This window comes from Collinsella sp. SGI.180 (assembly GCF_050313455.1).
Lineage (GTDB): Bacteria > Actinomycetota > Coriobacteriia > Coriobacteriales > Coriobacteriaceae > Collinsella.
This window is the reverse complement of record NZ_JBNPLL010000019.1, coordinates 1-43,338: the sequence shown is the minus strand read 5'-3', so window position 1 is coordinate 43,338 and position 43,338 is coordinate 1. Positions and strand designations below refer to the sequence as shown.

Here is a 43,338-nt window from a genome sequence, read left to right as displayed (position 1 = left end):
AGTGCGCAGCGGGGGTTCTTTCATGTCCGAGGACACGCCGGAAAGGAAGGTCGCCCTCGGGCCGAACATACAAGACAGCTTACGCGACGGTGTAAACCCAGTTGTGCTTATCCTCGACAGCACCAGACTGAATACCAGTCAGGGTCTCGCGAAGTTTCTTCATAACAGGGCCGATCTCGGTGCAGCCAGCCGGGAAGGTCACGGTCTCGTCGGCACCATAAACCTTGTTGTCAATCTCGCCGACCGGGGAGATAACAGCAGCGGTGCCGCACAGACCGCACTCGACAAAGGTGCCGGCCTTGACCTCGGCCCACTCGACGGGACGCTGATCAACGGTCATGCCCAGGTCCTGAGCGACCTGAACGAGCGAGCGACGGGTGATGGAGGGCAGGATCGAGTCGGTGTGCGACTGCGGAACGACGAGGGTGCCGTCCTCTTTCACGAACAGGACGTTGGCGCCACCGGTCTCCTCGACATAGGTGCGAGACTCGGAGTCAAGATACAGGTTCTCGGCATAGCCCTCGCGATGGGCCTCCATCGTGGGCTTAAGGGACATGGCGTAGTTCAGGCCGGCCTTGATGTTGCCGGTGCCATGCGGGGCTGCACGGTCATACTCGGAAACGCGCAGCTTAACGGGCTTAAGGCCGCCCTTAAAGTACGGACCGACCGGAGTCACGAGAATGCGGAATGTGTACTCAGGAGCAGGAGCCACGCCAATCACGTCACCAGAGCCAATCATAAACGGACGCACGTACAGGGTCGCACCGGAGCCGAAAGGCGGAACCCAGGCGGCGTTGGCAGAAACGACCTGCTTGACGGCCTCAACGAACTTGTCCTTGGGGAACGGGGGCATCTCGAGGCGCTGGGCAGAGTTATACATGCGCTCAGCGTTCATGTCGGGACGGAAGCAGACGATGCTGCCATCCTCGGCGGTGTAGGCCTTCAGGCCCTCAAAGACCTCCTGGCAGTAATGGAAGATGCCGCCGCACTCGGAGACATGCATGGTGTGGTCGGTGGTCAGGCCGCCCTCGTCCCACTCGCCATCCTTCCAATGAGCCTCGTAGCTGTAATCGGTCTTCATGTAGCCAAAGCCGAGGCTACCCCAATCGATATCCTTCTTCTCGACAGTCATATGTCGCTCCTTACATACACAGTTGCATACTCGCGAACCCGCACGCAAGGACCGAGGCCGACCGTGTCGCAACGTCGAACGCCCGGAGCGTAGAGCCGGACGGGACACGCGGGCAACATCGAAGCCGATGGCACGTCGATTCGCATGGACGAGATTGTACTCCCCGCGCGCGTCGGATAAAACGTTTTTCTTTAACTAAGTAAAGTATTTTCATTTGACCGAAACTAAAGAGGCCCGCCACCGTAAACGGTGACGGGCCTCAACGACGCGATTTGTGCGCCAGCTCGAACTACGCGTTCTATTTGCCCAGCTTAGCCTTAACCAGGCCGACTACAGTCGGGATGATCGACACGGCTACGATGCCAATGATCAGCAACTCAAAGTGCTCCTGCACAAAGGGGATGCCACCAAAGAAGTAGCCCAGCAGTGTAAAGACCGTCGACCAGGTAATGCCGCCCAGCACGTTGTAGATGACAAAGTTGCGCCAGTGCATGCCGCCCATGCCGGCAATGAAGGGCACAAAGGTGCGGATAAACGGGAAGAAGCGGCCGAGGAAGATGGCCAGGTGACCCCACTTGTCCAAGAAGTCCTCGGACTTTTTGATACGCTCGGGCGTCATGGCCTTGACCTTGCCCGAAGCGATGATCTTTTTGCCAAAGAAGTGACCGATCATAAAGTTGCACTGGTCGCCCAGGATGGCAGCAGCCCATGCTACGGCCAGCAGGGCCACGATGTTAAAGCCACCGTTATGGGCAAAGAAGCCCGAAGCAAACAGCAGTGAATCGCCGGGGAGGAACGGGAAGAACACCACGCCTGTCTCAACGAAGATAATGAGGAACACGCAGCCGTAGGCCATAAGCGGGCCGGCGGCGATCCAGCTGGCAATCGCGGTGCGCGGGTCTTTGAGTAGCTCGGCGATAAAATTGATGAAACCCATGAAGTAAAACCTCTCAGTTGTGGGCGCGGATACGTCCAAGTTGACCAGTATACGGTTGCGGTGCCCCCTCGTGCGCAACCCCACAAAAGCATGACTCCATTACCAGCAAGTTTGCATAACTGACACCTGTCATGCAAAGCCGCCAAGATTATTCTTCCTAATCCCTAGCGAATCGCTATACTTTATTGAATCGCATTGCCATGGCGCTAAGGGAGGGCGGCCGGTGAGCTTTATCAATACCATTCGCGAGGACATCAAGACCGTCCAGACGCAGGACCCCGCCGCGCAAAACGGTTTGGTCATCTTCCTTTCCTATCCTGGCCTGCACGCCAAGTGGAACCACGTGCCCGAGCACTGGCTGTGGGAGCACGGTCATCGCTCGCTCGCCCGTGTGCTCTCGCAAATCACCCGCCACATCACCGGGGTCGAGATTCATCCCGCTGCACAGATCGGCAAGCATTTCTTTATCGACCACGCCATGGGCGTCGTCATCGGCGAAACCACCATCGTGGGCGACAACTGCGTGCTCTACCAGGGCGTCACGCTTGGCGGCACCGGCAACGAAACCGGCAAGCGCCACCCCACCCTGGGCAACAACGTCACCGTGGGCACGGGCGCCAAGGTGCTCGGCAACATTCGCATCGGCAACAACGTCAAAATCGGCGGCAACTCGGTTGTCGTCAAGGACGTGCCCGACAACTGCACCGTCGTGGGCGTACCGGGACGCATCATCAAGCGCAACGGCTGCCGCGTGTTCGAGGAGAGCTTCGACGCCAAGCAGCACCGCGAGTACATGCCTGACGATGCCGCCGAGCAGTCCGCCCTCAACCGTCAGGGCATCACCGAGAACGCCCGCCGCGTCAAAGAACTCGAGCAAGAGGTAGCCGAGCTCAAAGCCCTCGTTGCCAAACTTGTGGACGAACGCTAGACACGGACGGCCAATGACAACATTCACGCCAGCGCAAAGGCGCGCCTGGGAATCTATCCCCGGCGCGCCTTATTTCCGATGCGACAAGGGGGCCGCCCCCATGTCGCATTATGCGAACTGGCTCAGATAGAGGTCGGCGTAGGCGCCTTCGGCAGCCAGCAACTCCTTATGCGTGCCCTGCTCGATAATGTTGCCGTGATCCATGACCAAGATCAGGTCGGCGTCCACGATCGTCGACAGGCGATGCGCGATCACAAAACTCGTGCGCCCGCGCATAAGCGCATCCATAGCACGGCCGATGGCGAGCTCGGTGCGCGTATCCACGCTCGACGTCGCCTCGTCCAGGATGAGAATCGCCGGGTTGTTGAGCAGCACGCGTGCGATGGTCAACAGTTGACGCTGCCCTTGGCTAATGCTCTCGGCATCGTTGGCCACCCGCGTGTCATAACCCTGCGGCATGGTGCGCACAAAGAAGTCGACCTGCGCGGCGCGCGCAGCCGCCACGATCTCGTCGCGCGTCGCCTCTGGACAGCCGTAGGCGATGTTTTCGGCAATCGTGCCATCGAATAGCCAGGCGTCCTGCAGCACCATGCCAAACTGCTGGCGCAGCTCGCCGCGGTCCATACCGCTCGTGTCCACGCCGTCGAGCGTAATGCGCCCGCCATCGATCTCGTAAAAACGCATGAGCAGGTTGATGAGCGTGGTCTTGCCCGCGCCCGTGGTTCCCACCACGGCGATCTTCTGGCCCGGCTCGGCGGTAAACGACACGTCACGCATAAGCGGCTTGTCGGGCGAATAACCAAAACGCACGTGCTCAAAGGAGACGCGGCCCTCAATGCGACCCGGCAGCCTGGCAGCCTCACCCGGCAGCGGATCGGCTTCCATCTCGGGCTCATCGAGCAGGTCGAACACGCGCTCCGCACTCGCCAGCGCGCTCTGCAGCGAGTTGAAAGTGAACGACAGCTGCGTCATGGGTTCGGACGCCCCGTAGATAAACTGGAAGAACGCCTGGAACACGCCGACGGTCATGTGGCCGGCGACCAGCATGCTGCAGCCCACCAGCGCGATCACGATCTGCGCCAAACGGCCGATAAAGCGAACCGCAGGGCCGACGGCATTGATCATAAAGTCGGCCTTGGTACTCACGCGCGCTAGCTCCCTCGAGGCCTCGTGCACCTCGGCAGAGCTCTGATGCTCGCGGTTGAATGCGCGAATCACCAAACGGCCTGAATAGCCTTCCTCGACCGCGCTCGTGATTTTGGACACCCACTCCTGACGCTCGCCCGTCACATCATGCGTTCGGCGCGAAACCACCTTGGTCACCAGCAACGATACCGCCGTAAAGCCCAAAAAGACCAACGTGAGCTTGACGCTATAGACAAACATCATGATGATGGCACCCGTCACGGTACCGATCGATACCAGCAGCTGCAGCAATCCGCGCTGCATACTCTCGGACATCTTGTCCAAGTCGTTGGTCGCGCGGCTGACCACTTCGCCGGGTCGATGCGCGTCAAAGTAGGCGAGCGGCAGGCGGCTGAGCTTCTGCGCGATGCGGTTGCGCAGACGCAGGTTGAGTCGCTCGGCGACGCTCGACATCAAAAAACTCTGCAGCGCATAGAACGATCCGGCGGCTGTCCAGATCAAAAAGTAGACAAAGATGGTCTTACCGCACTGGTCCCAGGTGATGCTGAAGGTAGTTCCGCTGGCAAACGCCACCTGTATATGGCCCCACAGCTCGTCGATAACATGAGCGCTATATGCCGGCGCGGCGGTGTTAAAGATGACGTAGAACACAATGCTCGCGAATACAATATAGAAGCGCCAATGGTCGCCGGCGGCCTCGCTCCACAAGCGGCGCACCGTCGCCCAGGTATCCCGGGGCGTCTCGTCCTCTTCTTCGTCGTCCACGTCGCGCATACGCTCTGCCTCGGCACGGGCGCGCTCGTCCTCGGCACGCTCGTTTTCCTCGTACAGCGCCTGGCGACGAGCCTCGCGCTCGGCCGCGGCCCTGGCGGCGGCATCCAGCTCGGTCGACGCGACAGACTGCTCGACCGCTTCCTCGGCCGCGTCCACAACGACGGCATCGATAGCGTCGCTGCGCTTCTTGAGCTCCTCGGTCATGCTACTCACCTCCCTTCATCTGCGATTCCGCGATGGCGCGGTACACCTCGCAGGTTTCCATAAGTTCCTCGTGTGCGCCCAGGCCCACGACCTCGCCATCCTTGAGCACGACAATCTGGTCGGCATGCAAAATCGTCGAGATGCGCTGCGCGATGATGAGCACCGCGGCGTCGCGCGTCTCGTCCTGCAGCGCATGGCGCAAGGCCGCATCGGTTTTAAAGTCCAGGGCCGAAAAACTGTCATCGAAGATATACAGATCGGCATGCTTCATGAGCGCACGGGCAATTGCCAGACGCTGGCGCTGGCCGCCCGAAAAGTTCGTACCGCCCTGGGCAACCGGAGTATCGAGCCCCTGCGGCTGATCGAGCACAAAGGTGCTCTGGGCAACCTGCAGCGCATGAAGCATGTCCGCCTCGGTCGCGTCCTCGTTGCCAAAGCGCAGATTGCTTGCCACGGTGCCCGAGAACAGCCACGCCTTCTGCGGCACATAGGCGATGCGCCCGCGAATCTCATCTTGCGAAAGCTCGCGCAGATCGATGCCGTCCAGGCGAATGGCGCCCTTGGTGGCATCGTGGAAGCGCAGCAGAAGCTTTGCCACCGTCGACTTGCCCGAGCCCGTCGAGCCCACAATCGCGGTCGTCTGACCGCGACGACAGGCAAAGCTCAGGTCGCACAGGGTGTCCTCGTCGGCGTCGTCAAAGCGAAACGACATGTGGTCGAACACGGCAACAGCATCCGCATCGTCCTCGGAGGCAGGCGTCCCGTCACCCAGCGTACGCTCGCCGTCCACGATGCTCGGCTCAATCTCCAACACCCGCTGCGCACGGTTCAGGCACGCGGCAGCACGCGGAAGCGTCAGCACCACCATCTGGGCCATCATCACAAAGAACAGGATCAGAATTGCATACTCCAGCACCGCCGAGATACTCGCAATCTGCATGGCGTGGGCGCCCACCCGGTTACCGCCCACCCACAGCACCGCCACCTCGGCGATGTTCATCAAAAAGAAGCTGGAGCTGTCAAGGCCCACAAACAGGTGGTTGACCTTTATGGCGTTGGCGGCGTAGTCGCTAAACACCTCGTCCAGGCGCCGCTCCTCGTGATGCTCTTTATTAAAAGCACGAATAACGCGCACGCCCACAATATTCTCGCGCAGCACCACGTTCATGCGGTCGATAAAGCCCTGTAGGCGCATAAAAATCGGTGCCGCATTGGCAACCGTAAAGACCGCCGCAACCAGCACGATCGCAACCACGACGCCCAGAAGCACGCCCATAGCCGGATCGATAAACCAGGCGAAGATGATGCCCGCCACCGCCAGGAACGGCACGGGCAGCACCAGCTGAATCGTCTGAAGGACAGCCTGTTGAATCACGTTGATGTCGTTGAGTGAGCGCGTGATCATCGATCCGGTGCCAAAGCGCTCAAAATCGCTGGCAGACAGCTCGAGTGATTTGTCGTAGACGGCATTGCGGATGTCGCAGGCCACGTTAGCCGCCAGACGCGCCGAAAGATAGCAGCCCAGCACCGTGCCGCCGCTAGCCATGCTCGTCGCGATAAACATGTATAGGCCGTTGCATAAGATGTAGTCGACATCGCCCGTGGTAATGCCGGTGTTGACCATGTTCGCCAGCATCGTGGGAACCAACAGCGTACCGACGTTATCCACCAGCAGCGCCAGCAGCGTCACTGCGACAAGCCCTCGATAGGGCTTCAAAAACCTCATTAACAGTCGCACGACTCACCCTCACCTTGATTCTCGGCAGCGATATGCTGCTTAAAGACATCGCACTCATCGCCGAGCGCATGGGAAAATTTTTCGATTAGGCGCATGATTTCGCGCTGTTCCCAGAGCTCGAGCACTTCGAAAGCCTGTTGCTCGGCTTCTTGCGCCGGCAGCGCATATTGCTCGGCAAACCGCATGCCCGCTTCGGTCAAACGCACAACCTTGTTCTTACGGCTGCCTTCGGCAAACTCCAACGTTGCGAAGCCCCGCGCCGTCAAGGTTTTAATTGCCGAGTTGATGGTCTGCTTGCTGTAGAACCATTCGCTTGTCAGACGGCTTACGGCAATACTGCCGCCTGCCGTGCTGGTATCGACGAGCATCCAGTAAGCGCAGTCCGAAAGGCCGCAGGCGCGCGAGAACTCCGAATAGATATGGTCGAGTCCATTGAGCAACCGGTCGAAGTCGGCCGGCGTAACCGCACTATTCATCTATCCCACCATTCGATTGTCCGATTTTTGACCAATTTTATGTCTCTAGATTAGTCCGAGTTTTGACTATCGTCAACAGGTTCTCCGCAAATGCCTGCACTTTTATGGCCTATCGGCAGAAAAAGACCGCCGGCGCGGGGGCGGCGCCAGCGGTCACGTGAAAATCGGGTTTTATTGCCTGTTAAGCGGCGACGGCCTCGTAGACCGTAGCGCCCGAGAAGCTATCGTGCAGGCTTTTGCCGCAGATCCAAGGCAGCTCGACGACCTCGCAGAGCGTGTTGACCAGCTCGGAGCAGTCAGTAAAGTGGCCCTTATCGTTGAGGGCCTCGCAATCCTGAACACGCCAATAGCCATCGGTGTGCGTGATGTAGTACTCGTGATCGTCAATCCTCACAAAAGCGCGCGTCTTGGAACGCAGCAGCTTCAGAAATCCTTCGAAATCGGTCTCGACGACATCCCCAGCCTGGAACATGATAGTTACCTCCTGGCCCGGCGCCACCACGGCGCGTTGATAAACGTTGGTACTTCTTTAGTAAAACCTTTATCAGAGGTTATGCGTTCGTCATTTAGGCAAGTGGTAAAAACCGCAGGGCAGACGGGATAAAACGTTTAACCATCCCATTGGCTTGTCACATTTTAAAGGTACTTTTATGCAAACCTACTTTCCCAATTGGAATCTATCCTTTTGCCGGGCACTTGACCGTCTATCGTTTGAGCCCGACGGGTATGAACGGGGCATCTGCAACGCCACCGCAAGGAGACACCATGGAGACTATCGAAGCGCTCATTCACCGCCGCAGCTGCCGCAAATACAGCGATCGTCCCGTCGAGGCCGAAAAGCTTGCACGTATTATCGAAGCCGGCCAATATGCACCGAGCGGCATGGGCCGCCAGCCGGTGACGTTTGTCGCCGTCACCAACCCCGCGACCGTCGAGCGTCTCTCACAGCTCAACGCCCAGGTCATGGGCAGCAACAGCGACCCCTTCTATGGCGCCAAGACCGTTGTGGTGGTGCTGGTTGACCGCAGCGTGCCCACACATCTGGAAGACGGCTCACTCGCCATGGGCAACTTGCTCAACGCCGCCTATGCACTGGGTGTCGATTCGTGCTGGATTCACCGCGCGCATGAGGTCTTTGACTCGCCCGAGGGCCTGGAGCTGCTGGCCAGCTGGGGCCTGCCCGCCGACGGCAGCCTGCGCGGTGTCGGTAACTGCATTCTGGGCTATGCCGAGGACACGCTACCCGAGGCAAAGCCGCGCCGCGACAACGTGGTGTACGTTAGGTAATTTGTTCCGCCGTTCTACCGAACGGCGGACCACTTGACGCTGCGCGGGCCGCATTCACGCCAATTTGACGTTCAGTTTCGAGGACGCGACCAGAAGGTCAGCGCCCTCTCATTTCGCGTCACCTTGGCGCAAATGCAGCCCGCTCGCTGTTGGCGACTGACATCGAATGAGCTGCTGCTGGCATTCGACACTTGGGCAGCTAAAAGGCCCCGTCCCATATTTGCTACCCCCCTAGCAACTTATCTTGCCGATGGATTTGTCGTCGTTTCATTCGTTCGAGTCGCTTCGGCGCCATCGCCCTGTTCGCCTTCATCCTTTTGAGCATCGGCAATGGTGGCAGCGGCTGCGACCATGCCGCGCTGGGGCGCGACGCCCGTCTGGGTCTGAACGCCCTCGACAACTTCTGTGCCTGCATGCGCGAGCTCGGGCGACTTAAACATTGCGTCCAGATTGGCCCCGCCGCCGGCGTAGCCAAGCGCCGCGAGCGCGATGACAATCACCGCAACAACGACCGCGATCGGAACATAGCGATGCCAGCCTGCGGGATTGAGGCCGCTACGGCGAGCAGCGCCACGGCTAATGTAGCCGAGCGTTCCATCGTGCTTGAGCTTTGACCCCACCACACGCTTACGGCCCCACAGCGATGATTCGGCCTGCATGGCCAAGCGAGCGCTTGCCGAAGGATAACCATATTTAGTGCGTTTGAACGAGCCGTCGAACCCCGAGGCGCTTTTGCCCCACGTCCGTGAAGTCGTGCGACGGTTGACCGGCGCCGCGGGCTTTCGAACCCGATTTGTTTTTGAAGTCTCCGCCATACTCCCCGCACGCCGTAACACAGTCGAAACAATACTGCTTTGGACTGTATCACACGCGCCGCGCGCGGTCACGGGCGCCTCGCTTAACGGTCGTCGTCCTTCAGCAGGCGCCACAGGGTCGTACGGCTTATGCCTAGCACTTCGGCAGCTCGGGTCCTGTTGCCGTGAAGGTGGCCTACGACCAGCCGTGCGATATCACGCTCGGTATCGGCCAGTGGGCGCAAGATATACAGATCGCTATCGAGCGTCGGGGCACCAAAGGTCGCGGTCTTGATAACGTCCTCCTGGGCGAGCACCTCCTCCGCCACCGCCCGCTCGGCTGTACCCGTCCTCACTAATATATAAAGTCGTTCCGAAACCTCACGAAGCTGTAGATAGTTACGGGGCCATCGATAGGCATCGAGTGTCTTTGCCGCCCCGGACGACAAGGCGGGTGTTGCCGTCTCAAACATATCTGCCAGATACTCCAGATAGCGCGCAACCTTTTCCGACGCGCCGCCCTGCTCGGCAATCGCCGGCGCCACACTCACTGCACAGGCCAGACGCTCGGTTACAAAAGCAGCCTGATCGCTTTCGCCGCCGCCTGGCATGTCGTTTGCCGTCAACACCACATGGCAACGAGTTGCGAGCGCCGTGTCGATCATTGCGGACACGAGCTCGCGCAGGCGTTGGGGGCCAACGGCATGCCAGCCGCCCATGCAAAGTGTCAGCCCCGTTTGGAATAGCGGCGATTCGGAACTTTTGAGCAGATGGCGCCAACCGCGATCCGTAAGCTCATCGAGCGCAACGGACACAAAGGGCTGATCGGCATAGGGTCCATCCAGGTACAGGCGTTTTGCAATCTGATCCTGTCCCGCGCCCAGCTCGCCCTCGAGCATAAGGGGCACTCCGCGCGCATAGCTCTCCCGTACGGGGGCAGCGACCGCTGCCGCGTCTTCGACGATGCCGTACGCACTCGATTCGTAGCGGGCCTCAACTTCGTCGGCGTTGAGCCACTCGATGCCCGCATGCGCCGCGGCGGCGCGCACCTCGCGGACCACGATGACCCAAAGGCCCCCGCCCTCTTTATCGGTGGGGCGAACGGTCAGGCTCAGGCGCGTACCCGCACGCCCCATAACCAGACGCGCGCCGTCTCCTATGCGGTCGAGGCGCTCAGCGACAAAAGCCGCCACATCCCGCTCAAGCGCCGCGTCAGTCATGGTCGAGATCGCGACGTCCCCACGCGCATCGATTGCCAATGCCGAGGCCCCGGCAGCAGCTAGGGCATCGCTCAAGATCTTCAGCTTGGCATCGCTATCCATGATTTGCCCCTGTCCGCTGCGACGTGCAGCCGCCGACGGTCGCACGACCGAGTGTTTCAAAATTGAACGATATTGCTCACCAAACACTATAGGGCAGAAAGCTCCGTCCTGCGAGTATAGGTGTTGCCCCGCATCGCCATCCTGGCGGGGCGATAAGAGCTCTTCGGGATCTATTAACCTGCGGACAAGCCATACCCGCAAGAGCTCCTATCGCTCCACCGCGAGGATGCGGCCACCAGCAGCCAGCACGTAAATGGGCTACTCCTCTACCAGATTCCCAGCACGTGCTGCATTCCCAAACCCATGCACGCAATGCCAATCCAGCAGCAAAAGCCCAATGCGATGGGCTTGCCGCCTTTTTTGACCAGCTCGACGATATCGGTATTAAAGCCAATAGCCGCCATGGCCATCACGATAAAGAACTTCGACAGCTCCTTGATGGGCGCCGTAACGGACGCGGGAAGCTGAAACACTGTGGTGACCACACTCGCCAGCACAAAGAACAGCACAAACATGGGAAACGCGCGCTTAAGGGAGAACGTGCTTTTGGCGTCGCCGCCGGCCTTGCGCGCCAGATGCATCTGCCAGCATGCGAGGACCAACGTGATGGGAATAATGGCCAGCGTCCTGGTGAGCTTGACTACCGTAGCGCTCTCGAGCACATTGGCGCCAGGGTGCATACTGTCCCAGGCGCTCGCCGCAGCCGTTACAGACGAGGTGTCGTTGATAGCGGTACCGGCAAACAGGCCAAAGCCCTCGTTGGTCAGCCCAAGCATGCCTCCAAGCGTTGGAAACACGAGCGCCGCGATAACGTTAAACAGGAAGATGACCGAAATAGCCTGGGCAATCTCGCGATCGTCGGCATCGATGACGGGCGCGGTCGCGGCGATGGCGGAACCGCCGCAAATCGACGAACCCACACCCACAAGCGTCGCGATCTTGCCCGGCACGTTCATAACGCGGCAGAGCACAAAGGCGATGATGAGCGAGGTCAAGATCGTAGCCACGATAATCGGCAACGACTGGGCGCCTTTGGACAGAATCTGCGAGAGGTTCATGCCAAAGCCAAGCAGGATAACCGCGTACTGCAAGACTTTTTTAGACGTATAGGTGACGCCGGCGGCGAGCTGTTCGCGACGATTCTTGGGAAAGACGAGCGCCAGAACCATGCCAAAGAGGATGGCAAATACCGGCCCACCGACCACCTCAATCTGTTTGCCGAGCAACGACGCAGGGATGGCGATGATCAGGCAGAACAAGACACCCTTCCAGCGCTCGCGTACGATATTTACCAGTTGCATATGGGATTCCTTCTTTCTATTTCACGTTTGCGACGGCTTATGATACGGCAACATCGAGCACAGCCATACGCAAAAACAGACTAAGATGCCGCAATAGTTCTCGGGCAACAACCGAATTACCCAGCGCGGAGAGCTGATTCGCGGCATAATTAACAACTGACATATGAGTGTGATAGAACAGTTGCGAGGCACTATGGAAGAATCGATGCACGTCGGCGAGCAGGAAACGAGCCTACAGGACCAGTCCTACCACACCATTCGACGCAAAATAGTCTACCTGGACTACAAGCCGGGCGAAAAGTTGGGCGTCAAGCAGCTTTGTGACGACCTAGATATGGGGCGCACCCCTGTGCGCGAGGCACTGGTTCGTCTGGCGCAAGAGGGCCTAGTGCGCACCGTGCCCCAAAGCGGCACCTATGTCTCGCCCATCAACCTCACCCTTGCCGAGAGTGCCTGCTACATTCGCGAGCACCTGGAAAAGCAGGTGATTGTGGAGTGCTGCGCCCGTGCCACCTCGGTAGGCATCGAGCAGCTCGACCGAGCCATCGCGCTGCAGGAAAAAGCCATGGCCGAAGAGGACCGCATCGGCTTCTTTTTAAGCGACAACCTCATGCACCGCATGATCTTTAGCATCGCGTGCCGCAGCACCGTGTGGTCGTGGCTCGAGGCGACCAATGCCGACCTGGAGCGCTTCCGCTGGCTGCGCGCCGCTACGCAGGCGCTCGACAATCAGGAGATTGTTAACGAGCACAAGCAAATCCGCCGCGCCATCGCCGGTCGCGATCCTATCGAGGCAAGCTTTTTGGTCAGCAAGCACCTGCATATGATGTTCCGCAACCAGACCGAGGTCCTGGACCAATATCCCGAGTACTTCGAGACCAGCAAGCTCCGCTAACCTGCCAAAAAGGGACAGGTTTATTTTGGCAGGTTTTATCTGCGCAAATGCAACAAGGCCCGGCTCCGCTGCAACGAAGCCGGGCCTTAGTTGTTAGGACGTAGGAACTCGATTACTCTACTGTGACACTCTTGGCCAGGTTGCGGGGCTGGTCAACGTCGCAACCGCGCAGGATGGCAACCTCGCGGGCGAGCAGCTGCAGCGGAACGCTCGCCGTGATGGGGCTGAATACGTCACGGACGGCCGGCACGCGAATGATGCAGTCGGCGATCTTGTTGATTTCCTCGTCGCCCTCGGTAGCAACGACGATGACCTTGGCGCCGCGCGCCTTGCACTCCATGAGGTTCGACACCGTCTTGTCGTATGTTGCGCTTTTGGTTGCAACCGCGATAACGGGGAAACCCGGGTCGATCAGCGCGATAGGGCCGTGCTTCATCTCGCCGGCAGCATATGCCTCGGCATGCAGGTAGCTGACCTCCTTGAGCTTGAGCGCGCCCTCGTAGGAAATGGCGGCGCCCATGCCGCGACCCACGAACAATGCAGACTGCGCGTCCTTGCAGACAAGCGCGGCCTCGTGCACGGCCTCGGTCTGCGTATCCAGGATCCACTGGATCTGCTCGGCCGTATCGGAAAGCTCGCGGAACAGCATGCGCGCCTGCTTGGTGGTCAGACGGTACTTAACCTGCGCCAGCAGCAGGGCCAAAAGCGTAAGGCTCACGACCTGACCGATGAAGCTCTTGGTCGAGGCAACTGCAATCTCCTTGTTGGCCTTGGTGTAGATAACGCCGTCGCTCTCGCGCGCCACCGGGCTGCCCAGCACGTTGGTGATGCCAAAGACCTTGGCGCCCTTGATGCGTGCATCGCGAATGGCGGCAAGGGTGTCGGCCGTCTCGCCCGACTGGGACACGGCCACGACAAGCGTCGTCGGCGTGATGATGGGGTTGCGATAGCGGAACTCGCTTGCCGCCTCGACCTCGGTAGGAATACGAGCCCAACCCTCAATAAGGTTCTTGGCGATAAGTCCGGCATGGTAGCTGGTGCCGCAGGCAATCACATACACGCGGTCGATATCGTTGAGCTCCTCGAGCGAAAGGCCCAGCTCGTCGATATCGAGCTCACCGGCGGGGGTCATGCGGCCCACCAGGGTATCACGCACGACGCGAGGCTGCTCATGGATCTCCTTAAGCATAAAGTCGGGATAACCGCCCTTTTCGGCCATATCCAGGTCCCAGTCGATATGGGTAAGCTTGGGCTCAATCACGTTGCCAGCCTCGTCGGTATACTCGACGCCTGCGGGCGTAAGCTTGGCAAACTGACCGTCTTCGAGCACCACGACATCGCGGGTGGCATCGATAAGCGCGATCACGTCGGAGGCAACGTAGGAGCCGGTTTCGCCGACACCGACCACAATCGGGGAGTCCTTGCGGGCCACGGCGATCACGCCGGGCTCATCGGCAGAAACGGCGGCCAAACCATAGGCGCCCACCACGTGGGTGCAGGCCTCGCGCACAGAAGCCATCAGGTCGTGTGTCTCGGCATAGGCCTCTTCGATCAAGTGCGCAAAGACCTCGGTGTCGGTCTCGCTCTTAAAGTGATGGCCGCGGCCCTCCAGCTCCTCACGCAGCTCGGCGAAGTTCTCGATGATGCCGTTGTGGACGATGGCGATGCGACCGTCGCAGCTGGTGTGGGGATGGGCGTTGACAACGGAGGGCTTGCCGTGGGTAGCCCAGCGGGTGTGGCCGATGCCGCAGGTGGCGTCGCTGTCGACATTGGTAAGTTCGCTCTCCAGGCCCGCGACCTTGCCCACGCGGCGAATGACGTCGAGGTGAGCCGCCGTGCCCTCGCCCACTTCGAGTGCGACGCCCGAGGAGTCATAGCCGCGATATTCCATACGCTTAAGGCCCGTGACAAGGATGTTCTTTGCAATATCAGAGCCGGTGTAGCCGACAATTCCGCACATAGGATAAATCCCTTCGCTCGCGTGACTGCAAAACGTCCACGCACAAGGGGCGCTGAGACGTATAACGTTCGAGTATTGTACTCACGCAAGCGCAAGCTGATATACCAGAAGTGGTATCTCAACTTAGATACCACCCGATGCACACACGTTCAGCCGGTCCAAACCGCCACAAAGGTGCCTGTCCCCTTCGTGGTGGTCGCGTTGGCAATAGCGTTTCCCCAGATAAAACCTGCCAAAATAAACCTGTCCCTAATTGGCAGGTTTTGACACCCTAGGGACGGGCGATGCTACAATCTGGCTTGTACTTGAAACGCATCAAAGGGGCCGCTATGGCAAAGGTAAAAATCAGCGACGTCGCGCGCGAGGCAGGGGTCTCGCTGGGCACGGTATCCAACGCGCTCAACCATCCCGAAAAGCTGCGCCCCGAGACCCTCAAACTCATCAACGAGACCATCAATCGCCTTGGCTACCTGCCCAACCAAAGCGCCCGTCAGCTCGCAGGAGGCACCGCCAAGTCCTTTGGCCTGGTCCTCCCCCGTCTCGACCACGGCTTCTCGCTCCAAATTGCCAGCGGCGCCCATAACGAGGCCCGCAAGCACGGTTACGACCTGCTTATCGCCAACGCCGATAATGACGATATTCTCGAAGACCATTACCTGCGCTACTTTATGGGCACGCAGATGTCCGGTGTCATGGTTCAGCCCATGGCATCCCCCGATTGGCACCCCGCCATGACCAAGATGCCCGTGCCGATTGTCCATCTGGACATCCACTGTTCCGAGCCCGGTTACTACGTGGCCGCCGATAACGAGGCACAGGGGCGCATTATCGCCGAGCTCGCCATTGCCCGCGGCGCACGCCATATCACCGTTGTGGGCAGAGCGGCATTTATGCAGCTCACCCTGCGCGTGCTTGGCATTCACAAGGCCCTCGCCCTTCATCCCGATATCAAAATTGAGGTCATTGACGCCGGAGAATGGAATACCGCTGCCGACGGCTACAGTATCGGCACTCAAATTGCCGAGCGTTCCACCGATGAGCGTCCCGATTTTGTCATCGGCCTAACCGACGTATTGGCCTCGGGTGTTATCTTGGCGTTGATCGACAAAGGCATCTCCGTCCCCAAGCAAGTTCGCGTGGCCGGCTGCGACGGCAACCCGCTTGCATGGAGCGGGTCGGTCCCTCTCACCACAGTGGCACCGCCGGGTTACGAAATTGGCCGCAAGGGCGTGCAGCTGCTCGTGGAGCAAATCGAGAACAAGGCACCGACAAAAACCAAACGCGTCCGTATCGGCTCCGCCGCACGCACCGTCACCGAGGTCACAGCCGCCGAGGACATCAACCGCCAAGAACTCGTGCGGCCGTTCCTGCTGGAGCGCGCCAGCACCCAGGCAAGCAGCCAGACCGACGCCACGGCCATCAACCTCGGCGTGTATCTATAGCACGCCCGCAAGTATGCTAAGTCACCGCTTAAGCAAAAGGGGCCCGACCATTGCCGGGCCCCTTTTGCTTAAGCGCAAACGTGGGCAATTGCTCGTTTCAACGCCGCAATTGTCTAACGCACGGCCTTGACGACTGCCGCCGCCAGGTCGAACAACGTGTCGAGCACGGCCTCACAGCCATCCACCACGTCCTGCGGCAGCGGAACAATGTCAGGAACGGCAAAGACATGGCAGCCGGCCGTGATGCCAGAGACGCAGCCGTTGCGCGAATCCTCGACCACGGCGCATTCCTCGGGGGCAAAGCCCGCGCGCTCGCAGGCAAGCAGATACATCTCGGGGTCGGGCTTGCCGTGCACGACGTCCTCGCCGCAGGTCACCGTCTCAAACTTGTCAAAGAGGCCGACCGTCTTAAGATTGCGCTCGGCCGCGACGCGGCGTGACGACGTCGCAAGGCCCACGTGATAGCCCGCAGCCAGCAGCTCGTCTAGGCACTCAGCGGCGCCGGCCTTAAGCTCCAGGTCGGTCTTGACCATCTCGTCGCGAATCTCCTTGTGGCGATGATAGATCGCCTCAGCGGTTTCTCCGCTGCCGTAACGCGCCTCAAGGATGTCCATGACATCGGGCAGCGTGCGGCCGATAAACTGATGGATCAGCGCATCATCAATCGCGAGCCCCAGCTCGGCGGCGCCTGCCTTCCAGGCCTTAATCCCCAAACGCTCGGTATCGACCAACGTTCCGTCCATGTCAAAAATAACAGCCTTGATCATATCGATCCCCCATCGACTCTCACTGTCGCATTGCCGCAACTCTACCGTATTTGACAATTTGTATATAACGTATATACCATATTGCACTTTCGTTACATAGATAGAAGTCTTATGACAAGCAGCCCAGTAGGATTATAGTTTTCGACCGAGTACTCAACGGCAAGGATCGTTTCATGCTTTCAGACACTACCGCACCTGCAAAGGAGCTTCAGGACAAACTCGCAGCGCTCGAGCAGCTGCTATTGGCATACGGACGCGTCGCCATCGGCTTTTCCGGTGGCGTCGACAGCAGCTTTTTGGCCGCGGTCTGCGCCCGCATCATGCCTGCCAGCACGCTTCTCGTTCACCTCACCACGCCGCTCATCGGCACGCCCGAACAAACCTCGTTTGAGCGATCCGTTGACAGGCAAACCAATGAGGGACCGCATTTTAAGCTCCCCGTGCTCAATCTTTCGGTCGATCAGCTGCAGCTCCCCCAAGTAGCCTGCAACGACGCCAACCGTTGCTACCACTGCAAGCACGCCGGCTTTACCGCCATCGTCAACCACGCTAAGTCGCTCGGCTTTCCCATCGTCATCGATGGCAGCAATGCAAGCGATCGCGGTGATTACCGTCCCGGCATGCGCGCTGCCAAAGAACTCGGCGTACGCTCCCCTCTTATGGAGGTCGGCTTTACCAAGGACGAAGAGCGCGAGCTGTTGCGCGCATGGGGCTATCCCGTTTGGAGCCTGCCGGCGGGAGCCTGTCTTGCCACGCGCGTCCCCACAGGCGAGGAGCTTACGCATGAGAAGGTCGATTTAATCCGCGCCTGCGAGGACTACCTGCACGATCTTGGTCTGGCGCAGGTACGCGCGCGCTTGGTCGGCGGCCGCATGCGTATCGAAGCCGCTCACGCAGATGTCGCCAAGATTGCCGCCCTCGGCGGTGCTACCGTCAATGCCGAGGGCAAGACCCCGCTGCCCGCCGCCATCGAGTCCGCGCTGCGCGAGCTGGGCTGCGGCCACATCTCCCCCGAGGTCACCCCCTACATCCACGGCAACATGAATCAGTAACCTGCCAAAAAGGGACAGGTTTATTTTGGCAGGTTTTATCTGGGGAAACGCGAAGAGTGCCACGCCAAATCACCGTTGCGGACAGGGCGGCATTCATGCAGCTCGCCCTGCGCATACTTGGCATCCACAAGGCCCTCGCCCTGTATCCCGATATCAAAATTGAGATCATTGACGCCGGAGAGCGGAATGCCGCAGCCGACGGCCACGGCATCGGCGCCCAGATCGCCGAGCGCGCCGGCACCCAGGCAAGCGGCCACTCCGAAGCCACCGTCATCGATCTCGGCGCATACCTTTAGCGCACGGCCTTGACCGCCGCCGTCAGGTCGAACAGCGTATCGAGCACGGCCTCGCAGCCATCCACCACATTCTGCGGCAGCGGCACAATGTCGGGGACGGCAAAGACATGGCAGCCGGCCGTAATACCCGAGACGCAGCCGTTGCGCGAATCCTCGACCACAGCGCATTCCTCGGGGGCAAAGCCCGCGCGCTCGCAGGCAAGCAGATACATCTCGGGGTCGGGCTTGCCGTGCACGACGTCCTCGCCGCAGGTCACCGTCTCAAACTTGTCAAAGAGGCCGACCGTCTTAAGATTGCGCTCGGCCGCGACGCGGCGTGACGACGTCGCAAGGCCCACGTGATAGCCCGCAGCCAGCAGCTCGTCGAGGCACTCGGCGGCGCCGGCCTTAAGCTCCAGGTCGGTCTTGGCCATCTCGCTGTGTAGCTCAATGTTGCGGGCAAAAATCGCGTCGGCGGTTTCGCCCTTGCCGTAATGCGCCTCAAGGATGTCCTTAACATCGGCATTCGAACGGCCGATAAACTGATGGATTAACGCATCATCAATCGCGATCCCCAGCTCGGCCGCGCCCACCTTCCATGCCCTCATGTCCAAACGCTCGGTATCGATCAGCGTTCCATCCATGTCAAAAATAACAGCCTTGATCATATCGACCCCTTCATCGGCTTGCGTTACCGCAAATCTGCTGCGCGTTATAAGCTTGTATATAACGTATATATCATATTGTACTTTTATTACATAGACAGAAGCTTTATGACGCAGCCTGCCAAAAAGGGACAGGTTTATTTTGGCAGGTTTTATCTGGGGAAACGCAAACAGGGCCGCGACACCTCTATGGCGTCGCGGCCCTTTTCCTTGGAGAAGGATCGATTGGTTGAACGGGATGACCGTTCTAGTCTTCGAGTCCGCTATTGATGAGCTCCGCAATCTCAATGGGATCGCTGCTCGCGCGCACCTTGTCACGGAAGCCGGCGTCCATCAGCATCACGGCAGCCTTGGAGAGCAAGCGCAGGTGCGTGGTTCCAGCCTCGCCGGCAGGCACGTACAGTGCGAGCGCAACATCGACGGGCACCCCATCGAAGCTCGGCCATTCAACGGGCTCGGCCAGTTTAAGCACGGCAACGCCCGGCGTGTGAATCGCGTCGCTTTTGGCATGCGGAACGGCAAAACCGGCGACAAGGCCGGTCTCGGCCTCGTTCTCGCGAGCAATAAAGGCAGCCTCTACGGCAGATGCGTCATCGGCAAAACCGAGCTCGATGGCCTGCTCGGACAAATAATGCAGGGCGTCCTCGCGCGAGGCGGCGGTATACCCGATCGTCACTTGGTTGGCAGATACAAATCCCATGGAAACCTTCCTTACAACACAGACCTGACCGCAGCTTCGATACCGTCGGCGTCCAAACCGAACTCGTGCAGCAAATCGACCGCAGGGCCAGACTCGCCATACACATCGCGCACGCCGACGCGTCGCATCGGCACCGGATGCTGCTCCGCGAGCACCGAAGCCACGGCCTCGCCAAGACCGCCGATAATCGAGTGCTCCTCGGCAGTGACCACGCGACCAGTCTTCTTGGCGCTGGCAACTACCAGGCGCTCATCAAGCGGCTTGATCGTGTGCATGTTGATAACCTCGGCATCGATACCATCGACAGCGAGGGCCTCGGCAGCTTCAAGCGCCTCGGCAACCATGAGGCCACAAGCGATGATGGTCACATCGGACCCCTCGCGCACGACCACGCCGCGACCAATCTTGAACTCATAGTCCTCGCGATCGTTGATGACCGGTGTTGCCAGGCGGCCGAAACGCATGTAGACCGGTCCCTCAAACTCATAGGCGGCGCGCACGCAAGCGCGAGCCTCGATGTCATCGGCGGGAACGATCACCGTCATACCCGGGATCGTGCGCATGAGCGCGATGTCCTCGCAGCACTGATGCGTGGCGCCGTCTTCACCGACCGAGATGCCCGCATGCGTGGCGCCGATTTTGACGTTGAGGTGCGGATAGCCGATGGAATTACGCACTTGTTCGTACGCGCGGCCGGCGGCGAACATGGCAAAGGTGCTCGCAAAGGCGACGTGGCCCGTGGTCGCAATGCCGGCGGCAAGCCCCATCAAGTTGCTCTCGGCAATCCCGGCGTCGTAGAAGCGCTCAGGGTGCGCAGCCTTAAACTTGCCGGTCTGTGTGGCGGCGGCCAGGTCGGCATCGAGAACCACAAAGTCATCGTGCTCATTGCCCAGCTCGACAAGTGCCTCGCCATAGCTAACGCGCGTGGCGACTTTCTTGACGTCTGCCATTAGAGCTCCTCCCCTGCTGCTGCGAGCTCGGCCATGGCCTGCTCAAACTGTTCATCGTTGGGTGCCTTGCCGTGCCAGCCCACCTGGTTTTCCATAAAGGAAACACCCTTGCCCTTCACCGTCTCGGCGATAATGGCCACAGGCGAGTCGCTCACTTTGCGTGCCTCGGCAAAGGCGGCAGCAATCTGCGCCATGTCGTTACCGTCGGCGAGCTCAATCACATGCCACTTAAAGGCACGGAACTTGTCGGCAAGCGGCATAGCCGAGTTAACTTCGTCGATACTGCCGTCAATTTGCAGGCCATTGTGATCGACGATAGCGACGAGGTTATCCAGGTCGTGGTTGCCGGCGAACATGGCCGCCTCCCACACCTGCCCCTCCTCGCACTCGCCGTCGCCCAACAGCGTGTAGACGCGATAGCTGTCACCCCAGTGCTTTGCGGCGAGCGCCATTCCAACCGCGGCGGAGATACCCTGACCGAGCGATCCGGTAGACATGTCGACGCCCGGCGTGTCATTCATATTGGGATGGCCCTGCAGGCGGCTGCCGATATGACGGAGCGTCTCGAGCTCCTCCTTGGGAAAGAACCCGCGCTCGGCGAGCACGGCATAGAGTGCCGGAGCGCAATGGCCCTTGGAGAGCACAAAGCGGTCGCGGTCGGCGCGGCTCGGATTCGCCGGGTCGACATCCATTTCCTCAAAGTAGAGGTAGGTCATAATGTCGGCGGCGCCAAGCGACCCGCCCGGATGCCCCGACTTGGCGGCGTGGACACCCGTGACAATACCGCGGCGAACCTCATTGGCAATCTTGGCCAGTTCCTGATCGGTCATGGAGTTTCCTCTCTTGAGCACGCCGGCCCGGCATAACAAATGCTGGGCCGGCAGAACCATCGTTACTGTGCCTCGACGACCTTTTTCCAGTCGGCCTCGAACGAGGCAAGGCCCTGGTCGGTCAGCGGGTGATGCAGGCATTTCTTAAGAGCGGCCATGGGGACGGTCGCAATATCGGCACCGAGTAGCGCCGCCTGGGTCACGTGATTGGGCGTGCGGACGGATGCGGTGATGATCTCGACGGTGTCGTCGACGTTCTTACCGGTCCAGTCATAGTTCTTGATGCAGGTCACAACGTTGTCGAGCTGCGAGATACCGTCCTCGGCGATGTCATCGAAGCGTCCCACAAACGGGCTGATGTAGCGAGCGCCGGCGTTGGCGGCCATCAAGGCCTGCGTCGGCGAGAAGACGAGCGTCATGTTGACGCGCACGCCCGCATCGGCCAGCGCGCGGCAGGCGGCGAGGCCGGCCTCGCAGACGGGGAGCTTGACCACAATGTTGGGAGCCAGGGCGGCAAGACGCTTGCCCTCCTCGATCATGCCCTCGGCAGTAGTCGCGGTGGACTCGGCAGACACGGGCAGACCCTCGCAGAGCTCGGCAATCTTGAGCATATGGGGCTCAAAGTCGGCGAGCTTACCGCCGGTCTTGGCGTACAGGGACGGATTGGTGGTGACGCCGGCAAGGCAGCCCCAGCTCTTGGCCTCGGCGATCTCGTCAAGGTTGGCGGTATCGATAAAGAACTTCATGGTACAAACTCCTTCGAAGGAATAGCTAGCAATCTAAGGACAACGGCTCAATCACTGGTCGAACCAACGTCAGCGAGCGGGCAGCTGCCGTGGCAAGGTGGTGCGAAAGAGGAGCGAAGCGTACTTTGGTACGCGAGCGACGGCTTGAGCGCCAGATTGCCCGGCAGATGCTCGCGCAGCGTCGACCGGTCCGGCGTTTGTCAAAACGCCGGAACTACCTAGTCCTCGAGAGCCTTCTCGATGCGGCTCGTGACGCCCTTGAGGTTAAGACCGACGACGTACTGCTTAATCGGGCGCTTGATGTGCTCGATCACAAAGCGCTTGCCGTCGATGTCCTGGGCAGCGAGGTTGCGATAGAGCTTCTCGACCTGCTCCTTGACCTCGGGATCGTTGAACGCGTAGTGGCCGGAGACATCCAGAATCTTCAGGCTGAGCTCGTCGTCGGCCAGAATGTCGTCAACCTGCAGGTTGACATCATCGCCGGTCATCCACTTGCGCCAGCGCTCGGTCTTGATAGCCTTGACCAGCAGCGTGTGATACAGGTCGGAGGGATCGTCGCACAGGCCGTTGTCGACCAGAATCTGCTCGGTAGCGCAGAGCTTGAGGTAGGCGCGGGTCTCCTCGGTGCCGTACTGAGGGGCGACATTGGAAGCGGTCACGTGAGCCGGAATGTGCTCGAGCAGCGTCGCGTCGTCCAGGTAGTCGGCGTTGTGCTCCTTCAGGCCCACGCCGTAGCGCTTTGCCATGTCGGCGAGCTCGCGGGCGTTCTTAAAGTTGTAATGGCCAACCTGCTCGGTCCAACGGGTGAGCGTACCGGTCTGGCCGACGATAAAGGTGGGCATGGGGCAGCCGCGCTTCTCGAGTTCGGGCTGCAGCTGAGAAATGAACTCCTCGTACTTATCGGTAGAGGTCAAGCCGCCATTGGTCTCCTCGGTACCGACCTCATAGGCGACCTCGGGCAGGTTATGCTCGCGACGGTACTGCTCAAGGTAGTCGATAAGATCGATCGTGCGGCGAAGCACCACGTCGAGCGGAATAACCTTGCCGATCTGATAGGGATCCTTGGTGGGGTCGACCATCAGCAGGTCAAAGCCCGCCTCCATGTCGGCGACGAAGGACTTGCGGGCGAGCTCCATGGCCTCGTCCTCGGGCAGGTGGGCGTTACGCTCCTCGTCACGCTGCCACGGACCGCCGTGATCGCGGCACAGGTAGTACGGGCCGGTGTAGCCCACCTCGTCGGCAACCTTCTTGATGTCGGCGGCAAAGCGCTTCTGGTCCCAACCGTTGACGTAGCCGGCGCCCATCTCGTCCATATCGACCTGGTTGCGGCTGGCGATAAACATGGGCGGGAAATCCTCGTCCTTGGCAAGCTCGAACACAGCCTGAATCAGGTTGGGGCTCATGGGGCCAATACCGACCATGGTTGCATGATCGCCGCTGTCTTGCAGCTTGAGCATGCCCTGAACGGCCTGGCGGATGGTGAGGTTGGACATTTTGTTCTCCTTCTCCAGAGGATTGTTGACAAAAGTTCCCTGGGACCCAGATGCGGGCCCTATCAGTACGGATGGATTTTGTTGTGTAGGGGCGGTTGTGCGAAGTCAAATCCATCCCTCCGCACAACCGGAGTCCTTAAAGGTTTACTTGGCCTGCTTATCGAGCGTGGGCTTCATGGCAATCAGGATTGCAGCGGCGACCACGGAGCCAATCACGATGTCCAGGCAGAACAGCGCGACGTTGTTGGTGGCAAGGGCGACAATAAAGCCACCGTGCGGGACGTAGCAGTCGATACCCTGGAAGGCGGCAAGCGCCGCACCCACGGCAGAACCGATGCAGATGCCGGGAAGGGTGTGACCGAGATCCTTGACCGCGAAGGGGATAGCGCCCTCGGTAATACCGATGCAGCCCATAAACAGTGCGGAGATACCCATCTGACGGTCAGCGTCATCGAACTTGTTCTTGGCGATGAGCGCAGCGAGGCCGCAAGCAATCGGGGGAATGGCGACAGCGACGCGGAACATACCGTTGGGGCCGTAGATGCCGGAGGCCATGATGGCCATGGTAAAGGTCGAAGCGGTCTTGTTGACGGGACCACCCATATCGAAGGCGGTCATAACGCCAATGACCAGGCCCAGGACGACGGCGGAGCCGCCCTGCAGGCTACCGAGCACGCTGGTGAGCCAATCCATCACAAAGCCAAGCGGCGTGGCCAGGATGTAGATGTAGGCCATGCCCAGGACGAGCGAGGTCAGAATCGGGATGATCAGGATCGGCATGATGGTCTGGATGGTGTTGTTGACCTTCCAGGTCTTCATCCAGCGGACAAAGTAACCGCAGATGACAGCCATGATCATGGCGCCCAAGAAGCCGGTCGAAACGCTGTTGCCACTCGGGGTGACGACGGCGTTGTTGACCAAGTAGCCCAGGACAAAACCGGGGGCAAGCGCGGGCTTGCCGGCCATCGAGTAAGCGATGTATGCCGCAAGCACCGGAATCATCATAGAGATGCCGGCCATACCGATGGTGTTAAGGCTCACCATCAACGGGTTGGTGACCTCCATGCCGTTAGCACCGGCAGTACCGGATGCCAACGAGAAGGCGAGGAACACGCCACCGATAACGACAATGGGGATAAAATAGGAAACGCCGGTATTGAATGCATTGAGCAGCGTCTTGCCAGGATCGGCAAAGATAGACTGCTTGGACGCCGGTGTCGGGGCCTGCGGGGCAGCGGAGACGGCCTTCTTCTCTGCCTTGGCCTCGGCCTTGGGCGCGTCAACGGCGCCACCTTCTTAATACCAGCTTATTTCGGTAAACGCGCAGGTCAGAGCGTTGGTTATGCAATTTAGTTATGCGTTTAACCAAAAATGAATCCTGCGTTTTTGATCTCTTTTTTAAAAGTCAAGAAGTATTTAGATTTCTCGGTAGACGGCAGGCTTGCATAACCGCCACGAATTTCGGACCCCACGGATACGGTATTGTTGCATACTCATAAAAGGGCGAAAGGACAGGCAGAATCGTGTGCCCGCAACCCGAACGTGAACCACCGCGCCAAACAACGCAATTTGTCGGAAGGAGTCGCTGTGACCAAACAGCGCGTTACGATCGCAGACGTCGCCCGCGAGGCGGGAACTTCAACAGCCAGCGTCTCGTATTACCTCAACGACAAACGAGACAAGCTCAGCGACAAAACGCAGGCAAAGATCGCGCGCGTTATAAAGGAGCTGGGATACGTCCCCAACGCCCAGGCGCAAACACTCACCGGCAAACAGACCCGCGTCATCGCCATCATCATCTTGGATAACACCAACAAATGGGCGGGCCTCGTCCTCAACGGCATGGAGCAGGTCATGCTCCCCGCGGGCTACCAGACGGTTGTTTGCACGAGCAACTTTAACCCCGAGACCGAGCTCATGTATGTCGACAAAATGCTCTCGCTGGGCGTCGATGGCTTTATCATCCAGCCCACGGCAAACTTCAAAGCCGTGCACGACCGCATTAGACGCGCCGGCAAGCCGGTCGTCTTTTTCGATGCGGCCATCTATAGCCCAGGTACCAGCTGGGTCAAGACCAACCTTTACGACGGTGTGTACAACGCCACGCAGGCACTCCTCGACGCCGGTTACGAAGATTTCTTTTCCATTGCCGCCAACATGACCGAAATGCGCACCCGCATGGAGCGTTTTCAGGGGTATGCCGAGGCGCTGGCAGCGAACGGACAGCTCTACAAAGCGATTTCCATCGACCACAACAAGCCGTCGGTCAGTGAGCTTACCGAGTACTTTAAATACAAGCTCAACCCCGCCAAGCGAACCCTTATCTTCGTGCAAAATCAGTGGGCACTTCCCCGTGTCTACAAGGCCCTCCAGCCCATGGCCCATCTGCTTCCGCAGCAAATCGGTCTTTTGGGACTCAACTGCGAAGACTGGACCAACCTCACCACGCCGACCGTCTCCACCATCATCGAGCCCGTCGACCAGGAAGGCAGAGAGGCGGCCGAGATGCTCCTCGCGCTACTCGATGGCAGCAGCACGCCCGGTGAGCAGCGTATTCTCGAATGCAAGCTCAACTGGCTCGGTTCTACCTCGATCTAGCCATACGTCAAATATGAGGCAAATGAATCCGTAGCGTTTGTCCCAAGTCTTAAGTATTTGTTCGATAGAACGGCCCTCGGCGGCTCCTGCTAGACTGGTAGACTCCCAACCGTCCGTCCAGGAGTCACCATGTCGCGCAAGTCCGCCTACAAGCAAGCACTTTCTATCGGCACCGCTGTGGTGCTGGGGTTTGCGCTGTTTACGGGATCGCTCGACGGGGCGCCCAGACTGCTCTCGCCGCAAAGTGATGAGCAGGCGGCGGCCCTGGCCGAGAAGCAAGACGAGAGTCCCAGCCGCACCGACGACGAGGCAGACCTGGTTGCCCGACTCGAATCGGGAACGGCAAACTCCACAGACTCCCAAAACAGCCCGAACTCTAGCGACAAGCCACATTCCGCCGCACCCGACACCGGTGATGACGTTTCCGCGGACAGCGCCGCCACCCCCATCGACGAGGTCGAAAACCCCAATCTCGACCGCGCCCGCGGCGTATACCTCAGCAGCATTCCCGACTACGCGGGCAACCCCTATGTTGCCCTGCGAGCCGACAGCACGCACCCGTTGGGCACACCATCATTCACGCTCGATGAATACGAGCGCGCTACAGAAGAAGGTTGCTTTAAGAAGTTCTCCAAGCTCGACAGCATGGGCCGCACCCGCAAAGCGCTCGCTTGCGTGGGCCCCGAATCGCTCGGTCAAGGCGAGCGCGGCGATATCTCGCGTATCCATCCCGCCGGATGGCGCCAGCAGCGCTACGACTTTATTCCGGGCCAGAGCCTCTACAACCGCTGTCACCTCATCGCCTGGTCGCTCTGCGGCGAAAACGCCAACCGCAAGAATCTCCTCACCGGCACGCGTTATCTCAACGAAACGGGCATGCTGCCATTTGAGGAGCAGATTCTCGGCTACATCCGCGAGACGGGCAACCATGTGCTCTACCGTGTCACGCCCATGTACAACGAAGAGGAACTCGTCTGCCGTGGCGTGCGTCTTGAGGCACAATCGGTCGAGGACCACGGCAAGGCCCTCTGCTTCCACGTATATTGCTACAACCTGCAGCCGCATGTGCAGATCGACTACGCTACCGGCCGCAATCAGGCCTCGGGAGACTAGGGCCGGCCAAGCTGCCCCAAAACTTAAAATGAACCGTTTTCCTCCATCCCCCAGGGATCAAAAAGGGCCGCCCTGGATTGCCCAGAGCGGCCCTTGCATCGGCATGTATGTTACAGGCAACGCCCAACGCTACTTGGCACGGCCCTCCTCATAGCGCTCGACCAGCTTGGTCTGAACGTCATAAGGCACCTGCTCATAGCCCGCAGGCTTCATGGTAAAGTCGCCCGTGCCGCGCGTGATGGAGCGCAGACGCGTCGAGTAATCCGTCAGCTCGGCGAGAGGCGCCTGAGCGATGACCACGGTGTCTCCGCGCTCATCGGTCTCCATGCCTGTCACGCGACCGCGCGATGCCGAGATGTCGCCCATCACGGCGCCGGCGTAGCTCTCGGGGATAGTCACCGTGACTTCCTCGATGGGCTCCAGCACCACCGGGTCGGCATCGGCGCATGCCTTGCGCAGGCCGATGCGAGCCGCCGCGCGAAATGCCATCTCGTTGGAGTCGACGCTGTGGTACGAACCGTCGTACACCGCGACGCGAATGCCCGTGAGCGGATAGCCGGCAATGATGCCGTCCTTCATGGTCTCCTGGACGCCCTTGTCCACGGCAGGGATCAGCGAGCGCGGAATACGGCCGCCTACGACCTCGTCCACAAACTCATAGCCGTCGCTCGTACCGTCGGGCCCAATGAGCGGCTCTACGCGCAGCCAGCAGTCACCATACTGGCCGGCACCGCCGGTCTGCTTCTTGTGGCGGCCCTGGGCACTTGCCGTGCGACGAATGGTCTCGCGATACGGGATGCGAATCGGCACGCTCTTGGCCGCGACCTTGGTACGGTCCTCAAGACGATTGAGCAGGACCGAAACCTGCGCCTCGCCCACCGCCGAAATGATGGTCTGGCCGGTCTCCTCGTCGCGGTCGATGCTCATGGTCGGATCGGCCTTGCATGCCTTCTCGATAAACGTGTAGAGCTTCTCTTCGTCGCCGCGATTCTCGGCCTCGATGGCGATGCGGTACTGCGAGTTGGGGAACTTAAACGCCGCAGCCTCGACCTTGCCGGTAATCGAGAGCGTATCGCCCGTCTCGGCCGCCAGCTTGGGCGCCACGATGATATCGCCGGCATAGGCGTGACCAACCTCAGTCATGTCGCGGCCGCACATCACATACAGGTGAGCCAGACGATCGCTCTTGCGGGTGCGCGCGTTGATCAGCTCAAGGCCCGGCTCAAGCGTGCCCGTCAGCACCTTGATGAAGCTGATGCGACCCTGCTGAGGATCGGCCAGGGTCTTAAACACAAACGCCACCGGGCGGTCATCGTCGCTCGAGATCTTGAGCGAATCACCGTCGATGAGCGGCATTTCACCATAGTCGGTCGGCGCCGGGAAGTACGTGGCGATGTCGTCCATCAGCGAGTTGACGCCCTGCTCCTTAATGCAATCGCCCGCAAAGACCGGCACAAAGATGCGCTCGGCGATCGCCTTCGACAGCAGGCCTTCAAGCTCCTCCTGCGTCAGCGTCTCCTCGCCTTCCAAGTACTTCATCATCAGTTCGTCGTCAGCCTCGGACACCAGCTCGCACAGATGGTCATGGGCTTCCTCGGCCTGGGCACGATACTCCTCGGGAATCTCCGACTCAACGGCTTCGGCGCCGTTGCAATGGCGCGCCTTCATGCGCACCAGGTCGATGATACCGTCAAAGTCCTCGCCCTCGCCCCAGGGAAGGGTCACGGCGCCCAGGCGCGTGCCAAAGCGCTCCTGCAGCAGGTCCATCGTGGTCGCAAAGCTGGCCTCGGAGCGCGACAGGCGGTTTACGAACACCGCACGCGCCAGACGCAGGTCCTCGGCGGCATACCAGAGCTTAACCGTCGTAGGCTGCGGGCCGGCCTCGGCGTCGACCACAAACAGAGCCGTCTCGCAGACGCTCATCGCGGCAAAGGCGTCGCCGATAAAATCGGGGTAGCACGGGGCATCGAGCACATTGATGCGCGCACCCTTCCAGTCGATCGGCGCAATGGTCGTCGAGATGGAAAACGCACGCTTGACCTCTTCGGGGTCATAGTCGAGCGTGGGCTTGGTGCCGTCGTGGCCGCCCAGGCGGGCGGTCTTGCCGGAAAGGTGGAGCATGGCCTCGGCGAGTGAAGTCTTGCCCACCCCACCTTGGCCTACGAGCACCACGTTCCTTACATTACCGGTCTTGGGAGCACCCATAATGACCTCCTTGCAGGGCCGCGCGCAATGCGCGACGCCAACGGGGAGAGTTCGCGGTCGATGCCGTCCCGGGAGCAGCATGGTCGGCAGCCGATCCGGCTCACCCTCCAAATGTCCTATGCCACCACCCTACCCTCGCGGGCGACTGTCCATGCACACCTTTCGGCGCACGTATGAATACGGGCGGCGAGAGGAGGGGCAAACGCCTGAGGCGGTTATTAAGTCCCATCGGCGCAAATAAAAACCGCCGCAGGCCATAAGACCTGCAGCGGTTCGCCTCAATGTCTACTTGAGCCTAGCCCTCGATACGGCTCAGGAACTCGCGCGTGCGCCGTTCGCGCGGATGGCCGATAACCTGCTCGGCAGGACCCTCCTCTACAATGCGACCGCCGTCCATAAAGACCACGCGATCGGCAACATCGCGCGCAAACTGCATCGCATGGGTCACGATCACCATCGTCATATTCTGCGCGGCAAGGTCTTTAATGACGCGCAGCACCTCGGCCGTTAGCTCGGGATCGAGTGCCGAGGTCGGCTCATCGAAGAACAAGATCTCTGGATCGAGCGCCAAGGCGCGCGCAATACTCACACGTTGCTGCTGACCACCCGAAAGCTCGCATGGCACCTTGTTCTCGTTGCCCGTAAGCCCCATCTGCGCGATCAACTCACGCGCACGTGCTTCGACCTGCTCGCGCGGGCGCTTGAGCACGCGGATCGGAGCGTCGGTAATGTTTTTCATCACGGTATAGTGCGGGAACAAATTATAGTTCTGAAACACCAGGCCAAAGCGCGAGCGCGCCTGCTTGGGCACATCGCCTTTCGCATACACCGTGCCCAATCCCGCATCCGTCGCAACGGCTAGATCACCAAACGAAAGCGAGCCGCCGTCAAGCGTCTCGAGCAGCGTGGCGCAGCGCAACAGCGTTGACTTGCCGCCGCCCGAAGGTCCGATAATCGCCACGACCTCGCCGCGCTTTACCTCGAGCGAGATATCCTTGAGCACCTCATTGCCGCCAAACGCCTTGCGCGCGCTCGTTATATTCATTATCGTTCCGGACACGGGAACCTCCATGTGTTTGAAAAGCACGACGGAACAGGCTAGTCGTGGTAGTAGTCAAGTCGCTTTTCGGCGGCGCCCAGCAGCATCTCGACCACAAAGTTAAAGACCCAGTAGATCAGTGCCGCAATCGCAAACGGCACCATGCTCACTTGCGAGGCAACCAGTGCCTTGGCCGTCGAGAACATCTCCCCCACGCCGATGGCAAACGCCAGCGACGTGTCCTTGACCAGCGTGATGATCTCGTTGCCCATCGCCGGCAAAATGCGCTTGGCGACCTGCGGCATCACAATGTACAAAAACGTCTGCAGGCGTGAGTAACCCAGCACCTCGGCGGCCTCATATTGACCACGCGGGATAGACTGCAAACCCGAGCGATAGATCTCGGCAAAGTAGCCGGCATAGTTGATGATGAATGCCACAACGCACGCTGTCCACTTGGAATCGGGCGTGAGCGAAATACCAAAGACATAATACGGAGCAAAGTAGATGGCAAACATCTGCAGCATGAGCGGCGTACCGCGCATGACCGAAATGTAGATGCGCGCAATCCAACGCAGCGGCGCGATTCTGCTCATACGCATAAACGCCACGGGAATTCCCAAGGGAATCGAGCCCAACAGCGTGAGCACAAACAACTGCAAACTGACCAAGAAACCCTGGCCAAGCAGCTGCATCATGACCTGAATAGACAACCCAAGCTCTCTTTCACAGCAACAGAACAGCAGGTGTTAATTGAAATAGGCACAGTGCCCAAGATTGCGAGCGACAAGCCCGACGAAGCGTACTTTGGTACGCGAGGAGGGTTGGAGCCGCAAGGTTGGGTGCTGTGGCTATTTCAAAACCCAGTTGTCGAAGGATAGACCGTAGCTCGCATACTTGTCGCACAGGTCCTTGACTGTACCGTCCTCATAGAGCGCCTTGAGCGACTCGGTCACGGCGTCGGCCGACTTAGTATCACCCTTCTTAAAGCCAACGGCGTAGTGCTCGCTGGACAGCGGTTTGTCAAGTTGCGTATAGGCATCGGGCTTGGCGGCAAGCTGATACTGGGCGATCGAAAGGTCGCAAGCCACCGCATCGACCGCGCCGCTCTCGAGCTGCATAAAAGCCGTGTTGTACTCGCCGATGGTATCGAGCGTGGCAAACGTCGCCGCCAGATCCTTCTGGTCACCCTCTAGCACATCCTGCGCGGCAGAATCGGTCTGGGTAATCACGGTCTTGCCGGCAAGGTCGTCCCAATTCTTGATGCCCGCATCCTTCTTGACCACCAGCACCTGCTCATTGAGCATGTACGGCTCGGAGAACGTGTAGTCGTCCTCGCGGCCCTCCATGGTAAAGCCGTTCCAGATGCAGTTGATGGCGCCCGAGTTGAGCAGCGTATCCTTGGCGTCCCAGTCGATGGCCTCGTACTTGACCTCCCAGCCCTGCTTATCGGCAACTGCCTTGGCCAAATCGAGATCAAAGCCGGTGTACTCGCCATCGTCGCCCACAAAGCCATACGGAGGATAGGACTTGTCAAAGCCCACCACGAGCTTCTTAGACTCCACAACGCCCTTGGCGTCCTTTGCCGCGGCAGAGCCGGCAGTGGAACCCTTGTCGGCACCACCGCCGCAGCCGACAAGACCAAGGCCAAGCACCGTGGCGAGCGAGCCGGCTAGACCAACAAACTGACGCCGAGACATATCGGTATTCATGGTATTCCCCCTTGATGGCACTTTAGTTAAGTAAAGTGATTCATGTAACGCCCAGAATCATACACTTTACCTTGATAGAGTACAAGGGAGAAGTTGCCCGGCGCGGGCGGGGAGCGGCGCGTAATTAAGTTTCCTGCTCTACAGTCCTGCGCAAGACGGAAAGCACATTAAGTGCTTTCCTTTGCGTGCGGAACTCGCGATAAACTTAATTACGCGCCGCTCCCCGCCCGCGCCGGGCAAACGTCGTTGGACTTATCACTAACGTGAAGTGGACGCTTGTATATCGTCTGCTAGCTTGGCACGGTACAATGCTTTCAGATTTCAATTTATAAATTAGTGGGGTTACTTCATGGCAGAATCTCGTGCGGAGCGTAAGGCTCGTCGTGCTTTGATCGAGGCGGCTGAGGGGTCGGAGGAGAAAAAATCTTCCAAGAAATCCAAGTCGTCTCAGGATGCGAAGGGCAGGCAAGCCAAAGGCAAGGCTAAGGCCAAGCGCCCCAGCTTTCGTCGGGGCGAGGATAAGGCGCCTCAAGCTCGTTCCAAGCGCTCGCATAATGAGTCGTCCCGGTCCGCTCATAAGGCCGTTGATCCCAAGTCGCCCTGTTCCATCATGAAAGCTTGCGGTGGATGCACGGCGCTCAACAGGCCTTATAAGAAGCAGCTGGCGGCCAAGCAGGCTGCTATGGATGAACTTTTTGCTGCTCTTTGCGAGCGTGAGGGCATAACCGTCGATCCCATTCGCGGTATGGACGTTACTCTGGGCGACCCGGGCAAATATCCTGCGCCGCGTGGTTTTCGCCATAAGGCCGCCACTCCCTTTGCCCCCGGCAAAGGGGGCGCTGTCCGCTGCGGCTTTTTTGAGCGCGGCACGCACAGAATCGTCGCTGTTCCCGAATGCCCCGTCGAGGCACCGGGAGCCCGTCAGATTCTTAACGGCATTGCGCGTGAGGCCGAGCGCCTGCACATTCCCGCCTTTAACGAGGACAAGCATCTGGGCCTGCTTCGCTATGCCGTCGTTCGCTGCGGCTGGCGCACCGACCAGATCATGATCACCCTCGTTACCGCCCAGCGCGACCTGCCGCATGCGCAGGAATTCTTTGAGGCCATCGCCGCACTCGATCCGCGTATCGTCACCGTCGCCCAAAACATCAACGGACGCCCTGGCAACGCCATCCTGGGTGAGGAAACCCACATCGTGTATGGCGCTGAATGCATGCGCGACCAGCTACTCGGCTGCGAGTTCGATATCTCCCCCACCGCGTTCTACCAGACCAACCCGCAGCAGACCGAGCTGCTCTACCAGCTCGCTATCGACGGTATGGATCTGCACCAGGGCGATGTCCTCATGGATGCCTACTGCGGCAGCGGCACCATCGGTCTTTGCGCAGCTAAAGAAGCTCAGAACAAGGGCATCGGCATCATGTTACTTGGCGTGGAGCGCAACCCGGCGGGCATTGCCGACGCACGCCGCAACGCCGAGCTCAACGGTCTTACCCGCAGCGCCTGGTTTATGGCCGACGATGCCACCGACTACATCCTAGATGCCGCCGACAACAACGAGCGCATCGACGTCCTTTCCATCGATCCGCCGCGTGCCGGCTCTACCCCCGAGTTCCTCGAAGCCGCCTGCGCGCTTAGACCTCGCCGCATCACCTATATCAGCTGCAACCCTGTGACCCAAGAGCGTGACCTGCACCAGCTCCTCGACGGTGGCTATCGCCTGCTCAAGATCACGCCCGTCGACATGTTCCCCCATACCGACCACACCGAAACTGTAGCGGTCCTCGAGCGCCGCTAATCCACCGGTACAAGAAGGGGGCGACCCGTCTGGGCCGCCCCCTTACTTGGTTTATGAACTCCGCTACATCCTCTTGCGCAGGTCACACACGCCGGCTGCCGCCATCTCGCGCAGTAGCGTCTCGCGGTCGCGCGTCACGATCAAATCCAGCGGAAAGTGAATCTCGTCGAGCATCTTGCGCGCTTGGTCGAGCTTACCAATTGCCATACCAATGTGCGCATCGGTCGAGACGCCAATTCCCACGCCCAGCTCGGCGCACCGTTCGGCAATCTTGCGGCACACGTCCCAATGCTCGGCATCCGCGCCATGCTCAAGACTGTGATTGTTGATCTCGATGATCTTGTGCTTAGCCTTAGCAGCAAGCAACACCTCGTCGATATCGAACGGCACGCCCGATCGACCCGTATGCCCCAGCATAAACACCTTGGGGTGCTCCAGAGCATTGATATACATCTCGGTCGTCTGGGCCAGCGTCGCGCCTTCAGCGAACTGCGGATTATGCACGCTTGCAACCAAATAATCCAAATTACGCGTAACCCGATCGAACAGCGAATGCTGACGGCTGTACGAATCGCCGGCAATATCGAGCGTGACAGGAGTGTCCTCGCCAAACAGGCTTCCGTCCAGCGAAACGATATCGGCCTCGGCGCCACGCAGCACCAACACGCCGCTCCAAATGCGCGGCCATATATCCTGGTTGATAAAGAACTGGTAACTGCGCAGGTCATTGGGGCAAGCCGTAACCATAGAGCTCAGATGGTCGGCAGATCCAAGCACCTGCAGGCCACGCTCTGCCGCCCAGTACACATTCTCCTCAATGGTCGAATATGCATGCGCAGAGAACATCGTATGGGTATGAATGTCACAGGAAAGCAGGTAGGGCATCAGGTCTCCTTATCTGGTATGGCCGTCGCGTATATTCATTGTACGCATAGCCTTCGATAGTCGTAAAACCGCTCCATCCCAAAGACACAACGTCCATGACAACGGGGTCCGGTTTAACACCAAACCCCGTTTCACGTAAAACATTGTAGGCAGAGCGCTCTGCTTTTAACGATACTCGTCCGCCAGCTGTTTCCAAGCGGGTAGCGAATTGATAATCGTTTCGTAACTCACGCAATAACCCAAGCGGAACCAACCCGGCATGCCAAAGCTATCCGAAGGCACCGCGAGCAACTCGTACTTCTTTGCACGCTCGCAAAAAGCGTTTGCGTCGGGCTCGAGCGCCTTCACCCACAGATAGAAAGCGCCGTCCGGCTCAACGTAGGTGTAGCCGTACTCCGCCAATGCGTCGGTGAGCGCCGTTCGGTTGCGAGCATAGGCTTCGACATCACTCGGCTCATCGATGCAATCGATAATCACGCGCTGGAAGAGCGCCGGTGCGCACACAAAACCCAGTGTACGGGCGGCACCGGCGACGGCCGGCATAAGGCGAGCAGCCTGCGGATTGGTGTTGGGAACCAAGATCCAGCCCACACGCTCACCCGGCAGCGACAGCGACTTGGAATACGAATAGCACACGACGGTGTTCTCGTAGATCGAGGGTACCCAGGGCACCTCCGCACCGTACACGATCTCGCGGTACGGCTCATCCGAGATGAGCATAATCGGATTCTCGGGATCACGCTTGGCATTGACCTCGCGCAGAATATTGGCCAGTCGCGTCAGCGTGTCACGCGTATATACGGCACCGGTCGGGTTGTTGGGCGAGTCGATAATGACGGCCGCCGTCTTATCAGTAATCGCCTTGAGCACGTTGCCCACACTCAACTGAAACGTGTCTTCATCGGCGGGTGCCTCGACACACGTACAGCCGGCCTTCTCAATCCACACGCGATACTCCGGAAAGTACGGGGCGATAACAATGACCTCGTCACCGGGATTGGTAACAGCGTTGAGCGTGCAGGTGAGCGAAGCCGCCGCACCCACGGTCATAAAGACATCTTTACCCTCATAGCTCGTGCCAAAACGACGGTTGAGCGACTCGGCCACAGCGACACGACATTGCGGCAGGCCTGGTGCGGGCGTGTATCCGTGCAGTTGGTCGCTCGGCAGCTCCAAGGCCTTTTTGATGGACTCCGCCACGGCAGCGGGCGCCGGAACACTCGGGTTGCCCAGCGAAAAATCGAATACGTTCTCCGCACCGATCTGTGCCTTGCGTTCAAGTCCATAGCTAAAGATCTCGCGGATGATAGAGCTTTCCGCTCCGCGAGCAAACATGGTTTCGTTGATCATCTGTTCCCCTTTCGCATAGGCGGTATTGTACGCTTTAGTCAAGCAAAGTACCGCAGCAATGTTAATTGGGGACAGACTTAAATGCGTGAAAACGCTCATTTAAGTCTGTCCCCAATCAACAGATGGCCCCATATCGCTCAAAAGAAAAAGCCTCCGCAGGTTTTCCCCGCGGAGGCTCTCACGACAAAGACTACTCGTCGGCCTCGGTGTCGCCATCGGCCTTTTTTGTGTCAGCAGCCTCGACATCGTCAGCGCTATCGGATGCGACTTCGGCATCCTCCTGCATGGCCGCCTGCGCAAAAGCTGCGGCATCAGCCGCCAGCTCCTCCTCGCTCATACGAGGCGCGCGCTTTTTGGTCGGCACGCCGGCCGCCTTGGCATTGCGCTCCTCCTTGGCTGCCAGAATGTCGCCCTCGCGCTCAAGGTAGGCATCCCAGTCGTTGTCAAGCAGGGCGTTCACGGCGTCGCCTTCGACGGTCTCGCGCTCAAGCAGCACCTTCGCCATCAGATCGAGCTGATCGCGACGGGCATCCAAAATCTCAACAGCACGACGATGGGCCTCACGCATGATGCGCTGAACCTCGATATCGATGCGGCGCGCCGTCTCCTCGGAGTAATCCTGGTGATCGGCATAATCGCGACCAAGGAACACCTGATGCTGTGCCTCGCCAAACACTTGCGTGCCCAGCTCCTCGCTCATGCCCAAACGCGTAACCATCTCGCGCGCCATCTTGGTCGCGCGCTCCAGATCGTTGCTCGCGCCCGATGTAATGTCATCGCACATGAGCTCCTCGGCAACGCGACCGCCCAAGAACACGGCAAGCTCGTCGAGCATCTCGTTCTTGGTCTTGAGGAAGTGATCCTCCTGCGGAAGCTGCAGCGTATAGCCCAGAGCCTGACCGCGGCTGACAATCGAAATCTTGTGAACCGGATCGGAGTGCTCCAGGATGTGACCCACCAGAGCATGACCGCTCTCGTGGTAGGCAATCGTGGTGCGCTCGGCTTCGGTCATCACGCGCCCCTTGCGCTGCGGTCCTGCAATCACGCGCTCCATCGATTCTTCGACCTCGTCCATCGAGATCACGGAGCGATGACGGCGAGCGGCAAGCAGTGCGGACTCGTTGAGCAGGTTTGCCAGATCGGCACCGGTAAAGCCAACGGTCATCTGGGCGAGCTTCTCAAACTTAACGTCCTCATCCATTGGCTTGTTCTCGGCATGCACGCGCAAGATCTGCTCGCGCCCCTTCACATCCGGGCGGTCGACCGTAACCTGGCGGTCAAAACGACCGGGGCGCAGCAATGCCGGATCCAGAATATCGGGGCGGTTGGTCGCGGCGATCAGGATGACCGATTCGCTTTCCTCAAAACCGTCCATTTCGACCAGCAGCTGGTTGAGCGTCTGCTCGCGCTCGTCGTGACCGCCGCCCAGACCGGCTCCGCGCTGACGTCCCACGGCATCAATCTCGTCAATGAAGATGATCGACGGAGCCTGAGACTTGGCCTCCTTAAAGAGGTCGCGCACGCGGCTGGCGCCGACGCCCACGAACATCTCGACAAAGTCAGAGCCCGAGATGCTAAAGAACGGGACACCGGCCTCTCCGGCAACGGCCTTGGCCAGTAACGTCTTACCGGTACCCGGAGGGCCCACCAGCAAAACGCCGCGCGGGATCTTGGCACCCAGCTTGCGATAACGGTCCGGATCGCTCAAGAAATCGCGAATCTCTTCGAGCTCCTCAACAGCCTCGTCCACGCCGGCAACGTCTTCGAACTTGACCTTGGGACGCGTAGCCTCGTTGGTCTTGGCGTTGGTCTTGCCAAACTGCATGTTCCTATTATTGGCGCCCATCATCTGGCGCATAAAGTAGAACATGATGGCGATCAGGGCAATCGTCGGCAGTACGCTCATCGCCAAGTCGCCCCAAAAATCGGGGTCGTTGGTGTTGACGATGTACTTAGTGTCGGGATGCTCCGCCATGAGCTCGGCAAGCGAATCGGAGCCGACATAGGTCGAGGAAAAGCTCTTGAGCTCACTCGTGTCGCCCTTGCCCTTTTTCGCCTTCCAGTAATGACCCGTCACGCTTCCGTCCTGAACCGTATAGGTCAGATCTTCGACGCGATCCTGCTTGATAGCGCTCACCATCTCGCTCGTCGCGAGCTTAACGGTATTGCTGGAGCTGGCAAAGCCGGAGCCCATATTAAAGAAGGCGTAGCCCAGAAGTGCGCAAGCCAAAAGAAAATACAGCCAGCCCGTACGTGTGGGTTTCTTGCCTCCGGGCATCCCCGGAATCTTAGGGTCCCGGGGTGTCTGGGAATTGTAGTCGTTACGGTCGTCGGGCATCTTACGAATAAACCTCCGGTTTCAAAATGCCCAGATACGGAAGGTTACGATAGCGCTCGGCATAGTCGAGGCCGTAGCCCACCACAAAGGCATCGGGGCAATGGGTTCCAACATACTTGGGCGTAATGGCCGAGATGCGGTCCTCAACGTCCTTCCACAGGAAGGCGGCGACCTCCAGAGAAGCGGGCTTGCGGCTCTCAAGGTTCTTCATCAGATACTTGAGCGTCAGGCCCGAGTCCAGAATGTCTTCAACGATCAGCACGTCACGACCGCGGATATCGATATCAAGGTCTTTGATGATACGCACGATGCCCGAGGACTTCACACCGTCGCCATAGCTCGAAACGGCCATGAAATCGATATTGGTCGGCAGCTCGATCTTGCGCATCAGGTCGCCCATAAAGACCACGGCGCCGCGCAAGACCGCAATCAGCACCAGATCCTTACCCGCGTAGTCGCGCGTAATCTCCTCGCCCAGGCGAGAGACGATACCGTCGATATCCTCCTGCGTAAACAGAACCTTCTCGATATCCGGATGTTGAGAAGCCATGACAACCCTTTCTCGTGCTTAATCGCCCACACACCGCCGTATGGACGCGAACTACACATTCTAGCAGCGCACGGGGTATATTTTCCAGCCCGTGCACCATCAGCGCGGGAATACCGTCAACGCCGCACAGAAAAACTGGTGCGAGGGGCTAATCCGCGTCAACCACGCGAAGCAGATAGGCCACACGCGTCGCCGCCGTGCACTTAAAGCGTTCGTCCGCGCGAACTCCGGCGACCCACACCACGACACCCCCCGGTGCCGTCCTTACCATGGGCACGCCGCTGCGCTCGGAAACGGGAATACGAGCCTCGCACAACAAGTCGGATACCTTCTTGCTTCGGCCACTCATGCCTAACGGGCACATCACGTCTCCCGGTGCGGGACCGTCCACCCACAGGCGCGCCAATCGCCCCTCGGCAGGAACCTCGCCGCGCGAGCCCGCCAAGATCCGCTCGCTATCGCTGTTGGCAAAACCCAGGGCAGCCGCGTCCACCAAAGCTGCCACTTCCCCAGCAGCCGCAAACTCACGGGCGCGGCGCACGATATCGCATCCCGGCTCAACGGCTATCGCTTCTGTGACCAGCATACGTCCCCCGCCCAACGACATACGGCCGGGTATGGTAATCCAGTCCGCAACCAAGCCCTCACGAGCCGCCGGTGCCTTAAACGCCAGCATGCCAAACTCAACACGTGCGTCAATCCCCGCCGGAAGCGTAACCGAACCCGCACCCTCGGCAACACAGGAGAGGACTCGCTCCACATGGCGCATCTCTGGGCGAGCGTCCGGATCGATGCGTTTAATCGCCAGTCGCACGATGCGCCGCGCGATTACCACCTCGGCCGCAGCAAGGCGTCTGGCATCGAGCACCAGCGCGCCCGCTGCCTCTTTGCGCAGGCAGCTTCGAAACGCCTGTGCCGACAACTGGGATAGAAACGCATCCTCATCACCCAAGATCTCACAGGCGGCGCCAATCGTCTTGCACACGCTCGCATTACGCTGCGCCAGCACTGGCATTACCCGGTGGCGAACGTAGTTTCGCAGATACGTGATATCTTCGTTGGTCTCGTCCTCGCGCCACGGCTGACCATGCACCTGCAGATAGCCCACAAGCTCGCCATGAGTTAGGTCGAGCAAGGGGCGTACCACAATATTCCTTCGGCGGGGAATGCTCGAGAGCCCAGCAGGGCCCGACCCCTTAATGGCGTTCATCAAAAATGTTTCCGCGCGGTCTGAAGAGGTATGGGCAGTACAGATGCGCGCCGCCGTTCTCGGCGCCCCCATCTTGGCACAAAGCTCGCGAACATACCTTCGCGCCGCGGCATAACGCACCTCGCGCGCAGCCGCCTCGATATTGCCCGACTCCCCATCAAAATAGGCGTGCTCCACGCACAGCGGCAACCCATATTGTGCGCAGAGCTCGCGCACAAAGGCCTCGTCGCCGTCGGATGCCTTGCCTCGCAGGTGATGGTTTACATGAAGCACATGTAGGCGCTCGCGAGCAATGGGGGCAACGCCGCGTCCATCTTGGATATCCAGCTTTGATGTGCACGCCATAAGAAGCAGTGCCGTCGAGTCCGCACCACCTGATACCATGAGCACCACAGGAGCAGCCTGCTGCCTCGTCCGGGTCTCATCGACTGCCCCGGGTACGGCATGGTGTCCGTAATGCTGTGATACCGTTGGCATTCGCTTCCTCCTCTATTCGTCAGCACTCATTGTATCCTTTGGAATCTTATGTCTCGCCTGCACCTTCATATCCTCGGCAGCGGCTCTAAAGGCAACTGCGCACTCATCGAGGGCCCGCAGGGGCTCATTATGGTCGATGACGGACTGTCCCGCCGCGAAACACTCAAACGCATGGCTGAGCTCGGCCTTTCGGCAGACGACGTGTCCGCCCTTGTTGTCACCCATGAGCACAGCGACCACATTAAGGGGCTTGAGGTGTGGTGTAAACATTGGAACGGACCGGTCTTTTCCAGCAGAGGCACGCTCGCATCAAAGGAAAGCCTCGCACATCTGTCTGTTGAGGAATTCGACCCAGGTGACGCCCTCTCTATTGCCGGGGTCCACATTCAAACGTATTCGACATCGCACGACGTCGTCAATCCTGTCGGCTACCGTTTTGATGCCCAGGGTGATTCGGTTGGCTTTGCCACCGACACCGGCGAGTTGTCGAAGCGTGCCATCGATACACTCAGGGACTGTCGCATTCTCGCGCTCGAAAGCAACCACGATGTAGCCATGCTGCGTCAAGGAGACTATCCTCGCTTTCTTCAGGAGCGCATCCTGTCTGCAAAAGGGCATCTCTCCAACGATCAGGCCGCCGATGCCGCACGCGCGCTGGTAACCGATCGCACCGAGCAGCTTATCGCGATGCACATTAGCCAAGACAACAATCGCCCAAGCCTTACCGTCAAAAGCTACGCAAGCTCACTTGGGGCAACACTCGACAACGAGCTTGGTAGCACCGCCACCCGCGTTGAGGGGCCACATAAACTCACAATACGTCCCGCCGGGCAATATCGGCCCATGACCATTCAGTAGGCCGTCTCAAATATTCAGTAGGCCGTCTCAAATATTCAGTAGGCTGTCTCAAATAGAAAAGGGGGCCGGGAATCGCTTCCCAGCCCCCTTAGCTCAGGCACCGATGTTAATGGCCGATAACGTTAGTCGATGAAAATCTTCGTAACGTTCTTCTTCTCGACAATCTTAGGAACCGTAACGGTAAGGATGCCGTCAGCATACTTTGCAGAAAGGCCCTCGCTCGAAGCATCCTTCAGGTACACACCGCGCGTCGCGCTGTAAGAGCAAAACTCCTTCTGCAAGTAGTTCTTGTCCTTGTTCTCTTCGCTCTCCTCAACATTCACGCTAATGGAAAGACGACCCTCATTGAGCTCAACGTCGATGTCGTCCTTCGCGACGCCGGTCAAATAGGCCTTAACCTCGTAACCGTCGCCCTTGTCCTCAACATCAACGGGAAACGCCTTGGAGGCGATCGAGTTGTTTGCCAGATCGGTCATATCATCAAACAGATCGAACAACGAGCTAGCAGAGGGACGAACACCAAAAACCGAACGATAAGGAACCATGCTTGCCATGACTACCACTCCTTTAAGGGACTGCCGAGCCATCTTCTAGGTGGCAGGGACTTCTTTTGACGCTTTAATATATGCCCATCCATTTCTTATATATACATTTTGATATAAAGTTTTTTGAGTCTCTATCTATAAGCATATCTAAGTCTATGTGACTAAGGTTTAATGAGGTCAAGGTTCTTTGAACCGTGCCTTAAATACCAAATGTGCCCTAGCTAAACAAAGCTGGGGCTTACAATGAGCGTATACACAATATTAATGACAACCTAAGGGCATCATGGACGATCAAGCCTCCGACAATTCGTATGATCAGATGCAAAACGATAAATCAACCTATCCGCAGACCATACGCTACCATCGTCCCCATATTTCCCAAGAGCCTATTGACGATACAGAGCCTGAATATGTAACTCGCAATCGTTATCAAACCCTTGAAGAATCTCAATCACGTCGCAAACACATGGGCGTCGCCCCGAGCGAATCGGCGTATCTCAAAGATGCCCCCTTATCCAAAAACAGCGCATGCAACCAGGAGCAGGCCCGAACACCCGCTAAGCAACAACGAAGAGAGCCTCGCCCTAAGCAGACCCTAGCGCATTCTGCCCGCTATTTAGAGACGCCGAAGCAAGGAAAATCGATATTTATATCGTCTAGCAGGCGACGCAAACAGCACCGGCTCCAAATCGCGCTCTTGATCATTGCCATCGCGGCAATCGCGCTGGTCATTCGTTTTATTTTCTTCAAATAGAAAAGACAATTAAGCCGTAGAGGCTTTAGGTTTACAACGCCCAAACGAAAAAGGGAGAGGCCGCGAGGCCTCCCCCTTCTCAGTCCAAGCGT

39 protein-coding genes are annotated in these 43,338 nt (G+C 59.1%); 11 read left to right on the top strand and 28 right to left on the bottom strand.

The window, feature by feature from the left end; genetic code table 11:
* Positions 1 to 79 precede the first annotated feature (79 nt).
* Positions 80 to 1,132, bottom strand: coding sequence for a branched-chain amino acid aminotransferase (locus ACQRAP_RS07605; protein WP_427728837.1), 1,053 nt, complete (start codon positions 1,130 to 1,132; stop codon positions 80 to 82).
* Between the two features lie 298 nt (positions 1,133 to 1,430).
* Positions 1,431 to 2,069 (bottom strand): VTT domain-containing protein, encoded by a 639-nt coding sequence (locus tag ACQRAP_RS07600; RefSeq protein WP_427795287.1) that lies wholly within the window; start codon positions 2,067 to 2,069, stop codon positions 1,431 to 1,433.
* Positions 2,070 to 2,292: 223 nt separating this feature from the next.
* Here ACQRAP_RS07600 and cysE point away from each other — a divergent pair, with 223 nt between their 5' ends.
* Complete coding sequence (cysE, locus tag ACQRAP_RS07595) at positions 2,293 to 2,997, top strand: serine O-acetyltransferase (protein ID WP_370450655.1); 705 nt, start codon at positions 2,293 to 2,295, stop codon at positions 2,995 to 2,997.
* A 108-nt stretch (positions 2,998 to 3,105) separates the two neighbouring features.
* On the opposite strand, the gene ACQRAP_RS07590 is transcribed toward cysE, so the two are convergent.
* From ACQRAP_RS07590 to ACQRAP_RS07575, 4 genes are all read right to left on the bottom strand, one after another.
* Entirely contained in the window at positions 3,106 to 5,121 is a 2,016-nt protein-coding gene (locus ACQRAP_RS07590) for an ABC transporter ATP-binding protein (RefSeq protein ID WP_427728830.1), read from the bottom strand.
* 1 nt (position 5,122) lies between these two features.
* Entirely contained in the window at positions 5,123 to 6,847 is a 1,725-nt protein-coding gene (locus ACQRAP_RS07585) for an ABC transporter ATP-binding protein (protein WP_427795285.1), read from the bottom strand.
* Positions 6,847 to 7,335: a MarR family winged helix-turn-helix transcriptional regulator gene (locus tag ACQRAP_RS07580; RefSeq protein ID WP_427728827.1), complete on the bottom strand. Its 489-nt coding sequence runs from the start codon at positions 7,333 to 7,335 to the stop codon at positions 6,847 to 6,849. Before ACQRAP_RS07580 ends, ACQRAP_RS07585 begins: the two co-directional genes overlap by 1 nt.
* A gap of 181 nt (positions 7,336 to 7,516) precedes the next feature.
* Entirely contained in the window at positions 7,517 to 7,807 is a 291-nt protein-coding gene (locus ACQRAP_RS07575; RefSeq protein ID WP_427728825.1) for a CDP-alcohol phosphatidyltransferase, read from the bottom strand.
* A gap of 293 nt (positions 7,808 to 8,100) precedes the next feature.
* Between ACQRAP_RS07575 and ACQRAP_RS07570 the strand changes: the two genes are divergently transcribed.
* Positions 8,101 to 8,622, top strand: coding sequence for a nitroreductase family protein (locus ACQRAP_RS07570; protein ID WP_427728823.1), 522 nt, complete (start codon positions 8,101 to 8,103; stop codon positions 8,620 to 8,622).
* A 239-nt stretch (positions 8,623 to 8,861) separates the two neighbouring features.
* Here ACQRAP_RS07570 and ACQRAP_RS07565 read toward each other — a convergent pair whose 3' ends face one another.
* From ACQRAP_RS07565 to ACQRAP_RS07555, 3 genes are all read right to left on the bottom strand, one after another.
* Positions 8,862 to 9,281, bottom strand: a complete 420-nt coding sequence (locus ACQRAP_RS07565) for a hypothetical protein (protein WP_427794361.1) — start codon at positions 9,279 to 9,281, stop codon at positions 8,862 to 8,864.
* A 239-nt stretch (positions 9,282 to 9,520) separates the two neighbouring features.
* On the bottom strand, positions 9,521 to 10,738 hold the full coding sequence (locus tag ACQRAP_RS07560) for a helix-turn-helix domain-containing protein (RefSeq protein ID WP_427728814.1): 1,218 nt from the start codon (positions 10,736 to 10,738) through the stop codon (positions 9,521 to 9,523).
* 266 nt (positions 10,739 to 11,004) lie between these two features.
* Positions 11,005 to 12,039 (bottom strand): YeiH family protein, encoded by a 1,035-nt coding sequence (locus ACQRAP_RS07555; RefSeq protein WP_154517801.1) that lies wholly within the window; start codon positions 12,037 to 12,039, stop codon positions 11,005 to 11,007.
* A 193-nt stretch (positions 12,040 to 12,232) separates the two neighbouring features.
* On the opposite strand from ACQRAP_RS07555, the gene ACQRAP_RS07550 reads away from it, so the two are divergent.
* On the top strand, positions 12,233 to 12,934 hold the full coding sequence (locus tag ACQRAP_RS07550) for a GntR family transcriptional regulator (protein WP_427719781.1): 702 nt from the start codon (positions 12,233 to 12,235) through the stop codon (positions 12,932 to 12,934).
* A gap of 112 nt (positions 12,935 to 13,046) precedes the next feature.
* Here the strand turns inward: ACQRAP_RS07550 and glmS are convergent, their stop codons facing one another.
* The gene (glmS, locus tag ACQRAP_RS07545; protein WP_427728812.1) at positions 13,047 to 14,894 is read right to left on the bottom strand and encodes a glutamine--fructose-6-phosphate transaminase (isomerizing); all 1,848 of its coding nucleotides are present in this window, start codon (positions 14,892 to 14,894) and stop codon (positions 13,047 to 13,049) included.
* 329 nt (positions 14,895 to 15,223) lie between these two features.
* Between glmS and ACQRAP_RS07540 the strand changes: the two genes are divergently transcribed.
* Complete coding sequence (locus ACQRAP_RS07540) at positions 15,224 to 16,336, top strand: LacI family DNA-binding transcriptional regulator (RefSeq protein WP_427728810.1); 1,113 nt, start codon at positions 15,224 to 15,226, stop codon at positions 16,334 to 16,336.
* 113 nt (positions 16,337 to 16,449) lie between these two features.
* Here the strand turns inward: ACQRAP_RS07540 and ACQRAP_RS07535 are convergent, their stop codons facing one another.
* A complete protein-coding gene (locus tag ACQRAP_RS07535; protein ID WP_427795284.1) occupies positions 16,450 to 17,103 on the bottom strand; it encodes an HAD family hydrolase in 654 nt (217 codons plus the stop codon).
* A gap of 173 nt (positions 17,104 to 17,276) precedes the next feature.
* Here ACQRAP_RS07535 and ACQRAP_RS07530 point away from each other — a divergent pair, with 173 nt between their 5' ends.
* Both ACQRAP_RS07530 and ACQRAP_RS07525 read left to right on the top strand, forming a co-directional pair.
* A complete protein-coding gene (locus ACQRAP_RS07530; RefSeq protein ID WP_427795282.1) occupies positions 17,277 to 18,155 on the top strand; it encodes a hypothetical protein in 879 nt (292 codons plus the stop codon).
* A 56-nt stretch (positions 18,156 to 18,211) separates the two neighbouring features.
* Positions 18,212 to 18,451 carry a hypothetical protein gene (locus ACQRAP_RS07525; RefSeq protein ID WP_427795281.1) on the top strand — a complete coding sequence of 80 codons (240 nt, stop codon included), beginning with the start codon at positions 18,212 to 18,214 and terminating at the stop codon, positions 18,449 to 18,451.
* Here ACQRAP_RS07525 and ACQRAP_RS07520 read toward each other — a convergent pair.
* The 7 genes from ACQRAP_RS07520 to ACQRAP_RS07490 all read right to left on the bottom strand — a co-directional run bounded on the left by ACQRAP_RS07520 (position 18,448) and on the right by ACQRAP_RS07490 (position 24,987).
* Positions 18,448 to 19,098, bottom strand: coding sequence for an HAD family hydrolase (locus ACQRAP_RS07520; RefSeq protein WP_427795280.1), 651 nt, complete (start codon positions 19,096 to 19,098; stop codon positions 18,448 to 18,450). The two genes, ACQRAP_RS07525 and ACQRAP_RS07520, sit on opposite strands and share 4 nt — an antisense overlap.
* Positions 19,099 to 19,342: 244 nt before the next feature.
* Positions 19,343 to 19,795 (bottom strand): PTS sugar transporter subunit IIA, encoded by a 453-nt coding sequence (locus ACQRAP_RS07515; protein WP_427795279.1) that lies wholly within the window; start codon positions 19,793 to 19,795, stop codon positions 19,343 to 19,345.
* Between the two features lie 11 nt (positions 19,796 to 19,806).
* Positions 19,807 to 20,745 (bottom strand): transketolase family protein, encoded by a 939-nt coding sequence (locus tag ACQRAP_RS07510; RefSeq protein WP_427795278.1) that lies wholly within the window; start codon positions 20,743 to 20,745, stop codon positions 19,807 to 19,809.
* A complete protein-coding gene (locus ACQRAP_RS07505) occupies positions 20,745 to 21,575 on the bottom strand; it encodes a transketolase (protein WP_427795277.1) in 831 nt (276 codons plus the stop codon). Before ACQRAP_RS07505 ends, ACQRAP_RS07510 begins: the two co-directional genes overlap by 1 nt.
* Positions 21,576 to 21,637: 62 nt before the next feature.
* Positions 21,638 to 22,321, bottom strand: coding sequence for a fructose-6-phosphate aldolase (gene fsa, locus ACQRAP_RS07500; RefSeq protein WP_117757862.1), 684 nt, complete (start codon positions 22,319 to 22,321; stop codon positions 21,638 to 21,640).
* Between the two features lie 218 nt (positions 22,322 to 22,539).
* Complete coding sequence (locus ACQRAP_RS07495; protein WP_427719788.1) at positions 22,540 to 23,814, bottom strand: class II D-tagatose-bisphosphate aldolase non-catalytic subunit; 1,275 nt, start codon at positions 23,812 to 23,814, stop codon at positions 22,540 to 22,542.
* Positions 23,815 to 23,958: 144 nt separating this feature from the next.
* The gene (locus ACQRAP_RS07490) at positions 23,959 to 24,987 is read right to left on the bottom strand and encodes a PTS fructose transporter subunit IIC (protein WP_427795288.1); all 1,029 of its coding nucleotides are present in this window, start codon (positions 24,985 to 24,987) and stop codon (positions 23,959 to 23,961) included.
* Between the two features lie 414 nt (positions 24,988 to 25,401).
* Here ACQRAP_RS07490 and ACQRAP_RS07485 point away from each other — a divergent pair, with 414 nt between their 5' ends.
* Positions 25,402 to 26,412, top strand: coding sequence for a LacI family DNA-binding transcriptional regulator (locus ACQRAP_RS07485; protein ID WP_427795276.1), 1,011 nt, complete (start codon positions 25,402 to 25,404; stop codon positions 26,410 to 26,412).
* 129 nt (positions 26,413 to 26,541) lie between these two features.
* Positions 26,542 to 27,525 (top strand): DNA/RNA non-specific endonuclease, encoded by a 984-nt coding sequence (locus ACQRAP_RS07480; RefSeq protein WP_427795275.1) that lies wholly within the window; start codon positions 26,542 to 26,544, stop codon positions 27,523 to 27,525.
* Between the two features lie 129 nt (positions 27,526 to 27,654).
* Here ACQRAP_RS07480 and ACQRAP_RS07475 read toward each other — a convergent pair whose 3' ends face one another.
* From ACQRAP_RS07475 to ACQRAP_RS07460, 4 genes are all read right to left on the bottom strand, one after another.
* Positions 27,655 to 29,730: an elongation factor G gene (locus ACQRAP_RS07475; RefSeq protein WP_427795274.1), complete on the bottom strand. Its 2,076-nt coding sequence runs from the start codon at positions 29,728 to 29,730 to the stop codon at positions 27,655 to 27,657.
* Between the two features lie 295 nt (positions 29,731 to 30,025).
* Positions 30,026 to 30,775 (bottom strand): amino acid ABC transporter ATP-binding protein, encoded by a 750-nt coding sequence (locus ACQRAP_RS07470; RefSeq protein ID WP_427795273.1) that lies wholly within the window; start codon positions 30,773 to 30,775, stop codon positions 30,026 to 30,028.
* A gap of 53 nt (positions 30,776 to 30,828) precedes the next feature.
* Positions 30,829 to 31,482 (bottom strand): amino acid ABC transporter permease, encoded by a 654-nt coding sequence (locus ACQRAP_RS07465; protein ID WP_427795272.1) that lies wholly within the window; start codon positions 31,480 to 31,482, stop codon positions 30,829 to 30,831.
* A 138-nt stretch (positions 31,483 to 31,620) separates the two neighbouring features.
* Positions 31,621 to 32,481: a transporter substrate-binding domain-containing protein gene (locus ACQRAP_RS07460; RefSeq protein ID WP_427728798.1), complete on the bottom strand. Its 861-nt coding sequence runs from the start codon at positions 32,479 to 32,481 to the stop codon at positions 31,621 to 31,623.
* 349 nt (positions 32,482 to 32,830) lie between these two features.
* Here ACQRAP_RS07460 and rlmD point away from each other — a divergent pair, with 349 nt between their 5' ends.
* A complete protein-coding gene (gene rlmD, locus ACQRAP_RS07455) occupies positions 32,831 to 34,279 on the top strand; it encodes a 23S rRNA (uracil(1939)-C(5))-methyltransferase RlmD (protein WP_427795271.1) in 1,449 nt (482 codons plus the stop codon).
* Between the two features lie 63 nt (positions 34,280 to 34,342).
* On the opposite strand, the gene ACQRAP_RS07450 is transcribed toward rlmD, so the two are convergent.
* The 5 genes from ACQRAP_RS07450 to tilS all read right to left on the bottom strand — a co-directional run bounded on the left by ACQRAP_RS07450 (position 34,343) and on the right by tilS (position 41,089).
* Complete coding sequence (locus ACQRAP_RS07450) at positions 34,343 to 35,164, bottom strand: phosphatase (RefSeq protein ID WP_154517764.1); 822 nt, start codon at positions 35,162 to 35,164, stop codon at positions 34,343 to 34,345.
* Between the two features lie 165 nt (positions 35,165 to 35,329).
* Positions 35,330 to 36,514: a pyridoxal phosphate-dependent aminotransferase gene (locus ACQRAP_RS07445; RefSeq protein ID WP_427748229.1), complete on the bottom strand. Its 1,185-nt coding sequence runs from the start codon at positions 36,512 to 36,514 to the stop codon at positions 35,330 to 35,332.
* Positions 36,515 to 36,704: 190 nt separating this feature from the next.
* A complete protein-coding gene (gene ftsH / locus ACQRAP_RS07440; protein WP_427795270.1) occupies positions 36,705 to 38,852 on the bottom strand; it encodes an ATP-dependent zinc metalloprotease FtsH in 2,148 nt (715 codons plus the stop codon).
* Position 38,853: 1 nt separating this feature from the next.
* Entirely contained in the window at positions 38,854 to 39,402 is a 549-nt protein-coding gene (hpt, locus tag ACQRAP_RS07435) for a hypoxanthine phosphoribosyltransferase (RefSeq protein WP_154517754.1), read from the bottom strand.
* A gap of 148 nt (positions 39,403 to 39,550) precedes the next feature.
* Complete coding sequence (gene tilS / locus ACQRAP_RS07430; protein ID WP_427795269.1) at positions 39,551 to 41,089, bottom strand: tRNA lysidine(34) synthetase TilS; 1,539 nt, start codon at positions 41,087 to 41,089, stop codon at positions 39,551 to 39,553.
* Between the two features lie 48 nt (positions 41,090 to 41,137).
* On the opposite strand from tilS, the gene ACQRAP_RS07425 reads away from it, so the two are divergent.
* Entirely contained in the window at positions 41,138 to 41,947 is an 810-nt protein-coding gene (locus ACQRAP_RS07425) for an MBL fold metallo-hydrolase (RefSeq protein WP_427795268.1), read from the top strand.
* 122 nt (positions 41,948 to 42,069) lie between these two features.
* Here the strand turns inward: ACQRAP_RS07425 and ACQRAP_RS07420 are convergent, their stop codons facing one another.
* A complete protein-coding gene (locus ACQRAP_RS07420) occupies positions 42,070 to 42,501 on the bottom strand; it encodes an Hsp20 family protein (RefSeq protein WP_427728790.1) in 432 nt (143 codons plus the stop codon).
* Between the two features lie 274 nt (positions 42,502 to 42,775).
* Here ACQRAP_RS07420 and ACQRAP_RS07415 point away from each other — a divergent pair, with 274 nt between their 5' ends.
* Positions 42,776 to 43,246, top strand: a complete 471-nt coding sequence (locus ACQRAP_RS07415) for a hypothetical protein (protein WP_427795267.1) — start codon at positions 42,776 to 42,778, stop codon at positions 43,244 to 43,246.
* Positions 43,247 to 43,338: the final 92 nt, after the last annotated feature.

Coding starts and splice junctions, on each gene's coding strand:
- ACQRAP_RS07605 (WP_427728837.1), bottom strand. CDS start 1,132: ATGACTGTCGAGAAGAAGGATATCGATTGGGGTAGCCTCGGCTTTGGC.
- ACQRAP_RS07600 (WP_427795287.1), bottom strand. CDS start 2,069: ATGGGTTTCATCAATTTTATCGCCGAGCTACTCAAAGACCCGCGCACC.
- ACQRAP_RS07590 (WP_427728830.1), bottom strand. CDS start 5,121: ATGACCGAGGAGCTCAAGAAGCGCAGCGACGCTATCGATGCCGTCGTT.
- ACQRAP_RS07585 (WP_427795285.1), bottom strand. CDS start 6,847: ATGAGGTTTTTGAAGCCCTATCGAGGGCTTGTCGCAGTGACGCTGCTG.
- ACQRAP_RS07580 (WP_427728827.1), bottom strand. CDS start 7,335: ATGAATAGTGCGGTTACGCCGGCCGACTTCGACCGGTTGCTCAATGGA.
- ACQRAP_RS07575 (WP_427728825.1), bottom strand. CDS start 7,807: ATGTTCCAGGCTGGGGATGTCGTCGAGACCGATTTCGAAGGATTTCTG.
- ACQRAP_RS07570 (WP_427728823.1), top strand. CDS start 8,101: ATGGAGACTATCGAAGCGCTCATTCACCGCCGCAGCTGCCGCAAATAC.
- ACQRAP_RS07565 (WP_427794361.1), bottom strand. CDS start 9,281: ATGCAGGCCGAATCATCGCTGTGGGGCCGTAAGCGTGTGGTGGGGTCA.
- ACQRAP_RS07560 (WP_427728814.1), bottom strand. CDS start 10,738: ATGGATAGCGATGCCAAGCTGAAGATCTTGAGCGATGCCCTAGCTGCT.
- ACQRAP_RS07555 (WP_154517801.1), bottom strand. CDS start 12,039: ATGCAACTGGTAAATATCGTACGCGAGCGCTGGAAGGGTGTCTTGTTC.
- ACQRAP_RS07550 (WP_427719781.1), top strand. CDS start 12,233: ATGGAAGAATCGATGCACGTCGGCGAGCAGGAAACGAGCCTACAGGAC.
- glmS (WP_427728812.1), bottom strand. CDS start 14,894: ATGTGCGGAATTGTCGGCTACACCGGCTCTGATATTGCAAAGAACATC.
- ACQRAP_RS07540 (WP_427728810.1), top strand. CDS start 15,224: ATGGCAAAGGTAAAAATCAGCGACGTCGCGCGCGAGGCAGGGGTCTCG.
- ACQRAP_RS07535 (WP_427795284.1), bottom strand. CDS start 17,103: ATGATCAAGGCTGTTATTTTTGACATGGACGGAACGTTGGTCGATACC.
- ACQRAP_RS07530 (WP_427795282.1), top strand. CDS start 17,277: ATGCTTTCAGACACTACCGCACCTGCAAAGGAGCTTCAGGACAAACTC.
- ACQRAP_RS07520 (WP_427795280.1), bottom strand. CDS start 19,098: ATGATCAAGGCTGTTATTTTTGACATGGATGGAACGCTGATCGATACC.
- ACQRAP_RS07515 (WP_427795279.1), bottom strand. CDS start 19,795: ATGGGATTTGTATCTGCCAACCAAGTGACGATCGGGTATACCGCCGCC.
- ACQRAP_RS07510 (WP_427795278.1), bottom strand. CDS start 20,745: ATGGCAGACGTCAAGAAAGTCGCCACGCGCGTTAGCTATGGCGAGGCA.
- ACQRAP_RS07505 (WP_427795277.1), bottom strand. CDS start 21,575: ATGACCGATCAGGAACTGGCCAAGATTGCCAATGAGGTTCGCCGCGGT.
- fsa (WP_117757862.1), bottom strand. CDS start 22,321: ATGAAGTTCTTTATCGATACCGCCAACCTTGACGAGATCGCCGAGGCC.
- ACQRAP_RS07495 (WP_427719788.1), bottom strand. CDS start 23,814: ATGTCCAACCTCACCATCCGCCAGGCCGTTCAGGGCATGCTCAAGCTG.
- ACQRAP_RS07480 (WP_427795275.1), top strand. CDS start 26,542: ATGTCGCGCAAGTCCGCCTACAAGCAAGCACTTTCTATCGGCACCGCT.
- ACQRAP_RS07475 (WP_427795274.1), bottom strand. CDS start 29,730: ATGGGTGCTCCCAAGACCGGTAATGTAAGGAACGTGGTGCTCGTAGGC.
- ACQRAP_RS07470 (WP_427795273.1), bottom strand. CDS start 30,775: ATGAATATAACGAGCGCGCGCAAGGCGTTTGGCGGCAATGAGGTGCTC.
- ACQRAP_RS07460 (WP_427728798.1), bottom strand. CDS start 32,481: ATGAATACCGATATGTCTCGGCGTCAGTTTGTTGGTCTAGCCGGCTCG.
- rlmD (WP_427795271.1), top strand. CDS start 32,831: ATGGCAGAATCTCGTGCGGAGCGTAAGGCTCGTCGTGCTTTGATCGAG.
- ACQRAP_RS07450 (WP_154517764.1), bottom strand. CDS start 35,164: ATGCCCTACCTGCTTTCCTGTGACATTCATACCCATACGATGTTCTCT.
- ACQRAP_RS07445 (WP_427748229.1), bottom strand. CDS start 36,514: ATGATCAACGAAACCATGTTTGCTCGCGGAGCGGAAAGCTCTATCATC.
- ftsH (WP_427795270.1), bottom strand. CDS start 38,852: ATGCCCGACGACCGTAACGACTACAATTCCCAGACACCCCGGGACCCT.
- hpt (WP_154517754.1), bottom strand. CDS start 39,402: ATGGCTTCTCAACATCCGGATATCGAGAAGGTTCTGTTTACGCAGGAG.
- tilS (WP_427795269.1), bottom strand. CDS start 41,089: ATGCCAACGGTATCACAGCATTACGGACACCATGCCGTACCCGGGGCA.
- ACQRAP_RS07425 (WP_427795268.1), top strand. CDS start 41,138: ATGTCTCGCCTGCACCTTCATATCCTCGGCAGCGGCTCTAAAGGCAAC.
- ACQRAP_RS07420 (WP_427728790.1), bottom strand. CDS start 42,501: ATGGCAAGCATGGTTCCTTATCGTTCGGTTTTTGGTGTTCGTCCCTCT.
- ACQRAP_RS07415 (WP_427795267.1), top strand. CDS start 42,776: ATGGACGATCAAGCCTCCGACAATTCGTATGATCAGATGCAAAACGAT.